The sequence below is a fragment of the Corynebacterium halotolerans genome, from assembly GCF_050107895.1.
Classification (GTDB): domain Bacteria; phylum Actinomycetota; class Actinomycetes; order Mycobacteriales; family Mycobacteriaceae; genus Corynebacterium; species Corynebacterium halotolerans_B.
Window position 1 is genome coordinate 1 of the sequence record NZ_JBNILW010000013.1, and the last position, 57,671, is coordinate 57,671.

Annotated in this window: 46 protein-coding genes, 1 rRNA gene and 1 pseudogene (1 of these 48 running past the window's edge); 9 read left to right on the forward strand and 39 right to left on the reverse strand. The window is 65.3% G+C overall.

Translation table 11 applies throughout. From position 1 onward, the window contains the following. The 13 genes from ACQCVD_RS12100 to ACQCVD_RS12160 form a co-directional block, all read right to left on the reverse strand. Nucleotides 1–105 (reverse strand): 16S ribosomal RNA (locus ACQCVD_RS12100); the annotation flags it as partial. Between the two features lie 618 nt (nucleotides 106–723). Next, nucleotides 724–1,989 carry a tyrosine--tRNA ligase gene (tyrS, locus tag ACQCVD_RS12105; RefSeq protein WP_426824022.1) on the reverse strand — a complete coding sequence of 422 codons (1,266 nt, stop codon included), beginning with the start codon at nucleotides 1,987–1,989 and terminating at the stop codon, nucleotides 724–726. Between the two features lie 45 nt (nucleotides 1,990–2,034). Then, nucleotides 2,035–2,223: a Trm112 family protein gene (locus ACQCVD_RS12110; protein ID WP_426824023.1), complete on the reverse strand. Its 189-nt coding sequence runs from the start codon at nucleotides 2,221–2,223 to the stop codon at nucleotides 2,035–2,037. Nucleotides 2,224–2,522: 299 nt separating this feature from the next. After that, nucleotides 2,523–3,956 carry an argininosuccinate lyase gene (gene argH, locus ACQCVD_RS12115; protein WP_426824024.1) on the reverse strand — a complete coding sequence of 478 codons (1,434 nt, stop codon included), beginning with the start codon at nucleotides 3,954–3,956 and terminating at the stop codon, nucleotides 2,523–2,525. Nucleotides 3,957–3,992: 36 nt separating this feature from the next. Beyond that, entirely contained in the window at nucleotides 3,993–5,192 is a 1,200-nt protein-coding gene (locus tag ACQCVD_RS12120) for an argininosuccinate synthase (protein ID WP_426824025.1), read from the reverse strand. Between the two features lie 94 nt (nucleotides 5,193–5,286). Then, nucleotides 5,287–5,787 carry an arginine repressor gene (locus ACQCVD_RS12125; RefSeq protein WP_426824026.1) on the reverse strand — a complete coding sequence of 167 codons (501 nt, stop codon included), beginning with the start codon at nucleotides 5,785–5,787 and terminating at the stop codon, nucleotides 5,287–5,289. Between the two features lie 43 nt (nucleotides 5,788–5,830). Then, nucleotides 5,831–6,790: an ornithine carbamoyltransferase gene (argF, locus tag ACQCVD_RS12130; RefSeq protein ID WP_426824027.1), complete on the reverse strand. Its 960-nt coding sequence runs from the start codon at nucleotides 6,788–6,790 to the stop codon at nucleotides 5,831–5,833. Nucleotides 6,791–6,797: 7 nt separating this feature from the next. Next, nucleotides 6,798–7,979: an acetylornithine transaminase gene (locus tag ACQCVD_RS12135; protein WP_426824028.1), complete on the reverse strand. Its 1,182-nt coding sequence runs from the start codon at nucleotides 7,977–7,979 to the stop codon at nucleotides 6,798–6,800. After that, a complete protein-coding gene (gene argB / locus ACQCVD_RS12140) occupies nucleotides 7,976–8,920 on the reverse strand; it encodes an acetylglutamate kinase (RefSeq protein ID WP_426824029.1) in 945 nt (314 codons plus the stop codon). Before argB ends, ACQCVD_RS12135 begins: the two co-directional genes overlap by 4 nt. 12 nt (nucleotides 8,921–8,932) lie before the next feature. Continuing rightward, nucleotides 8,933–10,093 carry a bifunctional glutamate N-acetyltransferase/amino-acid acetyltransferase ArgJ gene (argJ, locus tag ACQCVD_RS12145; RefSeq protein ID WP_426824030.1) on the reverse strand — a complete coding sequence of 387 codons (1,161 nt, stop codon included), beginning with the start codon at nucleotides 10,091–10,093 and terminating at the stop codon, nucleotides 8,933–8,935. Nucleotides 10,094–10,134: 41 nt separating this feature from the next. Continuing rightward, a complete protein-coding gene (gene argC / locus ACQCVD_RS12150; RefSeq protein WP_426824031.1) occupies nucleotides 10,135–11,178 on the reverse strand; it encodes an N-acetyl-gamma-glutamyl-phosphate reductase in 1,044 nt (347 codons plus the stop codon). A gap of 234 nt (nucleotides 11,179–11,412) precedes the next feature. Next, on the reverse strand, nucleotides 11,413–12,678 hold the full coding sequence (locus ACQCVD_RS12155) for a hypothetical protein (RefSeq protein WP_426824032.1): 1,266 nt from the start codon (nucleotides 12,676–12,678) through the stop codon (nucleotides 11,413–11,415). 187 nt (nucleotides 12,679–12,865) lie between these two features. Further along, a complete protein-coding gene (locus ACQCVD_RS12160) occupies nucleotides 12,866–13,435 on the reverse strand; it encodes a YdcF family protein (protein WP_426824033.1) in 570 nt (189 codons plus the stop codon). 948 nt (nucleotides 13,436–14,383) lie between these two features. Between ACQCVD_RS12160 and ACQCVD_RS12165 the strand changes: the two genes are divergently transcribed. Together ACQCVD_RS12165 and wecB are read left to right on the forward strand one after the other, a co-directional pair. Next, nucleotides 14,384–15,502, forward strand: a complete 1,119-nt coding sequence (locus tag ACQCVD_RS12165) for an NAD-dependent epimerase/dehydratase family protein (RefSeq protein ID WP_426824034.1) — start codon at nucleotides 14,384–14,386, stop codon at nucleotides 15,500–15,502. Nucleotides 15,503–15,504: 2 nt separating this feature from the next. Then, nucleotides 15,505–16,635: a non-hydrolyzing UDP-N-acetylglucosamine 2-epimerase gene (gene wecB / locus ACQCVD_RS12170; protein WP_426824035.1), complete on the forward strand. Its 1,131-nt coding sequence runs from the start codon at nucleotides 15,505–15,507 to the stop codon at nucleotides 16,633–16,635. Between the two features lie 186 nt (nucleotides 16,636–16,821). On the opposite strand, the gene ACQCVD_RS12175 is transcribed toward wecB, so the two are convergent. The 4 genes from ACQCVD_RS12175 to ACQCVD_RS12190 all read right to left on the reverse strand — a co-directional run bounded on the left by ACQCVD_RS12175 (nucleotide 16,822) and on the right by ACQCVD_RS12190 (nucleotide 22,316). Further along, nucleotides 16,822–18,009, reverse strand: coding sequence for a glycosyltransferase (locus tag ACQCVD_RS12175; RefSeq protein WP_426824036.1), 1,188 nt, complete (start codon nucleotides 18,007–18,009; stop codon nucleotides 16,822–16,824). 116 nt (nucleotides 18,010–18,125) lie between these two features. After that, nucleotides 18,126–19,415, reverse strand: coding sequence for a hypothetical protein (locus tag ACQCVD_RS12180; protein ID WP_426824037.1), 1,290 nt, complete (start codon nucleotides 19,413–19,415; stop codon nucleotides 18,126–18,128). A gap of 266 nt (nucleotides 19,416–19,681) precedes the next feature. Further along, the gene (locus tag ACQCVD_RS12185) at nucleotides 19,682–20,920 is read right to left on the reverse strand and encodes a hypothetical protein (protein ID WP_426824038.1); all 1,239 of its coding nucleotides are present in this window, start codon (nucleotides 20,918–20,920) and stop codon (nucleotides 19,682–19,684) included. After that, the gene (locus ACQCVD_RS12190) at nucleotides 20,898–22,316 is read right to left on the reverse strand and encodes a hypothetical protein (protein ID WP_426824039.1); all 1,419 of its coding nucleotides are present in this window, start codon (nucleotides 22,314–22,316) and stop codon (nucleotides 20,898–20,900) included. The genes ACQCVD_RS12185 and ACQCVD_RS12190 overlap by 23 nt, the downstream gene beginning before the upstream one ends. A 35-nt stretch (nucleotides 22,317–22,351) precedes the next feature. Here ACQCVD_RS12190 and ACQCVD_RS12195 point away from each other — a divergent pair, with 35 nt between their 5' ends. Beyond that, nucleotides 22,352–22,861 carry a low molecular weight phosphatase family protein gene (locus ACQCVD_RS12195; RefSeq protein WP_426824040.1) on the forward strand — a complete coding sequence of 170 codons (510 nt, stop codon included), beginning with the start codon at nucleotides 22,352–22,354 and terminating at the stop codon, nucleotides 22,859–22,861. A gap of 19 nt (nucleotides 22,862–22,880) precedes the next feature. Here ACQCVD_RS12195 and ACQCVD_RS12200 read toward each other — a convergent pair whose 3' ends face one another. The 15 genes from ACQCVD_RS12200 to ACQCVD_RS12270 form a co-directional block, all read right to left on the reverse strand. Continuing rightward, complete coding sequence (locus ACQCVD_RS12200; protein ID WP_426824041.1) at nucleotides 22,881–24,314, reverse strand: polysaccharide biosynthesis tyrosine autokinase; 1,434 nt, start codon at nucleotides 24,312–24,314, stop codon at nucleotides 22,881–22,883. Between the two features lie 61 nt (nucleotides 24,315–24,375). Beyond that, nucleotides 24,376–25,434: a polysaccharide biosynthesis protein gene (locus tag ACQCVD_RS12205; RefSeq protein WP_426824042.1), complete on the reverse strand. Its 1,059-nt coding sequence runs from the start codon at nucleotides 25,432–25,434 to the stop codon at nucleotides 24,376–24,378. A gap of 27 nt (nucleotides 25,435–25,461) precedes the next feature. After that, nucleotides 25,462–26,709 carry a glycosyltransferase family 4 protein gene (locus ACQCVD_RS12210; RefSeq protein WP_426824043.1) on the reverse strand — a complete coding sequence of 416 codons (1,248 nt, stop codon included), beginning with the start codon at nucleotides 26,707–26,709 and terminating at the stop codon, nucleotides 25,462–25,464. A 229-nt stretch (nucleotides 26,710–26,938) separates the two neighbouring features. Beyond that, nucleotides 26,939–28,000 carry a sugar transferase gene (locus tag ACQCVD_RS12215; protein WP_426824044.1) on the reverse strand — a complete coding sequence of 354 codons (1,062 nt, stop codon included), beginning with the start codon at nucleotides 27,998–28,000 and terminating at the stop codon, nucleotides 26,939–26,941. Between the two features lie 68 nt (nucleotides 28,001–28,068). Further along, nucleotides 28,069–29,079: an ATP-grasp domain-containing protein gene (locus ACQCVD_RS12220; protein WP_426824045.1), complete on the reverse strand. Its 1,011-nt coding sequence runs from the start codon at nucleotides 29,077–29,079 to the stop codon at nucleotides 28,069–28,071. Beyond that, complete coding sequence (locus ACQCVD_RS12225) at nucleotides 29,076–30,227, reverse strand: DegT/DnrJ/EryC1/StrS family aminotransferase (RefSeq protein ID WP_426824046.1); 1,152 nt, start codon at nucleotides 30,225–30,227, stop codon at nucleotides 29,076–29,078. The genes ACQCVD_RS12220 and ACQCVD_RS12225 overlap by 4 nt, the downstream gene beginning before the upstream one ends. Beyond that, on the reverse strand, nucleotides 30,224–32,005 hold the full coding sequence (locus tag ACQCVD_RS12230) for a polysaccharide biosynthesis protein (RefSeq protein ID WP_426824047.1): 1,782 nt from the start codon (nucleotides 32,003–32,005) through the stop codon (nucleotides 30,224–30,226). The genes ACQCVD_RS12225 and ACQCVD_RS12230 overlap by 4 nt, the downstream gene beginning before the upstream one ends. A 1,133-nt stretch (nucleotides 32,006–33,138) precedes the next feature. Continuing rightward, nucleotides 33,139–35,646, reverse strand: a complete 2,508-nt coding sequence (pheT, locus tag ACQCVD_RS12235; RefSeq protein WP_426824048.1) for a phenylalanine--tRNA ligase subunit beta — start codon at nucleotides 35,644–35,646, stop codon at nucleotides 33,139–33,141. Nucleotides 35,647–35,694: 48 nt separating this feature from the next. Continuing rightward, nucleotides 35,695–36,762, reverse strand: coding sequence for a phenylalanine--tRNA ligase subunit alpha (gene pheS, locus ACQCVD_RS12240; RefSeq protein ID WP_426824049.1), 1,068 nt, complete (start codon nucleotides 36,760–36,762; stop codon nucleotides 35,695–35,697). Nucleotides 36,763–36,884: 122 nt separating this feature from the next. Further along, complete coding sequence (locus tag ACQCVD_RS12245) at nucleotides 36,885–37,712, reverse strand: TrmH family RNA methyltransferase (protein ID WP_426824050.1); 828 nt, start codon at nucleotides 37,710–37,712, stop codon at nucleotides 36,885–36,887. An 80-nt stretch (nucleotides 37,713–37,792) separates the two neighbouring features. Further along, a complete protein-coding gene (locus ACQCVD_RS12250) occupies nucleotides 37,793–38,236 on the reverse strand; it encodes an NINE protein (RefSeq protein WP_426824051.1) in 444 nt (147 codons plus the stop codon). Between the two features lie 321 nt (nucleotides 38,237–38,557). Further along, nucleotides 38,558–38,941, reverse strand: coding sequence for a 50S ribosomal protein L20 (gene rplT, locus ACQCVD_RS12255; RefSeq protein WP_426824052.1), 384 nt, complete (start codon nucleotides 38,939–38,941; stop codon nucleotides 38,558–38,560). A 51-nt stretch (nucleotides 38,942–38,992) separates the two neighbouring features. Further along, the gene (gene rpmI / locus ACQCVD_RS12260) at nucleotides 38,993–39,187 is read right to left on the reverse strand and encodes a 50S ribosomal protein L35 (protein ID WP_426824053.1); all 195 of its coding nucleotides are present in this window, start codon (nucleotides 39,185–39,187) and stop codon (nucleotides 38,993–38,995) included. A gap of 36 nt (nucleotides 39,188–39,223) precedes the next feature. Beyond that, complete coding sequence (gene infC / locus ACQCVD_RS12265; protein WP_426824109.1) at nucleotides 39,224–39,745, reverse strand: translation initiation factor IF-3; 522 nt, start codon at nucleotides 39,743–39,745, stop codon at nucleotides 39,224–39,226. 316 nt (nucleotides 39,746–40,061) lie between these two features. After that, on the reverse strand, nucleotides 40,062–40,808 hold the full coding sequence (locus tag ACQCVD_RS12270) for a hypothetical protein (protein ID WP_426824054.1): 747 nt from the start codon (nucleotides 40,806–40,808) through the stop codon (nucleotides 40,062–40,064). 1,037 nt (nucleotides 40,809–41,845) lie between these two features. On the opposite strand from ACQCVD_RS12270, the pseudogene ACQCVD_RS12275 reads away from it, so the two are divergent. After that, a pseudogene (locus ACQCVD_RS12275) lies at nucleotides 41,846–42,835 on the forward strand (DUF2339 domain-containing protein); the annotation flags it as partial. A 115-nt stretch (nucleotides 42,836–42,950) separates the two neighbouring features. Here ACQCVD_RS12275 and uvrA read toward each other — a convergent pair. Beyond that, entirely contained in the window at nucleotides 42,951–45,806 is a 2,856-nt protein-coding gene (gene uvrA, locus ACQCVD_RS12280) for an excinuclease ABC subunit UvrA (RefSeq protein ID WP_426824055.1), read from the reverse strand. A gap of 114 nt (nucleotides 45,807–45,920) precedes the next feature. Between uvrA and ACQCVD_RS12285 the strand changes: the two genes are divergently transcribed. The 3 genes from ACQCVD_RS12285 to ACQCVD_RS12295 all read left to right on the forward strand — a co-directional run bounded on the left by ACQCVD_RS12285 (nucleotide 45,921) and on the right by ACQCVD_RS12295 (nucleotide 50,019). Then, the gene (locus ACQCVD_RS12285; RefSeq protein ID WP_426824056.1) at nucleotides 45,921–46,523 is read left to right on the forward strand and encodes an MBL fold metallo-hydrolase; all 603 of its coding nucleotides are present in this window, start codon (nucleotides 45,921–45,923) and stop codon (nucleotides 46,521–46,523) included. 91 nt (nucleotides 46,524–46,614) lie between these two features. Further along, the gene (locus tag ACQCVD_RS12290) at nucleotides 46,615–47,544 is read left to right on the forward strand and encodes a DoxX family membrane protein (protein WP_426824057.1); all 930 of its coding nucleotides are present in this window, start codon (nucleotides 46,615–46,617) and stop codon (nucleotides 47,542–47,544) included. Between the two features lie 225 nt (nucleotides 47,545–47,769). Then, a complete protein-coding gene (locus ACQCVD_RS12295) occupies nucleotides 47,770–50,019 on the forward strand; it encodes a HelD family protein (RefSeq protein ID WP_426824058.1) in 2,250 nt (749 codons plus the stop codon). Between the two features lie 14 nt (nucleotides 50,020–50,033). On the opposite strand, the gene ACQCVD_RS12300 is transcribed toward ACQCVD_RS12295, so the two are convergent. The 4 genes from ACQCVD_RS12300 to uvrB form a co-directional block, all read right to left on the reverse strand. Then, complete coding sequence (locus ACQCVD_RS12300) at nucleotides 50,034–51,296, reverse strand: alpha-amylase family protein (protein ID WP_426824059.1); 1,263 nt, start codon at nucleotides 51,294–51,296, stop codon at nucleotides 50,034–50,036. A gap of 185 nt (nucleotides 51,297–51,481) precedes the next feature. Continuing rightward, on the reverse strand, nucleotides 51,482–51,925 hold the full coding sequence (locus ACQCVD_RS12305) for a universal stress protein (RefSeq protein WP_426824060.1): 444 nt from the start codon (nucleotides 51,923–51,925) through the stop codon (nucleotides 51,482–51,484). 88 nt (nucleotides 51,926–52,013) lie between these two features. Further along, nucleotides 52,014–52,466, reverse strand: a complete 453-nt coding sequence (locus ACQCVD_RS12310) for a universal stress protein (protein WP_426824061.1) — start codon at nucleotides 52,464–52,466, stop codon at nucleotides 52,014–52,016. Nucleotides 52,467–52,491: 25 nt separating this feature from the next. Then, the gene (gene uvrB, locus ACQCVD_RS12315) at nucleotides 52,492–54,594 is read right to left on the reverse strand and encodes an excinuclease ABC subunit UvrB (RefSeq protein ID WP_426824062.1); all 2,103 of its coding nucleotides are present in this window, start codon (nucleotides 54,592–54,594) and stop codon (nucleotides 52,492–52,494) included. Nucleotides 54,595–54,777: 183 nt separating this feature from the next. On the opposite strand from uvrB, the gene ACQCVD_RS12320 reads away from it, so the two are divergent. Both ACQCVD_RS12320 and ACQCVD_RS12325 read left to right on the forward strand, forming a co-directional pair. Then, entirely contained in the window at nucleotides 54,778–55,422 is a 645-nt protein-coding gene (locus ACQCVD_RS12320) for a hypothetical protein (protein ID WP_426824063.1), read from the forward strand. A gap of 119 nt (nucleotides 55,423–55,541) precedes the next feature. Then, nucleotides 55,542–56,423 carry a YdcF family protein gene (locus ACQCVD_RS12325; RefSeq protein ID WP_426824064.1) on the forward strand — a complete coding sequence of 294 codons (882 nt, stop codon included), beginning with the start codon at nucleotides 55,542–55,544 and terminating at the stop codon, nucleotides 56,421–56,423. Nucleotides 56,424–56,430: 7 nt separating this feature from the next. On the opposite strand, the gene coaE is transcribed toward ACQCVD_RS12325, so the two are convergent. Both coaE and rpsA read right to left on the reverse strand, forming a co-directional pair. Further along, entirely contained in the window at nucleotides 56,431–57,057 is a 627-nt protein-coding gene (gene coaE / locus ACQCVD_RS12330) for a dephospho-CoA kinase (RefSeq protein ID WP_426824065.1), read from the reverse strand. Between the two features lie 139 nt (nucleotides 57,058–57,196). Next, nucleotides 57,197–57,671: the end of a 30S ribosomal protein S1 gene (gene rpsA / locus ACQCVD_RS12335; RefSeq protein WP_426824066.1), read on the reverse strand. 989 nt of this gene lie beyond the right edge of the window; 475 of the gene's 1,464 nt are visible here — the last part of the coding sequence; its start codon lies beyond the right edge, outside the window; the stop codon is at nucleotides 57,197–57,199.

Consider the following 57,671-nt stretch of genomic DNA (forward strand, 5'->3'; position numbering starts at 1 on the left):
CCCGTTCGCCACTCGAGTACCCGCAAGCGGGCCTTTCCGTTCGACTTGCATGTGTTAAGCACGCCGCCAGCGTTCGTCCTGAGCCAGGATCAAACTCTCCACAAAAGAACCACCCCACAACAAGGGGGCGGCCCATCAGGCGTGAAAAGCCCGACAACCTGACAAACAAACCACACAACCACATCACTGCGGCCATGCTGGCATTATCCATCAAAAAATTACTGATCAACCACCAGACCCCACCCGACGGGGTGAACGGGCCCGGTGAAACTATCGTCGACCATGCCACACCACGACACCCCGAAGGGCACCGCGTTCTTTACCGTGACAGGTGTGACCCTGCCACCCGGCATGACCCACCCCCACCACCATCAGGGATGATGCGGGCACGACAAACAAAAAATATGAATGGCACACTATTGAGTTCTCACACAACATCAACACACAGAACTTCAATCCCCTCGGGGATCTTCGTCTCTGCGGCTGGAGTTATTACCCTACGCTGATCATTCCGAGAATGTCAACTGGAGTTAACTTCCGCTTCAACTCGGTGTTTCCCACCTCGTTGCGGCGACGTGGATTAATTTACACATGCTGTCGATGTTTCCGCAATTCCGCTGGTAGGCGGCAAAAACCCCGCATCACGTGGTCGTGATGCGGGGTCGTGAGGTGGCGTTGCAGGAATGCGACGCCTGTTGCGGTAGTCCGCTAGTCGGCCGGTACCTACCCGTTGATGCGCACTCCGGCGAAGTTCTTCTTGCCGCGACGTAGTACGAGCCAGCGACCGTGCAGGAGATCTGCGTCAGCAGGTTCCCACTCCTCCCCGGAGATCCGCTCGTTGTTCACGTAAGCGCCACCTTCTTTGATGGCACGACGGGCCGCACCACGGGAATCAACTAGTCCCGCCCCCACCATCAGGTCCACGATGGTGCGGTCCTCGCCTGCCTCGATCTCCAGGACGTCGGTTTCCGAGAGTGCGGATTCCAGGGTCTTCTCGTCAAGATCCGCGAGATCCGCCCGGCCGAACAGCGCCTGCGAAGCCAGCTCGACAGCCTCCGTCGCTTCCTCGCCGTGAACCAGGTTCGTCATCTCGCGGGCGAGACGCTTCTGGGCCTCGCGCTTGAACGGGCGCTCAGCGACCTCGTTCTCCAGCTCGGCAAGCTCGTCCTGGGTGAGGAAGGTGAACCAGCGCAGGTAGCGGATGACATCGGCGTCCGCTGCGTTGATGAAGTACTGGTACCAGGTGTACGGACTGGTCATCTCCGGGTCGAGCCAGAGGCTGCCACCGCCGGTGGACTTCCCGAACTTCTTGCCCTCGGAGTCGGTGACCAGCGGGACCGTCAGCGCATGCACGGATTCTCCATCGATACGACGGTTCAGGTCCACGCCGGCGACCAGGTTTCCCCACTGGTCGCCGCCGCCGACCTGGAGGGTGCAGTCGTAGTTGCGGCGCAGCTGCACGTAGTCATTGGCCTGGAGCAGCATGTAGGAGAACTCGGTGTAAGAGATGCCGTCGTTTTCCAGGCGCCGCTTCACGGTGTCGCGGGACAACATGGTGTTCAGGGAGAAGTGCTTACCCACGTCCCGCAGGAAATCGATCACGGACAGGTTCTTCGTCCAGTCATTGTTGTTGACCAGCTGGGCGGCGTTATCGCCCTCGAAACTGACGAACCGCTTCAGCTGCCCGGTGATCCGGTTCGCCCAATCAGCAACGGTGTCCGCGTCGTTCATGCTGCGCTCACCGACGTCTCGAGGATCGCCGATCATCCCGGTGGCTCCCCCGGCGAGAACGAGCGGCCGGTGTCCGGCCTGCTGGAAGCGAGCGAGCATGAGCAGCGGGACGAGGTGGCCCGCGTGCAGGGAGGGCCCGGTCGGGTCGAAGCCGCAGTAGAGGGTGATCGAGTCTTCCTCGGTTGCGTTGCGGAGGGTGTCGAGGTCGGTGGACTGGTTGATCAGGCCACGCCAGCTGAGTTCATCGATGATGTTCATGGTGAGGGAGCTTTCTTGTCGGTCTTGGAGTTGTGGGACGCCTGCTCAGGCGGATGGGGTGTCGGTGGGCCACTCGACGGCTTCATCGATCAGCAGCACCGGGATTCCGTCGTCGATGCGATAAGCGATGTTGAGCCGTTCGTTGACCAGTACCTGTTCGTTCTCCAGATACTTCAGCGGCCCCTTGTCCTTCGGACAAGCGAGGATATCCAGCAACTTTGGATCAAGACTCATGGTCATTGATATTAGCGGCCCGCATGGTGCGCGTCCTCACGACCCCGCGCTATTTCCCCGGTCAGCCGGGCCCGGATCCACCGAATTGCAGGTGACGCTTGTCCCGGTGCTTTCCGGATGAGGGGACTGTCCGCCGCCGGGCCGCTCCATATCCCCTCCCACCGGCGCAGCGCGCCCCCGACGGTTCAAGGTGCCGGAGACGCGCGCTGAACACCGGAGACGGGGGTTCACATCCAGTGAACGCAGTAAGACGGGGCGACCGGTGCCCCCGGTCGCCCCGTCTTACCTCAACAGGGGGTTCAGTCTCGGACCGGAGTGTTCGCCCACTTCCGGCCCGCGGCAGACGCCTGAGCAACGCGCTCGCGCTGCTCGGTCACTCGCACGCCGGCGGTGCCTCCCCGGGTCGAGCGAGACGCCACAGCCCCGTCGATGGTCAGCACCTCACGCACGTCGGGGGTCAGGCGCTCATCGACGCCCGCCAGCTCGGCGTCGGTGAGGTCGACCAGGTCGACGCCGCGTTGCTCTGCGATGCGCACGCAGGCGCCCGAGGCCTCGTGGGCTTCACGGAACGGCACGCCCTGGCGCACCATCCACTCGGCCAGGTCGGTGGCCAGGGTGTATCCGGCCGGGGCGAGCTCGCGCATCCGTTGCTCATCGAAGGTCAGGGTGGAGACCAGGCCCGTCATCGCCGGCAGCAGCAGCTGCAACTGGGCGACCGAATCCACGATCGGTTCCTTGTCCTCCTGCAGATCCCGGTTATAGGCCAGCGGCAGCGCCTTCAGTGTGGACATCAGGCCGGCCAGATTGCCGATGAGCCGACCGGTCTTCCCGCGGGTCAGCTCCGGAATGTCCGGGTTCTTCTTCTGCGGCATGATCGAACTGCCGGTGGACCACTCGTCGGAAAGGGTGACGTATCCGAACTCGGGTGTGCACCAGGCGATGATCTCCTCGGACAACCGGGACATGTCCACCGCGATCTGGGCCAGCACGAAGGCGGTCTCCGAGGCGAAGTCGCGCGAAGATGTGGCGTCCAGCGAGTTGTCGGCCGCGGAGTCGAAACCGAGTTCCGCGGCGATCGCCTCCGGATTGAGTGACAACGACGAACCCGCCAGGGCACCGGAGCCGTAGGGCGAGACCGCCAGGCGCTTGTCCAGGTCGCGGAGCCGGTCGATGTCGCGCAGCAGCGGATGCGCGTGGGCGAGCAACTGATGCGCCAGCAACACCGGCTGCGCCGCCTGGAAGTGGGTCTTGCCCGGCATGATCGCCTCCGGGTGGGCTGCCGCCTGAGCCACCAGGGCGTCGACCAGGTCCGTGACGGCGACCGCGGTGTCGCGGATGGCGTCGCGCACCCACATGCGGAACAGCGTGGCCACCTGATCGTTGCGGGACCGGCCCGCCCGCAGCCGGCCACCGACCTCGGGACCGACCCGCTCAATCAGACCGCGTTCCATGGCTCCGTGGACATCCTCGTCGCCCGGAGCGGGTGCGAAGGCACCACTGGCCACGTCTTCACCCAGCTTCTCCAGCCCTGCCAGCATGGTGGCCAGGTCCTCGTCGCTGAGCAGGTTGGCGGCGTGCAGCACCTTGGCGTGCGCCTGGGAGGCGAGCACGTCGTAGGGGGCGAGCACCCAGTCGAAGTGGGTGGACACGCTCAGTGCGAACATCGCTTCGCTCGGCCCGCCCGAGAACCGTCCGCCCCACAGTGCACCTTCATTTGTTCCGTGCTGTTCCATACTGGGTACTCCCCTTCCCGTTGCCTCTGCTGGTTCCTACTTGGCGTCGCGGTCGCGGCGGTTGGCGATCTTGGACGATAGGCCGTGCAGCTCGACGAAACCCTTGGCCAGGGTCTGGTCGAAGGTGTCGCCGGTGTCGTAGGTGGCCAGGTTGAAGTCGTAGAGCGAGTGGCTGGAGCGGCGGCCGTTGACGATGATGCTGCCTGCCTGCAGCACCAGACGGATGTCGCCGGTGACGTGCTCCTGGGTGGAGTCGATGAAGGCATCGAGGGAGCGCTTGAGCGGGCCGAACCAGAGGCCGTCGTAGACCTCCTCGGACCAGCGGGCGTCGATGCCGCGCTTGTAGCGGGCCAGCTCGCGCTCGACGGTGACGTCCTCCAGGGCCTCGTGCGCCTTGATCAGGATGGTGGCACCGGGAGCCTCGTAGATCTCACGGGACTTGATGCCCACCAGGCGGTCTTCCACCATGTCCAGACGGCCGACGCCCTGGGCGCCACCGCGGCGGTTGAGCTCCTCAATGGCCTCCAGGACGCTGACCGGGCGACCGTCGATGGCCACCGGTTTGCCACCCTCGAAGGAGATGACGAGCTCATCGGGGGCGTTGCCCAGTCCCGGGTCCTCGGTGTAGGCGTAGATGTCCTTGGTCGGAGCGTTCCACAGATCCTCGAGGTAGCCGGTCTCAATGGCCCGGCCCCAGACGTTCTGGTCAATGGAGAACGGCGAGGCGGCGGACTGCTCGATGGGGACGTTGTTCTCTTCGGCGAAGGCGATGGCCTTGTCGCGGGTCCAGGCGAAGTCACGCGCCGGCGCGATGATCTTCAGATCCGGGTCGGTGTCCATGAAACCGACCTCGAAGCGGACCTGGTCATTGCCCTTGCCGGTGCAGCCGTGGGCGACGTGGGTGCCACCGTGCTGCTGCGCGGCCTGCACCAGGTGCTTGACGATCAACGGGCGCGAGATCGCGGAGACCAGCGGGTACTGCTTCATGTACATGCCGTTGGCCTTGATGGTCGGCAGGCAGTATTCGTCGGCGAACTCATCCTTGGCGTCAACCACGATGGACTCGACGGCACCGGCGTCCAGTGCACGCTGACGCACCGACTCCATGTCCTCGCCACCCTGTCCCAGGTCCAGGGACACGGCGACAACCTCCCCCTCGATCATCTGCTTCAGGTAGGGGATGGCGACGGTGGTGTCGAGGCCGCCGGAGTAGGCGAGCACAACGCGGTTGGTCATGGGTTCTCCTTTGAATGTTCATGGTTTTGCGTATTGCTGTGAAGCCGCAGGTGGCAGCATTCACAGATGTTCTCGGATCAAGTCTACCGGGGGCTCAACGCTTGCCCAGCAGTTCCCCCAGCTCATGCCCCGTCATGGGGTCACGGGCCAGGACGAAGATGGTGTCATCGCCGGCGATGCAGCCCACCACCTCATTCATGCCTACCCGGTCAATGAAACTGGCCAGGTACTGGGCCGCCCCCGGCGGCGTGCGCAGGACGGCGATGTTGCCGGAGTGGTCCACTGAGACCACCAGGTCATCCAACATCCGCCGCAGCTTTTCCCGCGGCCCGCTGAGTTGCTCGGCAAGGGCCTGTTCCACCGGCCCGACGGCGTAGAATGCGCGGCCACCATCCTCGGGCCGGATCTTCTTGGCGCCGAGTTCGTCGAGGTCGCGGGACAGGGTCGCCTGGGTGATGTCGATGCCCTCGTCCAGCAGCAGTTCGGACAGCTGCACCTGGGAGTAGACCCGGGTCTTTTCCAGCACTCCCAGGATGCGGGCCTGCCGGGCGGTCCGGGTCACCGGGGCGGCGGCGGGTGTTTTCTCACCGTTCACGGATGTGTCTGCCTTTCGCTGTCATGGAGTGGACGGAGGTGGATTAACCGGCGGGCTGGTGGCCCAGCAGCCACGCCAGGAGCGCCTTCTGGGCGTGCAGGCGGTTCTCTGCCTCGTCGAACACCCGGGAGGCTGGTCCGTCGATCACCTCGGCGGTGACCTCATTGCCGCGGTAGGCCGGGAGACAGTGCAGGAAGATGGCGTCCTCCCGGGCACGCGCCATGACCTCTTCCGTGACCTGGTAAGGCAGGAACGGGGTACGCCGATCCTTGCCGTCGTCCTCCATTCCCATCGACACCCAGGTGTCGGTGATCACGGCGTCGGCGTCTGCCACTGCGCCGATGTCATCGGTGACGGTGACAGTCGCCCCCGTCTCCGCCGCACGCCTGCGGGCGCGCTCCACGAACTCCGCCTTCGGCTGAAAACCCGACGGAGCGATGACGGTGATGTCCATGCCGGCGGTGGCGAAGCCGATCATGTAGCTGTTGGCCATGTTGTTGTCACCGTCACCCAGGTAGACCGCCTTTTTCCCCCGCAGGCCCATCGGCCCCTGCTCCGGGCTGAGGTTTTCCACGCAGGTCTGCAGATCCGCGAGGATCTGACAGGGGTGCAGGTCATCCGTCAGCGCGTTGATGATCGGCACGGTGGCGGTCTCGGCCATCGCGTGGAGATTGTCGTGGGCGTAGGTGCGCCAGACTATGGCTTCCACATAGCGCGAGAGCACTGCGGCGGTGTCCTGATAGGACTCGCCCTTACCCATCTGGCTCTTGCCGGAATCGACGACGATGGCGTGGCCGCCCAAGTGGGCGATGCCGGCGTCGAAGGAGAAGCGGGTGCGGGTGGAGGTCTTGTCGAAGAGCACCGCCACGGACAGCGGGCCCTCCAGCGGGCGGTGGGACAGCGGGGCCTGCTTGAGCTCGGCGGCCAGCTGGAGCACCTCGGCCTGCTCAGTCGGGGTCAGGTCATCGTCGGCCAGGAAATGGCGGACAGGGGATGCGGTCATGGTGGTGTCAGGCTTTCTGGGTGAGTTCGTCGAGCAGGGTGGAAATGCGGTCGACGGCGGTGTCGATCTCGTCCTCGGTGATCACCAGGGGCGGGGTCAGCCGGATGACGTCGGCGGCCGGGGCGTTCAGGATCAGACCGTGGTCAAAGCCGAGCTTGACGGCCTCCTTGGCCACCGGCGCGTTGAGCACGACGCCCAGCATCAGGCCCCGTCCCCGAACCTCGGCGACGGCGTCCAACTTGTTCAGGGCAGCCGTGAAACGCCAGCCTTTCGCCGCCACGTCGGCGCAGAACTGCTCATCGACGATCTTCAGCACGGCATTGGCGGCCGCACACGCGACCGGGTTGCCGCCGAAGGTGGTGCCGTGGGCACCGGGGGCGAAGAGTTCCGCGGCCTTGCCGGTGGCCAGGGTCGCGCCGATCGGCAGTCCGCCGCCGAGCCCCTTAGCCATGGTCACCACGTCCGGGGTCACGCCCTCGTGCTGGTGGGCGAAGAAATCACCGGTGCGGCCCACTCCGGTCTGTACCTCGTCCACGATCATGAGGATGCCGTGGGTGTCGCAGAGCTTGCGGACCCCGGTGAGGAAACCTTCCGGAGCGGGGATCACACCGGTCTCCCCCTGAATCGGCTCGAGAATGATCGCCGCGGTGTCGGACGGGTTCGTCTCGACCATCTTGGTCAGGTAGTCCAGGTCCCCGTAGGGGTAGAACTCGACACCCGTGGGCAGCGGTTCGAAGGGCTTGCGCTTGTCCGGCTGTCCGGTCAGCGCCAGCGACCCCATGGTGCGGCCGTGGAAACCGTCGACGGCGGCGAGCACCCGGCTGCGGCCGGTCAACCGCGCCAGTTTGAATGCGGCCTCATTGGCTTCGCCACCGGAGTTGCAGAAGAACACGCGGGTGGACTCCCCCGCCCCCAGAAGTTCCTGCAGCCGACCGGCGGCCTCGACCACCGGCGCAGAGGCGAAGAGGTTGGATACGTGCCCCAGCTGCTGGATCTGCTCCGTCACGGCGGCAGTGATTGCCGGGTGGGCATGCCCGAGGGCGTTGACGGCGATACCTGCGAGCAGGTCCAGGTGATGGCGCCCCTCGGAATCCACCACGGTGGTCCCCTCGCCGGAGACCAGCTCCACCGGGGGCGTGCCGTAGTTGTTCATCAGGACTTCGGGCCACCGGTCCAGGGTGTCACTCACTTCTCATCATCCTTTCGCAGAACCGTACCGTCCGGGTAGTCATCGCGGTTGAAGTTGTCGGGCAGCACCATGGTGCCGATGCCGCCCATCGTCAGTAGCTCCAGCAGGACCGAGTGGGCGATCCGCCCGTCGATGACGTGCGAGGCGGCTACTCCGGCCTGTACGGCCCGCAGGCAGGACTCCATCTTCGGGATCATCCCGGAGTCGAGTTCCGGCAGCAGGTTCTCCAGCTCACTCGCGGTGATCTTGGAGACCAGCGAGTCCTGGTTCGGCCAGTCGGTGTAGAGACCGGCGACGTTGGTCAGCACGACCAGCCGCTCCGCATTGAGCGCCTGGGCCAGTGCCCCGGCGGCCGTGTCGGCGTTGATGTTGTAGACCTGCCCGTCCTCACCGGGGGCGATGGTGGAGACCACCGGAATGCGCCCGGCGTCGATCAGGTCCATCAGAGACGACGCGTCCACGGAGCTGATGTCGCCCACCAGCCCGATGTCCGTCTTCACACCGTCGACGTCGACGTGCCGTTTCCTGGCGGTGAACAGGCCGGCGTCCTCACCGGAGGTGCCCACCGCGTAGGGACCGTGCGAGTTGATCAGGCCAACCAGGTCGCGGCCCACCTGGCCGAAAAGCACCATCCGGACGACTTCCATGACCTCCGGGGTGGTCACCCGGAAGCCGCCCTTGAACTCACCCTCCAGGCCGACGCGCCGCAGCATCTCCGAGATCTGCGGCCCACCGCCGTGCACGACGACGGGCTTGGCGCCGACGGTGCGCAGGAACACCATGTCAGCGGCGAACGCGGCCTTGAGCTTTTCATCCGTCATGGCGTTGCCGCCGTACTTGACCACGACGATCTTGTCGCGGAAATGCTGCAGCCACGGCAGCGCCTCGGCGAGTACGCCGGCGCGGACCTCAGAGCTCAGGTCCTTTCCTGTGTTGTCCATGTCTGCCTTTCTTTAGGTGCTGTATGCGGAGTTGATTTCGACGTAGGCGTGCGAGAGGTCGGTGGTGCGCACGGTCGCCTCTCCCCTGCCGCCGGTGCCCAGATCGACGCGGACGTCGATGTCCGGCCCGCTCAGATCGACGTCGCGTGCCCCGGGAGCGCCGGTCGAGTCAATGCACACGGGCTGGTGGTTGAAGTAGACCGAGATCTTCTCCGGTTCCATGTCCGCGTCGGCCATGCCCACGGCGGCCAGCACCCGGCCCCAGTTGGGGTCCGAACCGAACATGGCGCACTTGAACAGGTTGTCGCGGCCCAGCGTCCGGGCGGCGTTCAACGCCTGTTCATGGGTGGCGGTGCCGAAGACCGTGATGGCGACCCGCTTGGTCACCCCTTCGGCGTCGGCCTGCATCTGCGCGGCCAGGTCAGTGCAGGCCTCGTGCACGGCTTCATTGAGCTCCTGCTGGCTGGGTTCCACACCGCTGGCTCCCGAGCCGAGCAGCAGGACGGTGTCATTGGTCGAGGTGGAGCCGTCGATGTCCAGGGTGTCGAAGGTGACGGCGGTGGCGGCCCGCAGGGCCGTGTCAGCCATCTCGGCGGTGATCTTCGCGTCCGTGGTCAGGCACACCAGCATCGTCGCCAGCGAGGGAGCCATCATGCCGACGCCCTTGCCCATACCGCCGATGGCCCAACCCTCCCGGTTGACCACGGTCTCCTTCGCCACGGTGTCGGTGGTCATGATGGACTCTGCGACGGCGCCGCCGTGGTCCCCGAGCTCAGCGGGCAACTCGTCCACCCCGCAACGCAGGATCTCCATCGGCAGCAGTTCTCCGATCAGGCCGGTGGAGCAGGCGGCGACGTCGTTTTTATCGACGCCGAGCAGCCCGGCCAGACGCTCGACCAACTCAGCGGCGTCGCGGTCCCCCTGGGCACCGTTGCAGGCGTTGGCGTTACCCGCGTTGTACAGTACGGCCGTGAGTCGGCCGTTACGGATCGCGTCGCGGGTCAGCTTGACCGGGGAGGCGACGACCCGGTTGCGGGTGAACACGCCGGCTGCGACGTGGTCGGGGCCGTCGTTGACCACCAGCCCCATGTCCGGGTTGCCGGAGGCCTTGATCCCGGCGGTCAGCGCGCTGGCGCGAAAGCCCGCCGGCGCGGTGATTCCGATGCTGCTCATGAAGGTGCCTTTCCGAAGGTGGGTGAGAGAGGATCTGGGTGTTAGGGAGCGACCGCGGCGCGCGGCAGGCCGGCGGTTTCGGGGAAGCCGAGTGCCAGATTCATGCACTGGACCGCTGCCCCGCCGGTGCCCTTGGTCAGATTGTCGATGGCCGAGGTCAACAGGAGACGATTGGCGTAGGGATCCACCTCCACCTGCACCTGGCACATGTTCGAGCCGACGATGTGCTGGGTCTGCGGCTGCTGTCCGTCTGACAGCACCTGGACAAAGGGTTCGTCCCGGTAGAACTCCTCGTAGACCTCGCGGGCCCGTTCGGCGGTGACGCCCTCAGCCAACGGTGCCGTGGCGGTGGTCAGGATGCCACGCGGCAACGGTGCCAGCACCGGGGTGAAGCTGATGGTGACGTCGCGGTCAGTCACCTCGCTCAGATTCTGCGTGATCTCCGGGGTATGGCGGTGTTTGCCGGCGGTGTTGTAGGCCTTGAGCGAGCCCATGGTTTCCGCGCCGAGCAGTGGGACTGCAGCCTTCTTACCGGCACCGGAGACACCGGTGATGCTCGTGACGGCGATGTCCGGTGTGATCAGCCCGGCCTGGACCGCGGGCAGCAGCGCCAGGGTGGCACCGGTGGGGAAACAACCGGGGACGGCGACCCGCTTGGTGCCCTTCAGCTGCTCGCGGTGTCCCGGCATCTCGGGGATGCCGTAGGGCCAGGAGCCGGAGTGCTCGCCGCCGTAGTAGTGCTGCCAGGCCTCGGCGTCCTTCAGCCGGAAGTCCGCGGCACAGTCGATGACCAGGACCCCTTCCCCGAGCTGTCGGCCGATCTCCGCGGAATGACCGTGCGGCAGCCCGAGGAAGACAACGTCGTGCCCGGCCAGGATCTCCGGGGTGGTTTCCCTCAGCGTGCGGTCCGCGAGTTGCGGGAGGTGCGGCATGAGTTCGCCGACCCGCTGCCCCGCGGAGGAGTTCGCGGTGAGCGCACCGATTTCCAGTTCCCCGGATTCATGGGCCGGATGACTCAGGAGCAGACGCAGGATCTCCCCGCCCGCATATCCCGAGGCACCGGCAACTGCGACCTTGAGTGTCATGCCAGTTAGTGTAGCAATTATGCAGCGAGATGGAAAGTATTCATCATGGGTGGGTTTCATCAGCCGGAATCTGCTGTGCCGGCGTCGCAGCTCCGGTCCATTATTCTCCCGCTCCCGAACGACGGGATCTGTGACCGGGGGCTGAGCGTCCGGACCGGTCCTCTGCGCAGCACCCGCCCACCCGCCGGCAGCTCGCCGCCGGTGCTTTGGGTCCGTATGCAGAAACAGTGGTGGTCAGGAACGGAAGGCCGGCACCCGCAACGTCGCAGCTTCAACCCCGGTTTCTGCGGTATCGCCCCACCAATTGCCCTGCAGCATCTCCTCGACCCCCCATTTTTCACGCACCTGGGTCAGGCAATCCTCCGTGCGCACGAACACCGCCGGCAGATACTCGATGAACAGTGACTGGTAGCTCATCGTGTAGCCGCCGACCTTATAGAAGACGATACGGTCCCCCACCTCCAGCGCCGGAGCATCCCGCAAGGTGGTCAACCGGTCATCCTCCATGCAGGTGAACCCGCTGATGACCTGCCGGGCACGAGGAGAGGTGCCCCGGGTGTCGACGCTGACCTCGAATGGTCGCCTGCGCCGGAAGAGCGGATCGATGTTGGTCCGACTGGCGTCGGTGACCACGAATCTGGTGTCGCCGACGTCCTTGACGTCGAGAACACTGGAGTGAAACTGGAAGGGGACGGCCACCAGAGAACCACCTGGCTCGACGATGAGACAGGTCCTCCCGATATCCACAACCGGAGCCAGCACCTCCTTGATGGCAGAGACATAGTCATCGAATGTCGGTGCGCCGTCCACGCTTCCGAAAAAGCCCCCGCCGATGTCGATCCAGTCCAGCTCCATGCCGCGGGACTCGATCAGTTCGGCGGCCACCGTGGCAGAGGCACGGTAGACCTCCAGGGTCTGGGAGCGCGAATTCCGGTGCATGTGCACACCGCTCACCCGCACGCCGGCGGCGACCAGTTCGGAGACCATCTGGTCGAATTCGCCGTTCTCCGCATTGAATCCGAAGCGGCTCCCCTCGCTCCCGGTGGTGCTCTCCCCCGGGCACCGTTCCTCCAGGTCCCAGTTGACCCGCAGCCCCACCTTGAATTCCTGCTCCGGCATCTCACGGGCGAGTTCCACGGTCCAGGCCACCTCGCGCTTGGCGTCCAGGTTGATGATCGACCCCTCCCGCAGAGCCGCACGCAGGCGTTCCCGACTCTTGATCGGCCCGTTGTAGACGATCTGCTCCGGGGCGTAGCCCAGCGCGAGAGCGAGTTCGTATTCCGTGTCCGACACCACCTCCGCCCAGACGCCACGATCCCGCATGAAACTGATCAACCAGGGCAAGGAGTTAGTTTTGAAGGAATAGGACAGGATCGAGTTCGGCCAGTGCTTGTCGAGGGCACTCTCAAACCTCCGGACAAAACTCTCAAGGACCGGAACGTCGATGACAAAAGCGGGTGTCGGCGGCTCCATTCCGGGAAACTGGCGGGGACGCTGCATGGGAATTTTCTCCTTAAGTGAGGCCTTCCAGTTGCTGGCGGTTCCCCACCGAGTATCGCAGTCGCCGAGTTACTTAGGTAGCGTTAAGAAAAGGTGTGATCAGCTCTCCCCCTGAATGGGTTTAGCCCGCGAAACCCGCCGCGGCGGCACCGACACACTGTCGGCCAGGGTGGCCCCTGTGCCGGAATCAGCAGGGACGAGTGAGCCAGAACTTCAGGAAACCTCCTGATTCACGGGCGACCTGGTACGGAATCAGACGCCAGTTGAGGTAGTCGATGCTGACCACAGTTGCCGTCACACCGGTGCATCGCGCGAAGTTCAGGTTCACCCGGTGGTGGTGGGGACGACTGGTCACCACCACGGCCGTGTCCCAGCCCTGCCGGGCGGCCAGCAGCTCGAAGGTCTGGGCCTCTCCCGTCGTGGTCGACGGCAATGGATCCATGCACCACGTCTCAACGGGATCAGGAGCCTCCCACTGGGCGCAGAGTCGGTAACCAGCCGGGTCTCTACTGCCCAAGGGGTGAGAGACCACCAGGTTGTCAGCCACGCCGGACTTCACGAGCTGCGCTCCGATGTCGTGGCGTCCATCTGTCGCCCCCGCCATGACCACGACGACGTCGACCCGCCCAGGTGTGTGCACCGGAGGAAACGTCAACCAGGCCACAAAGGCGGCGAGCATGAGGAGCACCGCCACCGCCACAACCAGCGGAATAACGCGCCAGAGGCGCTTCCGGTTGGCCTTGAATTCTGAGCGCATCATTCCCACTTTTCCGTTGTTCCGGGCTTCTCTGCCACATCGACGAAACCGTTCCCGGAGCAGTGTCTACGCGATTGTCACCGGACCTTTCAGCGCACACGGTCTGCAGGTGAGATGCTGACGAACGCTCAGGGCAGGGGTCTCCTTCGGGGCGCGCGAGAAACGACGGGATCAACTTCTGGTTGCCACACCCAGAGTGCTCAAACCGGGTTCTGCTGGCAGAGCGTCACGGGAACCCACTGGAGAACCCAGCCGATCAGAAAGACCAGTCCTCACTCTCGGTGGAGGGGCCGTCAGCCCGATACCACCTTGTCACCTAGCTTCATGCGACTGAAAGAATGGATTTCAGACTAGCCGCTCCCCTGAACGCGGTCCACAAAATAATATGCCCGTTAAAATTACCTTCCCCCTCGGAAGTAATTGATAATATTAAAGCCCTTCAATCACCCCCGTTCGGGAAAGATCCTCTGCCGCCCATTAATCATCTCTTAGGGATTGGTTTCCCTGGTTTCAGCGCCAACGCCGACTTATCTACAGTTCTCCAGAATATGTGCGATTTGTTTTCCGACACCGGAGGAATTTCGGCATGTTGAGAAGCCTGAGAGGAACTAAGGTGACAACTGGCGCAATTTATTTCCTGAGAATAACCATGGCCATCCGTTAGCCCGCACTTCGGTCCGGCTGGCCGTTGGTGGTCGGCGGAGTTTCCGTCGTGCCGGAAGTGGGTCCTCGGTGCCAGCCCCGTTCATCCTTCCGCCTCCGCCGACTTATTCCGAGCTGCGCTATGAAGCAAACCAGTTTCTTCGCGCCATCACCAGATCCTGAGGAGCACATCGTGCGTCAACCGTTACGACGACGGACGGAGTTTTTCCCGTACCGCGTAGCCACCCGAAACACCCTGCGAAACGGATTCACCCTACCCGGGAGTACCGAGGCGGTGGCCACACCTTGACCTCCCCGATCATCACCGTCATCGGCGCATCCGGATTCCTCGGATGGCACGTCCTCCTGCATGCCCGCTTGAGCGGATGCGAAATCCGCACAGCTTCGGCCCGCCCGGGACACGAGTCGGAGCTTCAGGAAGCCATCGACGGCGCAAGCACCGTAATCCACCTGGCCGCCTGCAACCGCCCTGGAGAAGGACAGACGCTCGAGGACGCCGCGGAAGCGACGCTGGCCGCCGCGCGGCGCACGGCCTCAGCCCTGCAGAACGCCACCAAGCCTCCCTCCCGCGTCGTCATCGCCGGCACCACCCAATCAGGAACCGCCTACGGTGCTGCGAAGGCGAACGGTACCGAGGAAATCATGCGGGCCGCCGGAGCAAGAAGCGCCACCACCACCGAATGGCTGCTGCCGAACCTCTTCGGTGAACATGGTCGTCCCCGCCACAACATGGTCACCGCCACGTTCATCGAGGCCCTGCTCGACGGTGAAACCCCCACGGTGAACGGCAACCACCCGCTGACGCTCCTCGCTGCCCGCCACGCAGCCGAACTACTCCTCTCCCCTGCCCCGGCCGGTCGGCTCGAGATCACCGAGGACACTGCGCCGCTGCGCCACACGACGGTCCCCGAGTTACTCGACCGGTTGCGTGCGATCCACGGCCCCTATTCCGAGCGCGGCCAACTCCCGGACCTTTCCGACGGGTTCACCGCCGAGCTCACGGCCGCGTATCTCTCACATTCCTTCCCCCGGCGTCCCTCGATCCCCCTCGTCGCGCACTCGGATCCGCGAGGGAGCTTCTTTGAAACGGTCCGGGTTGCCGGTGGTGGCCAGGTGAGCTTCTCAACCACGGTCCCCGGCATTACCCGGGGCAACCACCTGCATCTGCGGAAGATCGAACGCTTCGTCGTGCTTTCCGGCTCCGCCCGCATCAGCATTCGAAAATCGGGCACCGCGGAGCGCATTGACCTCGACGTGACTGGCGAAGACCCCGTGGCGGTCGATATGCCGATCGGCTGGAGCCACAACATCACCAACACCGGTGAGGACACCCTGTACACCCAATTCTGGATCAGCGAAATGTACGACCCCGAGGATCCCGATACTTTTCCCGAAGAGGTATAGCCATGAGTGGACGATTGAAGGTCATGACCGTAGTGGGCACCCGCCCCGAGATCATCCGTCTCTCCCGGATCATCACTGCCCTGCACGAAACCACCGACCACGTCCTCGTGCACACGGGGCAGAACTGGGATCCGAACCTCAACCAGGTCTTCTTCGACGACCTGGGGCTTCCGCTCCCCGATATCCAGATGGGGTCCGATCCGTCATCCCTCGGTTCCCTGCTCGGTGACATCCTCCGCGGCACCGAGGCGGCGATCAAGGAACATCAGCCCGATGCCGTTGTCGTCCTCGGCGACACCAACTCGTGCATCTCGGCACTCATGGCACGGCGGATGAAGGTACCCGTCTACCACCTTGAGGCCGGCAACCGTTCCTTCGATCCGAATGTTCCGGAGGAGATCAACCGCCACCTGGTCGATCACGTCTCCGACTACAATCTGACCTACACGGAACACTCCCGCCGGAACCTGCTCGCCGAAGGCGTGCACCCGGCCAACGTGATCGTCATGGGCTCGCCGATGCGCGAAGTACTGGAACATTACCGACCCCAGATCGAATCCTCCGGCGTCCTGACTGAGCTGGGCCTGACCAGCGGTGGATACATCCTCGCCTCAACCCACCGGGAAGAAAACGTGGACCGCGAGGACCGACTCACTCAGGTGGTCGGCTCCCTCGCCGCCATCGCCAACCACTTCAACTGCCCGGTGCTGGTGTCGACGCACCCCCGCACCCGCAAACGGCTCGAACAGTACGACCTCCAAGCGGACGGCGACGTCAGATTCCACCCGCCCCTCGGCTTCCACGACTACAACCAGCTGCAGTTGCACGCGAAATGCGTGGTCTCTGATTCCGGCACCATCTCCGAAGAATCCACGATCCTCGGTTTCCCTGCCGTCACCCTCCGTGACGCCATCGAACGGCCCGAAGCGATCGACACCGGCTCCATCATCTGCACGGGACTTGACCCAGCGGACGTCATCGACTCCATCGAGATCACTCTCCGGCAATGGAGGACGCAGGGCCCGAGCACGCTGCCGGCCGACTACTCCATCAACGACTCTTCCCGGCGCGTCGTCAACCTGATCCGCTCGACCGCTGCGACTCACCACGGACGTACCGGAATCAGGAGGTGACGGTACGTCGCTGCGTGCGTGCTACCACAGGTGCGAACGAAGCGCCGGGCTCCTGCCCGGCCGCCCGGACGGGTCGCGCGACGCCCCGTTGCGGGTGGTAGGGGTGCCGCCACGAGACCGCAGCGGTGACGAGATCACCCCTGTTCCAACCGCCTCGGCCCCGGCCCGGGGGAACCGCCCACGCCGCTAGACGCTGGACTTTGACTCCTTTGCCCGTACGAGCTCGAAGATATGGCGGCCCTTGGGCTCATTCCGCCAGGTGCAGTAGCTTTCACCCGCCCTTACTGCCGCGGCTTCCCAGGCGTCGGCGCCAGCTGCGGAAAATTCATCGATCGCCGCAGCCCAGGCTTCCGGCGTGTTCGGGGAGACGACGCCGCCACCGCCCGAGGACAGCGCAGCACTCCAGGGGGTGTGGTCGCTGCACATTACCGGGCAGGACTCGGACAGCGCCTCGGCGATCACGTGCCCGAAGTTCTCCCCGGTCGTCGGGAAAGTCATCAGGTCAGCATCGTGCATCCGTTCCAGGACGACGTCCCGCGCCGCAGCCCCGGTGAAATCGACCGAGACATGCGCCGGAAGATCACGGGCGAGGGATCGGCAGTGCTCCTCGTACTCTCCGTCAGCGAAGGCTCCGACCACCTGCAGCTGGACGGGCTCAGTCACTTCAGCGAGTGCCGCCAGTAGAATGTGCAGACCCTTCTTCGGGTGGAGCCGGCTGGCGAACACCGCCCGCAGCGGTCCCGCGGAGCGGGGCGCGCGCGTGCGCGCCTTTCTGGGGAGCGAGGTCTCGTTCTCGCGGACGAGCACTCGTGTCTGTTCCCCGAACAGCGAGCGAATCTGTCTGGCCTCGTCTTCCGTGGAGGCGTGCCACATCGTCCTGATGTGTAATCCCAGTGCCCGGAATACCCGGAGAAAGACCCGCTTCTTCCTGGGCTTCTGAGCCAGGGCGCCGGGGTACAGCTCACCGCGGGGGGCTATCAGGACGTCGGCACCACGCCATCTCCCCAGGCTGCGCAGTATCAGCGGTAGCAGCGAATACCGGGGGCTGAACAGCGAGTTGAGGTAGATGACGTCGACGTCCGCCGCGGCACGGAAGGCTCCGAGGAGCGACCTCAATCCGCCCTGCACGTAACGCACGTTGGCCCGGTCCACGGGTAGCCATTCATTCGGTTGTTCCACCAGGGGCGCGCTCTCCCCCAGGTCGTGGTTCGCGCAGACGACCCAGGTGTCATATTGCGGGGGCGACTCCTCGATCAACGCCTTCAGTGTCTGAATAGGGCCTCCGCCGAGGAACGCCGGTACATAGAAGTCCGTCGGAATGAGCACAGTGATGCGGTCACCGGTGGTGGTTGTGGGGGTCGGCTGGGTGGTCATGGGATCAGCTCCTTGGTAGGGGTTCTTAGGTTCTCGGCGAAACCGTGGGAGGTTCTCTGCTCTCGGCGGATGGGGCGGGGCTGGTGTGCTTTCCCTGCGTCCTGCCGGTACCGGTGTCAGTTCAACGGGGTCGTCTCCATGAGACTGAGGTCGATATTGTCCTCGGGCACCATGAGGAGTTGTTTTCCCCGCTTGCTGGGAATCATGCTGTCGATGAAGGCCATGCCGACTGATCCCGTGCGGAGTTCGGGATACGTGGCCCGGAGGGACTCGGAGGCCCGCCGGAGATAATCCGTCCGGTCAACCTCCGGGGCGATCACCAGGACGGTGGTGGAGTCTTCGTGTTGGACCAGCTGAATGCCTCTGACATGGGGCTCATGGAGAACCGCCTCGGCGAGGCTCCACCCCTCGTAACTGTGCTGGACGCCGTCCCCGTTCGGCAGGTCAATGATGTCCACCAGACGTCCCCGTACCGGTCCGAGTTCGAGAACCGTGCCACCGGGCCCGACCAGCGTCGGGTCGATCGTGTCCCCCAGCTGATAGTTGATCAGGGGAAACGCCCTGGGGGCGATCGTGGTCACCCGCACGCTGTCCTCCGGCCCCGTGCGCAGAATGGCCTTGTGCCACAACACCCGCATCGGCCAGGTGGCATGGGGCGGTGACGCCGCGATGACCCCGAGTTCGACGGAACCATACTCGGAGAGCACCGTCGTGCCGAATCCCCGGGCCACGGCCTGCACGCTCTCATCCGTGATCATTTCACTCGTCAGGATCGTGTAGCGGGGGGCGTAGCCGGCTTCGCGTAATACCCCGGTCCGCTCCGCGTGCTGGGCCAGCCGCGTCAGGGAGAAGGTACGGCCGACCAGGTACTCCGGCCTCGTCCGCGCCAATCTGGCGAGCTGCCTGTCCAGCTCGGCCTCTTCTTTTGGGAGTGGTTCGAACATCCAGGAGTTGTTGAGCAGGTCCTTTGCCCGTCTCCGGATGAAATTGAGCGCCAGGCCTGCCCGGTTCGTCACCCTGCCGGGATGAATGTCGTGGAAGGCACCGAAGCTGTCGAAGGGGGCGAGCCCGGCGGCGGCCCGGTAGGACCACATCCCGGCGTACCAGGGTTCGAAATCCTGCTTCCCGGCCGGGAAGCTGAACGGCGTCGAGGTGGAACCAGAGGTCGTGTACGCCGACGAGCGGTCCATTCCCTGCCATACGAGGCCCTCGTGCTCGCGGAGGACGTCCTTGGTCAATACCGGCCACTGGTCCAGTTCGTCCAATCGGTCGATCACCGCAGGCAGCCGATGATCGGCAGCGAGTCGCCGGTAGAACGGCAGGGTGAGGGCACGGGCCCAGGTCCGGTTGAACTTCTCCACCTGTCGGCGGGCGATCTCCTGGGGCGCCGGCGGATCTTCAAACAATGCCCGGTCCTGCAGGCCGAGCTGGTATCGAGATTTTCCGACAGTGTGCCGGACTAGATTCTTCGGGTACGCAAACACGGTGTTCACCTCTGGTTGGAGCGGCTTGGAGCGGACAGGGAGAAACCGGACGGCGGGACCGGCCCTGACGTGGCGCTCGAGGAACCTTCGCCGGCGAAGCGTACCGGCCGTTTCTGGTTTCCCCGCCCCTCCTGCCCGGCGGCGGTGGGGACACGCGTCATCTGTGGCATCCAGGATCATCTTCACACTCATTTCACGTACGAGGGTTGTCTCGCTGCACGCCGGGCCAGGCCATGGAAGCTCAGCCACCAGCTCACTGCACTGATCAGGGCGAAGAGAGCCATTGACCACGCAGCCCCCTCGATTCCCCAGCTGTATGCCGAGAACAGGATCACCAGGGGGCGCGGAATGCCGAGTCCGATCCGGAGAAACAGGGTTCTCCGCCCGGCGAAGTTGACCCGGTGGCCGGAGATCGCCACACCCGTGCAGACGGAGAGGATCGAATCGATGCTCAGCGGGAGGATGGCGACAGCCGCGTACTGCCAGGTATCGCCGAGGAGCTGCTCCCCCACTGAGTCCGGGATGAACTGGAGCAGAATGAGAAGCGGCGCGAGCACCACCACCTGCACGCCGGCCGCGGCCACGGCCGATTTCAACTGCCGGCCGGGATTCTGTTGATCCCTGGCGAGGTACGGCAGCATGAGGGAACCGGCTGTCGTGGCGATGAGATTCATTGGTCCGAGCAGTGTCCCCGCTCCACGCACGGCACCCAGCACCCGGGCGTCGTCAAGCAGACCGAGGAGACCGGTGGTCAGATGGATGCCGCCCTGCCCGATCAGGTAGTCCGCCGAAAAAACGACGGCCGCCCGCGAGTCAGGGCGCTCCCGCTCCCAGCCGGGCAGCTGTGGCACCCCGACGGCGCGCATCGTCGCGTAACCGCAGATGGCGCCGGTGACCGCCCAGCCTGTGAACACCACCACCGGATCAATGGCGAGGAACAACGATGATGCGCTGATTGCCAGTGAGGTCAACGACCACGCTGACGTCGTCACGACCGCACGGGTCGCAGAGCCGGCGGCAGAGTCGAACATCCGCAGAAAATCCATCAGCAGGAGCCCGTGGACCGACACCCCGAAGACTACGATGTATGCGTTTCCGCTGAGCAGTCCCCAGGCGAGCAACACGACGGCAGCCACGACCCCCAGGAGCGAGGCCCGCTGGAATGCCCGGGTGAACGTGGCGGGATCGTCCGGCCGGGACAGCGCGGTGTCGGTCAATGCACTGCTGATGAAGCCCGATACGAACTGATAGGCCACCAGTGCCAGCGAGAAAGCGCCGAAGACTTCGATGCTGCTGGAGCGGGCGACCGAGATCGACAGCAGAAAGCTGGCCAGGCTGAACATCCCGTTACCGAAGACAGCGAAGCCGACCCGTCTGCTGCGCAGGAGCCGGGACACCAGTTCCCTAAACACGGTGGTGCCCCGCATCTTCGTCTTCGGGTCCCGCGGACCGCCGACCCGGCGCGGGGAGGGCAGCCACCTCCGTGTCACCGCTGCCGCCAGACCGTAGCGTTCCAGGCGCTACCTTTCGGGTCTCTGGTTCCTGCTCGGTCTCCCCCTTCGGGAGACAGATGATGACGCCGATGACCACCCAGGCGAGAACGGAGACCCGGTTGAGTGTCAGGGACGAAATTCCGAAGGAGGCGCCAATCAGGACCACCGACAACACCAGGCCATAGGCGCGCGCCGCGGCGTTCTTGAGCAGGAACGAGTACACGAGGAGGGACAGGTAGCCGACGATGAGCAGGCCCACGCCGAGAAAACCCGTGAACACCACGATCTCCGCCCAGGCACTGTCATAGGGGACCGCCAGTCCACGGAAACCGACTCCCACCAGGGGCGACGCGTGATAGATGTACTCGAACACCCCCAGCAGGGTCGACCCCTCGTTCCACCGCCCGGCCGTGAACAGTTCCAGCACGGACTGCTCACCGGCATCGGCGAAGCGCAGCAGGTACTCCAGGCCGCTCCAGGTCTGGATGAACGGCGCCGAGAATATCCCGACCGCCAGCACCGTCACCACCGCGATCCGGGAGAGTCGTTCGATGAGGCTGCCCTGCATGAAGAGATAGATCAGGGCGATCGGCAGCCCCACGAACAAAAAGACCTTCGAGACGGTGAGCATTCCCCCGACGGTGATCACCAGCAGGGTCGGCCAGAGCTTGAGGGGGGCACCCGCGTAGACGGCGATCGCTGACAGAGCCGCGAGGGAGTAGAAGAGCCCGGCCTCGGCCGGCTGGTTGAACACCCCCGAGAACCGGCCCATCTCCATTGCCGCGTCCGCGACGGTATCGTCGGTTCCCTCTGCTCCCCAGAACGGTCGGAGCAACACGGTGAGATCGGGAATGAGCATCGTGATCACCGAAAGCATGCCGTTGAGCACGCCCAGCACGGCGATGATCCGACAGGCGAACCACAGTGAAGCAGCCGTCGTCGGTCTGGGGGCGAATCCGACCATGATCAGGACGACGAGGAACGGCAGAAGCACCGTGTCCACGCCAGCGGGGAATGAACCGTACTCCCAGCGGGGCGCAGTCGCCGGCAGCGCCTGCATTCCGATGACCCCGAGCAGCAGCAACAGGAACCAGGAGCCGAACAGGGTGAGTCCGGACCCCAGGGCACGATCGATGATCGTCCGCCACCGCAGCAGCACCGCCGCAGCGGCGAGGGGATAGATCACGAAGTGTTCCACGCGGAAGCTCGACACCAGGTACGGACCGAATGCGGAGATGAGCACCACTGCGATCAGGACATGGAACTTCCGGGTTGAATTGTGGGCGAAGTCGATGGGAGGCAGTGAGAACATCCTCGAATCGGTATCCATGTTTTCCTTCCTCAATCGCTGGCTATGCTGGGAGCGTGTCGGAGATTCTCTTTGTCTGCACAGCAAACCTCTGCCGTTCGCCGATGGCTGAGTTCCTGTGGAACGATATGGACGGTGTTCCCCCGGCCGGCAGCGCCGGATTGTGGGCGCGTCCCGGACTTCCGATGCACCCCTTCGCCGCAGCGGAGCTGGCCCGACGAGGTTTCTCCGCCGGAGCGACGGGTGGTTTCCGGTCCCGCCTACTTTCGGCCCGGATGATCAGGCAGGCGGAGTTGATTCTCTGCATGGAGGGATCCCACCGGGACGGGATCCTGGCCAGTTTCCCGGCTGCCCTGAATCGGACCTTCACCGTGCTCAAGCTGGCGGAGTTGGCTACGCGGTTCCCGGGGAGCTCGCGCGCCGATGCCCGCCGGTTGAGATCCCTGCTGGTTGCGGGCGACGTCGCTGATCCGGTGAACCAGCCGGAGTCGGAGTTCATCCGCACCGGTGACGAGCTGGCGGCTGTCCTGCCGGCGATCGCGGGATGGGCTGGTGTCCACGGATAGCGGTGAAGTTGCACGGCGGTCACTGCCTCGCCGAGACTTCGACCGCGGGGGCTTCCTCCGCCGCGCTCTCCTGCCTAAGGCTCACGGTCAGCTCCGGCGGGCGGCCGTACGCGTATCCGTACCCGTTTTCCAGGGCCCGGTTCTTCGCGGTGCCGTTGGCCACGATGCCGCACGTGGTGGTGCCGGCGTCCCTGAGCAGCTGTAGGCCGCGCATCAGTTCGGTCGACTTGGTCTCGCCGATCCGGGCGACCATGATCACGGCGTCCGTCTGGGGTACCAGCACCAGGCTGTCGGTCACCGCTGTCAATGGCGGGGTGTCGATGATGATGACGTCGTATTGCTTGCGCGCCTCGTTCAGCAACTTCTTCATCCGGTCGTGGCCGAGCAGTTCGGAGGGGTTCGGCGGGATCGGGCCCGAGGGAATGATGTCCGGGTTCCTGGAACCTCCGTCGACGATGACGTCGGCCGCGTCGATCTGTCCCGCGAGCACGTTGGAGAGACCGACGGCCGAGGACAGGCGGAACGTCTGCTCGATCGTCGGTGCCCGAAGATCGGCGTTGATCAGCAGTACCCGGTCCCCGGCTTCGACGAACGCGCGGGCGAGGTTACTGGCGACGAAGCTCTTTCCTTCCCCGGGCACCGCCGAGGACACCAGGTAGATCTGCTCCCCCGCCCCGAGAAAGCGGACCTGGGTGCGCAGCGTCCGCATTGATTCCGCCGCCGAGGAATACCCGGTCTGGAAACTGATCAGCGGTCCCGAGCCGCGGCCCTTCGCCGTCGGGATCTCACCGATGGACGGCACGGCTCCGATTACCTCACGCAGATCCTCGGTCCGCCGGATCCGTTTGTCCAGCAGGTCCGAGAGCACCGCGGCGGTCAGCCCGAGCACCAGCCCACCGAAGAGCCCGAGAATCGCGATCTGGATATTCGTCGGGGCGATCGGAGAACCGGAACCGTCGGCATCGTCCGTCACTACCGCGTAGGCCAACGGAGCAGTGTCGCTGCCGGGCGTCTCCATCTCGTCCACGAAGTCCGGGTAGGCCCTCGTGACGGCATTGGCCTTCGCTGTGGCTGCGGCGAAACTGTTGGCCGTCGCCGTCACGTCGAAGAGCACGGTGTCCTGCACCGGTATGGCGGAGACGTCGCCCCGGAGATCGTCGAGGGAAAACCGCGAGTTCCGGGCCGCGATCTCCAGCAGCCGGTCGGAGTCGACCAGGCGCGCATATGTGGCGACCTTTGCCGCCGCCGCCTGGTTGCCCTCGTAGAGGGAGTACGTCGTGGCGGTTTCGTCGGCCCCGACGTTTACCTGGAGGCCGACTCTCGCCGTCGCCTCATACTGCTGCTCCCGTTGGGAACTCACCCATCCCACGAGCATCGCCACCAGTCCGGCCACGATGAGTACCATCCACCATCGCGAGCGAATTGCCCGCATGATCATCTTCCACTCGCTCATTTTCAACACTTCCCGGGTTCTAGAGGTCAATTTGGTCCGTTGTTCTCACACGCCGCAGGTCTCAGGAGGCGAGTTGGGGTAGTTTCGTGGCTGCGAGCAGTGCCTGGATCTCCGGCAGCCGGCAGAGCAGCTCCTTCGTCTCCGTCACGGTGAGCTGACGCGTATTCGCCGAGGTGTAGTCCTCCGTCCGGGCGATTTCGGTCTCCCCCTCAGAGAAATACTGTTCGTACTGGAGTGAGCGCGCATCGAGCGGCACCCGGAAGTAGTCCCCCTCGTCGTGGGCTTTCCCGATCTCCTCCCGACTGAGGAGGGTCTCATCCATCTTCTCGCCGTGCCGGACGCCGATCACCCGGATCTCCGGGTTCTCGTTTCCGAGGAGACTGGCGACTGCCCTGGCGAGGACCTCGACCGTGGCCCCGGGCGCCTTCTTGATGAAGAGGTCACCGGATTCCGCGTTCCGGAACGCGTGCTCGACCAGGTCAACCGAATCCTGCAGAGACATCAGGAAACGTGTCATGTTCGGTTCGGTCAGGGTCAGCGGCTGCCCCTGCTGAAGCTGCCTGACGAACAAGGGGATCACGGAGCCGCGGGAGTACATGACGTTGCCGTACCGGGTGATCGAGACGGTCATCCCGCTCTCGGGGAAATTCCGGGAGAACGCCTGGGCGGTCTTCTCCATCAGCGCCTTGGACATCCCCATGGCGTTGACCGGGTAGACGGCCTTGTCGGTGCTCAGGCACACCACCGAACGCACGCCGGCGGCTGCCGCCTCCTTGATGACGTTCTCGCTGCCCACAATGTTCGTGAGAACCGCCTGATCCGGGAAGAACTCGCAGGAGGGAACCTGCTTCAGTGCTGCGGCGTGGAAGACGAAGTCGGCGCCACGCATGGCGGGGGCGACGCTGCCGGCGTTGCGCACGTCGCCGAGGAAGAAGCGGAGACGCTCGTCGTTGAACTGGCGCCGCATGTCATCCTGCTTGGCCTCGTCCCTGCTGAAGATGTTGATGCGTTTGGCGCCACGGGCCAACAGATTCTGTGCCATGGTTGATCCGAACGAACCGGTTCCGCCCGTGATCGTGACGACTGAACCTTCGACTGGAGATGGTGTCTGGTTGATCATTTCAGTGCTCCTGGTGTGGGTTTTCTGCTATTTCACGAGTGTTGTGGGTCGTGGGGACGTCGGTTTCGTCGTTCCTGCCGCCTTCTCGAGCTCGGCCTCGATGGCGGCTATGGCGGCCGAACATGAAAAGTGTTCGAGATAGGTTCTGGCGGTTCGTGTTCTGAGTTCTTCATATGCCGCGTCGTCCAATTCGCTGGCGCGGACGAAGCATTCGGAAAGGGAGGCGGGATCCTCGACTTCAGCGGTGTACCCGATGTTCAGGTCCTCCACGAGTCCGCGGAGGTCGCCTGGGACATTGGTGATGACGGGGACCCCGTTGGCGAGCGCGGCCTGGAACTTGGACGGGATCGTTCCCCGGAAAAGTGGTAAGTCCCGAAGCGTCACGAGGGCAAAATCCGCCTCGGCCCAGATCGCGGGCATCTCCTCCACCGGGACACGCCCCTGGAAGACGACGTTCTGCACGTCGAGTTCTTCCGCGAGGCCCTTGATACGGTCCAGTGCGACTCCGTCACCGATGATCGTCACCCGGATCGCCGTGTCCTGGACCAGGTGTGCGGCGCGCACCACGGTTTCCAGGTTCTGCATGTCGCCCACGTTGCCGGCGAAGACTATGTTCGTGGTGCCATCTCCGGTCGTCTGCGGTGCGGGGGGCTCCGTGTCGAATTCGTCGGCCCAGTTGTAGATCAGGCTGACCCGGTCTTCCGGTGCCCCGCGGCTGACCAGCGTTTCCACCATGGTGGGAGCGATCCCGATGATGCCGGCGGCATTGCGGTACACCGTGGTGAGCCAGGGTGACAGCGCCGCCTCGATGACCCGGGAGGACCTCGACCCGGACACCAGTGATGACCCCACCACCGAGTCCGGCCACAGGTCCTGGACGTGGAGGACGTAGGGTGCGCCACCGAAGATCCGCCACAGCCAGGGACCCAATGCCGGTGTCATTTGCGTCGCATAGACATAGATGACATCGACGTCTTTCGCGAACGCCCGCGCGGTACTGGCTGAGATCGCGAATGACGCATAGTTCGCGGCACGTGCCACCGCGTTCATGGAGTGGTCCGGGTAGAGGGGAACCCGCAGGACATCGATGCCGTTGATCAGCTCACGTTGTCGCCATTTCTGCTTGTGTCCCTCGAAGATCACGCCGTCGGGGTAATTCGGGAATCCGGTCAGGACACGGACGGAGTGGCCTCCTTCTGCCAGACCTTCTGCGATCGTGGAGGCGAGCGTGGCATTTTCCGGGGGATAGTACTGCGAGACAATGAGGATCTTCATGAGAGCTGCCTTCCTGAGTGGTAACCGATGTGTTCGACGCCGGTGATTGCGGTCCTCCGGCGCTTACCCGGGCCGGTGAGATGACTCCGCCGCCCATCTCCTGCGTTTAGCCCGGAGCTTCCGGCTGCCCAGCGTGAGAGGCTTCTGCGCCTACGGCTGGACGTGTGATTCTTCGCGGCCGGTGAGCTGCCGGTTCCCGCCGGTGACAACTCACGGAGCGGGATGTGCCCTACCATGTCGCCTCCATCCGCACCCGGTTCCCGGGCAGGCGGTCCTCGGCGATCATGAAGCCGTGCCGCTGGCACTCGAGGATCGCTCCCGCACTTTCGCGTGACAGTTCAACCGAGGCGTTGTGTACGTCGCCCCGCTGCTTCATGAACTGCACGAGCAGGCTCAGCGCAGCGTCCTCATTCAGGTGTTTCTGCTGCTCCGGATCCATCACGAAATAGATCCGGGAACCGGCGGCCGACGGATCCGTCCGATAGCCGGCGATCGCCACCAGGCGGCGGGTGTCGAGGTCGTAGACCACCAGGTCCTTCCGCTGCTGGTCCAGCCTGGCGGCGTGCAGCCACGCCATCACTCCGGTGGTGGTCCCGTTATCTTCCACCCCGGCGATCTCCGGCGGCTGTTCCGTGGCGAACCAACGCACGCAGGTCGGTACATCGCGTGGTTCAATTCGCCGGAGCGCGAAAACTGCGTTGGAGGGGTAACTGCGGTATTCGTCGAGGTCCTCATTGAGCACCCAGGACTCCGCCGCGGTGTCTTTGCGTTGGACCACTCCGACTAAGGTCTGCCAGAGTATTTTGAGGTCGCCGAACAGTGTCGCTTCCCTGGCGTACTGGGCGTCCAGGGCCAGTCGATCGTCCCAATCGAGAAAATTTCTTCCGCTGACCTGGGCCGCACCGGTAATGCCGGGACGGACTGAATGGCGGGTGAGCTCGGTCTCGGTGTAGTAGGGAATGTATTCGGTCAGCAGCGGCCGTGGCCCAACCAGGGACATCTCGCCCCGGAGAACATTGAGAAGCTGGGGTAGTTCATCCATGCTCGATTGGCGGAGCAGACGACCGAAACTGGTCAACCGCTCCTCTTCCGACAAAAACTGCCCCTCGGCGTCGGTTTCCGGCAGCATCGAACGGAACTTCAGGAGCTCGAACTGCTGGCCGTCCAACCCCACTCGATCCTGCTTGAACAGCACGGGACGGCCGAGGTTGACGCGGACCAGGGCGGCGGTGACCGCAGCCGCTGAAAGTGTCAGTGGCGCGCTCAGAACGACGATCGCAGTGTCGAGCACTCTCTTTAGCTTGATGTGTCCTTGCCTGGTGACGAGGCTCCGGGTCTCTGCAAACGTGGTTGACGTACTCATGAGATCCTTCCCGCCTCCACAAATTTCCCGCCGATTACTCCGGCGTCAGCGGCCAACCACTCCTCGGCGACGGGGAGACCAGCGGCCCACGCAATGTAGGCATTGGGAATGCGCGCGCCTGCGAGATGAGAAAACGGGTATCCCCCGCCGAACCGGGGGTTGATGTCGATGACGAATGGCACGCCCGCTTTATTGATGATCACGTCAACATCGATGGTTCCTGGGTGTGGCACGGCCTGAGCTACGCGTCGGGCGAGCTGCTCGAACATCTGTCCCTCAACCGACTCAGCCCGGTCCGTTTCGCCTGAGCGCATGGCAATCTTCCGTCGGGCCAGGACACCTGCGAAGGTTCCCTCCAGGTCGCAGACGACATCAAGTCCGTATTCCTCACCCACAATTTGTTCCTGCACGATGACGAGATCCTCCGGCGGTATCTCCATCTGCTCGAGTGCCGGTTGACCTTGTCGGGTGGTGACTTCCCGGGCGGCCGCGGAGACCGCGGCCTCCAGGCCGAGGGCGTCAGTGAACCGGAGTCCTCGGGAGGCGCTACCGAATCTTCCCTTGGTCACGTACCGCGCATAGCGGCCACCGGAGTGGGACTTATCGCCTCCCAACCAGGTGCGGGGGTTAGTGACGTCGAACCGGTTCAGTACCTCCCCCATGGCGAACTTGTCCTCCACCAGGCCCTGGGTCTGCGGAGTCAGCCGAACCAGCGCCTCCCACTCCTGGGTACGGGGCAGTTGCGCCCATTCTGATAGCTCGAAGTCGTTGATCGAGACTGCGAGACCGATCTGCCGTTCCGCGAGCAGCTCGCCCAACCAGTTCCGGTAGCCGGGATCACCCACCCGGGGTGCCAGTACAAAATCATCGGCGACGGCCTGCGCCGGGGCCGTCGGGTCCAGGTCGGCGGCGATGATGGACCCGCTCTGCCCGTTGGCTGCGAGCGCCTCCCGGAACCACCGCACGAGGTAGGGACGGCGACCAACCGAAGAAAGCAGAATGTTCATCGTCGCCCCTCCAGAAATGTCCTGGTGGTCTCGAAGACGGTCTCACGTTCACGAGTGGTGAGAGCGGATCCACTCGGAAGTGACAGGCCCGTGGCGAATAGTCGCTCGCTCGTTCCGTCCACAAATGCCCGGCGCGAACCGTGGACCGGCTGCAGATGCATCGGCTTCCACAACGGACGGGCCTCGACGTTGTGGTCAGCGAGAAACAGCCGTAGGTCCTCGGCGTTGAATCCCGCCCGGTCCGGGTCGACGATGAGCGAGGTCAGCCAGAAGTTGTCCCGGGTTGCGCCGCCGTCAGCTCCGGAAGGCTCGCCGAAGACGTCCACCCCGGCCGCGTCGCGCACCAGTTCCCGGTAGTCCACTCGGAGCTGGCGGCGTCGTTCGATCATCTCTGCGAGGCGGGACAGCTGAGCTCGCCCGAGGGCTGCCAGCAGATTGGACATCCGGTAGTTGTAACCGATGTCGATGTGTTCGTAGTGGGCCACGGGTTGTCTGGCCTGTGTGGCCAGGTACCGCACCCGGTCGGCGATGTTGCCGTCATCGGTCAGCAGTGCGCCTCCCCCCGAGGTGGTCATGATCTTGTTTCCGTTGAAGGAGACCGCCGACATCACCCCGAAGGCTCCGGCGGATTGACCGTTGCGCACCGCGCCCAGTGACTCCGCTGCATCGGAGAGGACCACTGCCCCATGGCGTGAGGCGATGGTTCCGATCCGCTCCTGGTCGGCTATCTTCCCGAGCATGTCCACCGGCACGACAGCCTTGACGCTTCGGCCTTCAGCCGCGAGGGTCTCGAATGCCTGCTCGAGGAGGTCCGGGTTCATGTTTCCGGTCTCATCGGCATCCACGAAGACCGGTTCCGCACCCGTGTAGATGATTGCGTTGGCTGTGGCAGCGAACGTGAAGGTTGACGTGAGTACCACGTCGCCCGGTCCCACACCTGCGATCAACAACCCGAGATGCAGGGCAGCCGTTCCGGAGGAGAGGGTGACCGCATGGGATCTACCGCAGAAGGCGGAGAGTTCGGCCTCGAACGCGTCAACTTCCGGGCCCAAGGGCGCGATCCAACCGGAGCGCATCGCCCGGAGAAGGGCATCCTCCTCCAATTGGGTGACATCCGGAGAGGAAAGGTGGATCCGGGTACTGCTCATTGGGTGACCGCGCTTTCTTTTCTTTTGTTTCTGCCGAGTGCGGCCATGAAGTCATCTTCTTTTAAGTCAAGTGGCGAAATTATGCCGGCTTGCGCGTGTGAGATCTTGGGGTGGAAAGGACGTTCTTCGCTTTCCCCTTCGCCCACCAACTCTTCGTGCAGTTTCTCGCCCTCGCGGAGACCGGTGTAGATGATCTCGATGTCCTTGCCCGACAGGGCGATCATCCGCTGCGCGATGCTGAGGATGTTCACGGGTTCGCCCATGTCGAGGATCAACACCTCCCCCACCCGTCCGATGCCTCCTGCCTGCAGGACCAGCTGGCACGCCTCGGGGATGGTCATGAAGTAGCGCGTCACCTCCGGATGCGTCACTGTCAACGGTTTACCCTCCTCGATCAACCGCATGAACGTCGGCAGCATCGATCCGCGGCTCCCGATCACATTTCCGAAACGCACCGAGAGGTACCGCTTCCCGCTCCGGTGGCCGAACCCGGCGGTGAGCATCTCCGCGACCCGCTTGGAGTGCCCCAGTGTGCTGGTGGGGTTGGCCGCTTTATCCGTGGAGATATTGATGAAGGTCTCCACGTCGGCGGCCTCTGCAGCCTTGAGTGTGTTGAGGGTTCCCAGGACGTTGGTCTTCCACGCCTCCGCCGGATACTGCTCCAGCATGGGCAGATGCTTCAACGCTGCGGCGTGGAACACCACATCGGGCCGCCGGGAGCGGAAGATTCCCGTCAGTGCCTCGGAGTCCCGGATGTCCGCCAGGACGACGGAGTCCGTGTCCAGGAGCCCGTTCCCCTCCACGGCGATGAGCGCTCCCTGGAGTCCTGTCTCGTCCCGGTCCAGCATGATCAGCTCGCCGGGGGCGTATTTGGCGATCTCGACACACAACTGCGAGCCGATCGACCCGCCGGCACCGGTGACCAGGACCCGTTTACCCGTCAGGTACTCGGCTATTTCCGCCACCCCGGTTTCCACCGACTCCCGGCCGAGCAGATCCTCGATCGACAGATCCCTCAGATCATTGCCCCGCACGCCGTGGGTGACCACGTCCCCGAGGGGCGGCATGATCTTCACGGCCAGCCCGGTCCTGCCCGCCTGGTCCTGCACCCGACGCAGGAGCTGTGGTTCTGCGGCACTGATGGCGACAATCAGTACCTCCACGCCCGTGAGTTGGGCGACCCGCTCGATGTCGTCCAGCGTGCCCAGCACGGGGATCCCACGGATCCGGCCCCGCGACAGCTTGGGGTCGTCGTCGAGCACGCCGATCGGACGGAAGGCGGAGGACGGGTCGCGCATCATCCACTGGATCAGGTTGGCGCCGACGTAGCCGCCACCGAGGACCAGCACCCGGGTCGACCCGGAGCTGGGCCTGAGAGCCCGTTGCGTGAGGATTCTGGACAGGTAACGGACTCCGAGCATCATCACGAGCGCGAGGGGTGTGGCGATCAGCATCTTCCCCCGGGAGATCTGCCATTCGGAGCCGAAGATCAGGGAGACGATGAACAGCAGGCCGCCCACGACGCCCGCGACCGCACCGACCGCGGACACCTCCTCGAATGCCACCGCCCAGGACCGCTGCTTCCTCCGGTAGATGCGCAGCAGGGATCCCAAGGCGAACTGCAGGGACACCGCAGCCAGGGAGAACCACAGACACATGTCCAGGTGCACCTTGCTGATCTCGAATTCATAGCGCAGCACCGCAGCAATGTGGATGGCGGCGGTCCAGGCGGTCGCATCGAGGAGGAAGAGGATCCCCCCGACGGAAAGCCAGTTCAATGGTGGTCTGGTTGTCTTCTGTTCCGGAATCAGGGCCATGTCGGTGCTCCGTCAGTTGAGGGGGAGAACCCGCCGGTGGAGCGGTGGGGCGGGAGGCCGCCGCCCAATGCCCGGGGAGCCGAACAGCCGGCACGCTGGATTCGGACGCCGGAGATGGCACTTTCCCGGGTCGAGAAGGAACGGACCGTCGGTGGATTATCGTTTTTAGATGTCATCATTTATTCCACACTTCCCGAAATGCCGGAACCGTAATAGTTCCCGACAGGACAATGCGACTGTTTCTGAGAACATTTCTAATGGATGATTTCACCCGCATTTAGGTACCCTTTCCCGGAAGTTCCAGCCTTTAATGGTCGCACCACAATGCACTTCAGGAAGTGGAAATAAAGGTGTGACCAGCGGTAAGTACTACCACTTCGGAATTCTCCCTCTTCCTGTCGATATTTGAGCATAAGTTTTGCCTGAATTGAAGAGGATCGAAAAGGAACTACTTTTCTCGGGGGTACTTTCTCTGGAGAATCGGCAAGTAACAGCACCTCCTCAAATTATGAGGGCACCCCCGAAGACTTTTAGCAGGCGAGACCGGAGCGGAAAATTGAATATCTCGCTGCAGAAGTTAAATGATTCTCAGCCGTAAGAATAACGCCCCCATAAACAGGGTCCCCCAGTTTTTGGCGGACCGGGTCGGGTCCACCACAGAGAACGCGTGGCTCAGCAGCGCGCGGACAGAGCAGCCCGGTGCACCCGTTGTAACCCGTCCACAGCAATGCCGCCTGAATGAACGACAGCCGGAAAAGAGGATCGAGTCCCGGGAAGGTGACCACCGGGCACCAACCGGCGGTCACGCAACGCCCACTGGACAGCGACTCCCCCTCGTCGCCGGCTTGTCTGTTCCAGGCAGCTTCGCCTATTCGACAGCTGCGAACACAGTTGCCCCGACCGCCGCACACCCCTACCCCAGGTGTCCCCTGCGCGGCCCGGGCGTCGGTAGCCGGAGCTTCCATCGGGCACCAGGACGACTTCCCCCGAATCCGCCCACCGGCTGGCCCATATGTTCCGGAAACAACCCGGCCCGGTCACCTCCCCGCGGAACGCGGAGGCAACCGGGCCAGCTTCAAAGCGATGGAGAACTATCAGGCGCGCATCTCGGCGCCCACCTTCTGCTTCGCCAGTTCTGCGGCGCGCAGTCGCGCCTCGTTGGCTTCCTCATCGGTCAACGTCCGGTCATCCGCCCGGAAGAGCAGTGAGAAAGCCAGCGACTTCTTGTCCTCACCCAGCTGCCCGGAACGGTAGACGTCGAAGAGCTCCACCGCTTCCAGCAGTGCACCGGCACCTTCGGCGACGATGCCACGCACCTGCTCGGCCGGCACACTCTCCTCCACCACCAGGGCGATGTCCTGGTGCAGTGCCGGGAAGGAGGACAGCACCGGGGCCGGCAGGGATTCCTGCAGCGGCAGTGCCGTGAGGTCGAGCTCCATGGCGCAGGTGCGCGCGGGCAACTCGAGCCGCTCGAGCACCTGGGGGTGCAGCTCACCGGCGTAGCCGACGATCTCGCCGTTCACCTTCAGCGCGGCACAGCGGCCGGGGTGCCACGGCAGCTGCTCGGCGTTGGCCACCTCCAGTTCCACGTCTGCGGCCCGGGCCACGATGCGGGCGGATTCGATGGCGTCGGCGTAGCTATAAGCGGTGCCGGCCCCCCAGGGTCCGCTCTGATCCAGGTCACCGGTACCCACAGTGGCCACGTGGAGGGGCTGGACCGGCAGGGTGCCGAGCAGCTGCTGCACGGTGGCGTCGTTCGGGCGGTTGGCCACCGAGGGCATCGGTGACCCTGTGCCGCGGTCGAAGGCGACCTGCTGCAGGCCGAAGAGCGTGACGTCAGCGCGCCCCCGGGCGACATTGCGGGACACGGCATCCAGCATCGAGGGCAGCAGCGTGGTGCCGAGGACAGAGTGGTCCGCCTCCAGCGGGTTCTGCACCTTCACGACGTTGCGGCGGGGGTCATTGGCGTCCAGGCCCCAGACATCGAAGGTGTCGTCCGCGATGAAGGGGCTCGGCAGGATCTCCGCGTAACCGTTGTACGCCAGGGAGTGGCCGACGGCACGGCGGCGCCGCTGGGCCGGAGTCAGGCCGCGGCCGCCCACCGGGGTCGGCAGAACCGTCGGGATGTCCTCCAGTCCTTCCAGGCGCAGCACCTCCTCCACCAGGTCCGCGGACATGGTCAGATCGTTGCGCCAGGTGGGTGGGACCACCTGCAGGGTGCCCGCCCCGTCGCTGTCGGCGGTGCAGCCGACCTCCTCCAGACGGGCAACCACGGTTTGCTCGCTGTACTCCACCCCCGCCAGTCGCGAGGGGTGGGAGGCGGACATCGTGATGGTCGGCATCGCCGGTACTCCACCGACCAGGGTGCGGCCGGAGGCCACGGTGCCGCCGGCGATCTCCACGAGCAGCGTCGCGGCGTAGTCCAGGGCGACCTCGACGGCCGCGGCGTCGACACCGCGTTCGAAACGGCGGGACGCTTCGGAGCTGAGCTTGTGGCGGCGCGAGGTCCGGGCGACGGTGATCGGGTCCCAGACCGCGGACTCGAAGTAGACGTCGGTGGTCTGGTCCGAGATCTCGGAGGTCACCCCGCCCATCACGCCGGCCAGGGACTGGATGCCGGTGTCGTCGCAGATGACCACGTCCTCGTCGGAGAGTTCGCGCTTGACGTGGTCGAGGGTTTCGAACTTCTCCCCCTCGTGCGCGTTACGCACCACCAGATCCCCGGCGATCAGGTTGGCGTCGAAGGCGTGCATCGGCAGGCCCAGCAGCAGCATGACGTAGTTGGTCACGTCCGTGGCGGCGTTGACCGGGCGTTGCCCGGAGAGCATCAGCTCGCGTTGCAGCCAGTACGGCGACTCCGCCTTCGGGTCGATGCCGGTGACCTTGCGGAGACCGAAGCGGACCGCCTTGGTCTCCTCGCGCAGGTCGATCGCGATCAGCTCACCGTCGACTGCCGGGACCTTGAGTTCCACCCCGGCGACCTCGGGCACCAGTGCCGGATCAGTGTAGGTGAGGTTGAAGGCGGAGGCGATCTCCCGGGACAGGCCCCGGGCGGAGAGCGCGTAACCGCGGTCCGGGGTCACGTTGACGTCAAAGACGGTGTCTGCCAGGCCGATCAGGGGGCGGGCGTCGTCGCCCGGCTCACCGTAGTCGTCGGAGAGGGTGATGATGCCGGAGTTCTGCTTGTCCGTCAGACCCAACTCGGCGGCCGAGCAGATCATGCCCGCGGAGGTCCTGCCGTAAGTCTCCCGGGCGGAGATGGCGAAGTCGCCGGGCAGGACAGCTCCGGGCAGGCAGACCACGACGAGGTCGCCCTCGGCGAAGTTGCGGGCACCGCAGACGATGGACTGCAGCTCACCGGTACCGTTGGCCTGGCCGACATCGACGTGGCAGTGGCGGATCGGCTTCTTGAAGCCGGTGAGCTCCTCGATCTGCGCGACGCGACCGAGCACCAGCGGGCCGGTCGTTTCGGGGATGGCCTCATATCCCTCGGTCTCGAAGCCGACGCGCACGTATCCGGCATCCAGGTCAGCGGCGGAAACGGACCAGTGGGGGTTGGCATGGCGCAGCAGGCCCGTCACCCAGTTATGTGCAATGAGCATGGTGAATGATCTCCTTCGGAGGAAAGTATTCGGCGGGTGGACGAAGCTCTAGGCGCGGACGCCGAAGGGCAGGGTGAAACGGACGTCGCCCTCGACCATGTCGCGCATGTCGGACAGGCCGTTGCGGAACTGCAGGGTGCGTTCCAACCCCATGCCGAAGGCGAAGCCGGTGTATTCCTCCGGGTCGATCCCGACGGCGGTCAACACGTTGGGGTTGACCATGCCGCAGCCGCCCCACTCGATCCAGCCGGCGCCACCCTGCTTGTTCGGGAACCACACGTCGACCTCCGCGGAGGGTTCGGTGAACGGGAAGTAGTTCGCCCGCATCCGGGTCGTGGTGTCCGGTCCGAACAGGGTCTTGGCCAGGTGGTCCAGGGTGCCGCGCAGATGGGCCATGGTCAGCCCCTTATCCACGGCCAGCCCCTCGATCTGGTGGAAGACCGGGGTGTGCGTGGCGTCCAGTTCATCGGTGCGGAAGACGCGACCGGGGCAGGCGATGTAGAGCGGGACGTCCCGGTCGAGCATGGCGCGGACCTGGACCGGGGAGGTGTGGGTGCGCAGCACCTGTCGGGAATCTGCCGCCCCCACGTGGAAGGTGTCCTGCAGCGTGCGGGCCGGGTGGTCCGGCAGGAAGTTCAGGGCGTCGAAGTTGAAGTACTCCGCCTCCACCTCGGGTCCGTCCTCGATCTCCCAGCCCATGCCGATGAAGATGTCCGCGATCCGCTCACTCAGGGTGGTGATCGGATGCAGGGCACCGGTCTGCCGACGGGTCGTCGGCACGGTGACGTCCACGCGCTCTGCCCGCAGCGTTTCAGCGAGGTGCTTGGCCTCCAGCACCTTCTTCACCTCGGCGAACTGCTTTTCGACGCGGCCACGTGCCATGTTGACCAGGCGACCGGCGTCCTTGCGCTCGGCCTTGGGCAGGGAACCCAGCGCGCGACGGGCCTGCGGAATCGGTGCGGCATCGCCCAGGTGCGACCGGCGGGCCTCCTCCAGCGCCGTGAGGTCGGGGGCCGCGTCAAACGCCGCGATGGCCTGCTCCGCGGCGCTACTCAGGCCCTCCTCGGTCACGTCGACTTCGGGGTTGTCGGTCTTGTTCTCAGGCTGTTCAGACACCGTGTCTTTCCCGATCCTTCTACTCGTATGGCCTCGTGGTTGACCCGTTCATCATACCCAGCCCGGTGCTCCTCCGTTGCGGTGACCATCCGGTGCCCGTGGTTCCTCCGCTCCGCAGGCGGTTATTCCCGGGTGTCGCGGGCCGCGGCCTGGACCTTGGCGGACTCATAGAGACAGATTGACGCCGCCGTGGCCAGATTCAGGGATTCGGCGCGGCCGCGGATGGGGATCCGGACCCGGTGGTCCGCCTTCGCCAGCAGCTCGGGCCCGAGGCCGTGGGCCTCATTGCCGAAGAGCCAGGCGGTGGGCTGCGCCAACAGTTCCTCGGCGTCATCCAGGTCGACGTCCCCGTCCGCCGCCGTAGCCAGGATGTTCAACCCCTTGGAACGCAACTGTCCCAATACATCATCGATGTTGGCCTGCCGGGCGACCGGGACGTGGAACAACGATCCCGCGGAGGATCGTGCCACCTTGCCGCCGAGCGGGTCCACGGTGTCCCCCGTGAAAATCACCGAATCCGCCCCCATCGCATCCGCCAGCCGGATCAGCGTTCCCGCGTTGCCGGGTTCCCGGGTTTCCACCGGTACGCTGACCAGCTCCGGATTGCCCTGCAGCGCCTTCCCGACGGTCCACAGCACCGGCTCACACACCGCGAACAGCCCGGTGGTGGTCACCGTGTCACTGAGGGAGCTCGCGGCCTTCTCCGTGATCGGGTGGGTGTACACGCCCATGTAACCGGCGGTTTTCAGGATCTCGCTGAAGCGATCCGCGGCGGTCTCGGTGACGAACACGTCGCGTGCCGCCCCGGTGGCGATCGCTGCCTCGACGCTGTTCTCCCCCTCCACCAGAAACGCGTTCTGCTTGCGGCGGGACGCCGCCCGGTGCAGTTTGGCGGCGTTGACCACCCGCGGGGTTCTCTCGGTGAAAGCTTCGGCGAAATCCAGGTTCATGGCTACCAAGGATAGCCCCGCCAATGACAAACCCGGCTGCCGGGGCACTGACGCCCCTGGGCAGCCGGGTTCGGCCCGGCCTAGTCCAACCGGAGACCGTTGGCGTCGGTGGCGTACTTGCCGCCGCGCACCAGGATCATGAGGAATTCGATGAAGGCCCAGATCTGCACGGCGAAGATCACCGGGAGCCCGATGATGATGAAAGCGGTGACCCAACCGGCCAGGTAGAGCACCAACTGGGTGAGGCCGCGGTTCCGGTAGCCGAGGTAGAAGTTGTGCGCACCGAAGGAGCCCAGGAAGAAGGCGAGCACGGCCGCGACAACCCAGGACTTGGGCGCGGCGTAGGGCATGGGCTGGTAGCCGCCGTAGTTCTGCACGGGTCCACCCTGGTACTGGGGTTGACCGTACATCGGCTGCTGGTAACCTGCCTGCGGGTTCGCGAACGGCTGTTGCTGATACCGGCTGCTGCCGGACACCGGCAGTCCGTCGCTGTCATACTGCTGTTCACCATAGGGGTAGGTCATCGGGGATCCTTTCAGTTGGGCCGTGCGAGCGGCGGAGGAAGTCCGCGGCTCCGGATTCTTCCCGGGAGGGTCGGACTGTCATCTGATTCTGCCCCTGAGCTTATCGTCCCCGAGGGACATCCGGCATCAGGAAGCACCCTGATTTCTCCCGGAGTTCGAAATATCGTTCGGCCACTCCCCGACCCCGGCCCCTGCCCCGGTGACGGTGACCGACGGGGACCCGGCGGAGCGTCGGCAAGCCCGAAAACAGAGAAGACCGGGTGCCCGGACTCTTGTCCGGGCACCCGGTCTACCTTCCGCGCGGTGCGCGAACTATGGCGCTTAGGCGGCCTTCGGGGCGTTAACGTCCTCCGGCAGGGCAGCCTTGGCGGCCTCGCAGATGGTGGAGAACGTCGCGAAGTCGTTGACGGCCAGCTCGGCGAGGATCTTGCGGTCAACCTCGATCTCAGCCAGGCGCAGGCCCTGGATGAGACGGTTGTAGGTGATGTCGTTCATGCGGGCAGCGGCGTTGATGCGCTGGATCCACAGCTTGCGGAACTCGGACTTACGCTGCCGGCGATCGCGGTAGGCGTAGGTCATGGAGTGCAGCCACTGCTCCTTGGCCTTACGGTAGAGGCGGGAGCGCTGGCCGCGGTAGCCCTTGGCGGACTTCAGGATTTCGCGACGCTTCTTCTGGGCGTTAACGGACCGCTTGACACGTGCCACGGTGATACTTCCTTAAAACGTTTGAGATGGATTAGTGGACGAGCGAACCAGTTAGGCCTTGCCGAGCAGACGCTTCATGCGCTTGACGTCGGCCGGAGCGACGTCGACAGTGCCCTTCAGACGACGGGTGCGGGTGGAGGGCTTGCCCTCGAGGAGGTGGCGGCGGCCAGCCTGCTCGCGACGCAGCTTGCCGGAGCCGGAGATCTTCACGCGCTTGGCGGTACCCTTGTGGGTCTTCTGCTTCATGAGAATTAAGTCCTTAAATCCCTGTAGTGGTTACTGTTACTTCTTGCCCTTGCGGACCGGACCGAGAACCATGGTCATGTTGCGGCCATCCTGCTTGGCACGGGTCTCGACGACGCCGTACTCGGCGACGTCATCAGCCAGACGCTCCAGGAGGCGGAAACCCAGCTCCGGACGCGACTGCTCACGGCCGCGGAACATGATGGTCACCTTGACCTTGGATCCCTTCTCCAGGAACCGGATCACATTACCCTTTTTCGTCTCATAATCGTGGGAGTCGATCTTGGGACGAAACTTCTGCTCCTTGACGACAGTCTGCTGCTGGTTCTTGCGGGACTCGCGGGCCTTCTGGGCCTGCTCGTACTTGAACTTTCCGTAGTCCATGATCTTCGCCACCGGGGGCTTGGCGTTCGGTGCGACCTCAACCAGGTCGAGATCTGCATCAAAGGCAAGCTTGCGGGCGTCATCGGTTCGGACGATGCCAACCTGCTCGCCGCTGGGACCTACAAGACGGACCTCGGGAACTCGGATTCGCTCATTAATGCGAGCTTCAGCGCTGATGTGTACTCCTCAAGTAGCTTGGGTAAGAATTCACGTACCGCACCACAAGCAGAGAGCTTCACCGACACGAAAAACCCGTGCACCTCAAGGTGCACGGGAGATCTCATCGGGACTAGTCAGTGAGCCGGATCCGGGTGGACCACATCACCACTACTAGCCTTGACCTGTGTCCAACCGAAGGCTCGGCGGCATAAGGTGGGAAGATCTCCTCTTGCGGCCCAGACGATGGAGATATCGCCCAGGCGGTAGTGAGAGATACCTTAACACCGGTCGCGGACAAGCACAAGCCACCGCGGTGGCGGGACCACGGGCCCGGTCAGATGTCGTCCCGGTGTTCGAGCACCACCGCTGCTCCGGAACCACCCCGGCAGGTGAAGGAGCCCGCTCCTTCAGCGCTGCAGCTCATCTGATAGCTCTCACCGGTGACCGGACTGGCCACGGTCACGCTCTGCGAGTGCTCCGAACCCGCGTGATCGGCCATGGCGACCGCCACGTTCTCGGCGAAGGGGCAGCTGGTGGCCGCGGTTCCGGCGTAGATCCGCCAGGTGACGTTGGCGGCGCACTGCTCCGCGGCGGCCGGTGCCCGGAACCGGACGGGATCCACCGTGGTGGACATCTCCGGTTCGCTTGCCGGGACAGACTCCTCCCGCGTCGGCGGCGGCATCGTCATGGACACCGACGGTGGTGTGCTGAGCGGTACGGAGGTCACTGACCCTGCCGGCTCCGGGGAGGGCGCCGGCGGCGGCACCGGATCCGCCCCGGTGCTCTCCGTCGGGGCAGCGGCCACCGGACTTCCCGCCGGCATACCCGGGTTGTTGAACATGCCGTACAACAGGGCCGCAGAGAGTATCAGGACGCCGACGAGGAAGGTCAGTACGGCGACGATGCGCATCGGACGCCCCCTGCCGACCGGGGCGCGCCGCACACCGGTGTCCCAGGGGTTCACCGGAGAGCCGGCGGCGATCCGGGACCGCACCAGCGCGGCGTCGACCGGCTCAAAGGACCGGGTCCGCGGCGCCGGGTCGGCGCCCGGCTGATTCTGGTGTGCGTCGTGCGGCGGCATGCGGGTCATCTTAGCTGCCGTTCATCTCGGTTCCGAAACGAAACCCGTGGTTGCCCCGCCCCCGGTGAGCTGGCCCGCTAATGTCCCGGTACATGGGAGAACATCGCATCACCGATCTCGAACTGCGCACCGTCGCGGCAAAGCTACGGGCCGCCGAACCGGCTGTCGCTGAGTCGCGGCTGCTGCTCGAGGAGCTGTCGGGAAGGGCCACAGGTCCCGCTCGGCCGGGTCTTCCGGACCGGCCGGTGCCGCCCACCGCCCCACCTCATGTCACCGTCCCAGGCCCCCACGGCCGCGGAGTCCCGGCTGGGGGTGGGCCGCCCACTGCCGCGTCGCCGATGGCGGACGCCGCCGCCCTGCCTGACTATCCCCGGGACCGGCACCGGGCCGCCCCGCCCGCCCCTGACACCCCGCCGGGGGCACCAGCGCCGGTCCAGGCACCGGGTGTGCCGCCTCGAACCCCGCTGACCCTGGAGCAGAAGGTGATCCGCGGCATCGCCATCGGTGGTGCGGTCATCACGGTGATCGGCGTGGCGCTGCTGATCGCGCTGGCCATTCAGAATGGCTGGCTGGGCCCGCTCGGCCGGGTTCTGCTCACGGCCGTTCTCGGTGGGGTCCTGCTCGGGGCGGGCCTGCGCCTCAACTCCCGGTCCGCCGCCACCACGGGTGTCACTGCTCTGGTGACCACGTCCTATCTGGTGTTCTCACTGTTGGTCATCAGCCTCGTCCACTGGCTCGAGTGGTGGCCGGAGCTTCCGGGAGCTCTCGTTCTGGTGGCCATCCACGGCATCTACCTGTGGCTGGCGCGTCATCTGGAACGGGTGTGGCTGAGTTATGCGGTGGCCCTCGTGGGTAGCTTCATCGCCGTCTCGTACCTTTCCCCCGCCCCGGACACCTGGCCGGTGACGATCCTCCCCCTCCTCGCTCTGGTTGCGACGGTCCGCTCCAACTGGCTCACCACACGGGTGATCGCCGGTTTCGGAGCGGTCCTGGTGCAGTTGATCCTCGCGGATTTCGTGGCCCCACAGGATTCCGTGATGTGGAACGCGCTGGCCGTTGCGGCGATCCTGGCTTTCACCGTGATCGGCCTGGTCGACCGCTTCGCCAGCTTCTCCGGGGCACCTGGTGATACGGCGACGCCCGTCCGTCCCGGTGGGGCGACGCCGCCCTCGGACTGGGCGCTGACACAGCGGCGGCACCTGGTCGGCGACCCCAATATCGTCCTTCTGGCGATTCCGGTGGTGCTCCTGGCGGTTCAGCTGGGTTTCACCCGCTGGTCGCCCTTCATCTGGCTGGTTCCGGCCCTCGCCGCGGTCATCGCGGGTCTCGGGCTCTACTTCCGCAGCCGGTCCGAGGTACTGGTCGGGCTGTGTGCGGTGCCGGTCTCCTTCGTCGTCATCTGGGGTGCGGTTCCGCCCCTCGGCCAGCTCGCCCCCTGGTCCTCCGATGTGGTCCTGGGTCTGTACCTCGTGCTTGCGCTGGGATTCGTGGCCTGGTTGTCCACGGCGAACCGCTTCGGGCGCACGCCCTGGGTGGTGTGGCTGGCGGCCCTGCTGATCATGACGGGCCTGTGGGGCGGCGATGTCGTGGGCAAGGCTCCCCTATGGCTGACCGGCCCCGCCGCCGCTGTACTCGCGGTTCTGCTGGCCCTCCTGATCACCCTCGCGGCACTGCGTTTCCGGGCGTTCGCCATCTTCGACACCTGGGCACAGGTGCTCGGTGGTGTGCTCGGGTTGTACCTGTCGATGCTGGTGGTGGTGACCTTCGGCACCTTCCTCGGCGAGCTGATCGGCGGGGCCACCGGAATGTGGTTGGGCTACCTGCTGGGGCACACCGCCGTGTCGGTCGCGTGGATGATTCTCGCTGCGGTCGTGCTCCTTGCCCGGACCCCGTTGGACGACCGCAGCGAGCTGGGCATCGGGGTACTGCTGGCCGCCGCAGCCACCACCAAACTGGTGTTCTTCGACCTCAGCGCGCTGTCGGGGATCCCCCGGGTCATCGCCTTCCTGGTCTGTGGTGTCGCCCTCCTGGCCATCGCGGCGATGCGGAGCCGCCGCCCCGGCACCGGGGACCCGGTAGACGCCCCGGCGACCTCCCCCCGCCGGGAACTCCCCCGTCGCCGGGAATCCACCGGAATAGAAACTACGCCGGCAGGACCTTCTGCAGGAATTGACCGGTGTAGGAACCGCTCACCTTGGCGACGTCCTCCGGGGTTCCCTCTGCGACCACGGTGCCGCCCCCGGCACCACCCTCGGGCCCCATGTCGATGACCCAGTCCGCAGCCTTGATCACGTCGAGGTTGTGCTCGATGATCAGCACCGAGTTGCCCTTGTCCACCAGGCTCTGGACCACCAGCATCAACTTGCGGATGTCCTCGAAGTGCAGTCCCGTGGTCGGCTCGTCCAGGATGTAGATGGTCCGCCCGTTGGAGCGCTTCTGCAGCTCCGCAGCGAGCTTGACGCGCTGGGCCTCACCCCCGGAGAGCGTGGTGGCGGCCTGTCCCAGGCGGACGTACCCGAGGCCGACCTCCGTGAGCGTGTTCAGGTAGCGGTGGATCGAGCTGATCGGTTCGAAGAAGTCCGTGGCCTCGGAGATCGGCATGTCGAGGACCTCGGCGATGTTCTTCCCCTTGTACCGCACCTCCAGGGTCTCCCGGTTGTAGCGGGCACCACCGCACACCTCGCAGGGCACGTAGACGTCCGGCAGGAAGTTCATCTCGATCTTGATCGTGCCGTCACCCCGGCAGGCCTCGCAGCGCCCGCCCTTGACGTTGAAGGAGAACCGGCCCGCCTTGTAACCGCGGACCTTTGCCTCCGTCGTCTCCGCGAACAGATTGCGGATCTTGTCGAACACGCCCGTGTAGGTGGCCGGGTTCGACCGCGGGGTGCGGCCGATCGGTGACTGGTCCACCTGCACCAGCTTGTCCAGGTGATCCATCCCCTCGACCCGCTTCGCCCGGCCCGGCACCTGGCGGGCCCGGTTGAGGGTGTTGGCCAGCTGCTTGGCCAGGATCTGGTTGATCAGCGTCGACTTTCCGGAGCCCGAGACCCCGGTGATACAGGCGAGCACCCCGAGCGGAATGGTCACGTCCACCTGCCGGAGGTTGTTCTCCCGCGCCCCGACGACCTTGAGTACGCGCTCCTGATCGATCTCCCGGCGGTGCTCCGGCACCGCCAGCTCCCGCCGCCCCGACAGGTAGGCGCCCGTCAGGGATCCCTCAACCTCGAGAACACCCTCCGGCTCACCTTCGTAGACGACTTCACCGCCGTACTCGCCGGCCCGCGGCCCGATGTCCACCAGCCAGTCGGCGGAACGGATGGTGTCCTCGTCATGTTCCACCACGACCAGTGTGTTACCCAGGTCGCGCAGCTTTTCCAGGGTGGCGATCAGACGCTGGTTGTCTCGCTGGTGCAGACCGATGGACGGCTCGTCGAGCACGTAGAGTACGCCCGCCAGACCGGAGCCGATCTGGGTGGCCAGGCGGATTCGCTGAGCTTCGCCACCCGACAGGGTCCCGGCGGCACGACTCAGCGTGAGATACGTCAGTCCGACGTCATTGAGGAAGCGCAGCCGGGCCTGGATCTCCTTGAGCACCGCTCCCGCGATGACCTTCTCCCGGCTCCCCAGCACCAGGCTGTCCAGGAATTCGGTGGCGTCCTCGATGGACAGGTCCGTGAGACCGGCGATCGACAGCTCCCCCTGAGAGGTGGATGCCAGCCGTACGGCCAGGATCTCCGGCTTGAGCCGGGCACCCTCACAGGTCGGGCAAGGCACTTCCCGGGTGTAGGCGAGGAAACGCTCCTTGGCGTGCTCGGACTCCGCCTCCTCGAGCTTCCGCTCGATCCATCCCATCACGCCCTCGAAGGGCGCGGTCCAGCTGCGGATACGGCCGAACCGGTTCTTGTAGCGGACGCTGACCTCGGTCTTCGTTCCCTTGACCAGGGCCTTGCGTTGCGCGGCGGTGAGCTTCGAATAGGGGGTTTCCGGATCGAAGTCCATCGCCTTGGCCAGCCCCTCGATCAACTTCTCGAAGTAGCGGCTGTTGGGGCTGGAATTCCAGGGCTGCACCGCCTTGGTCGTCGGCGCATCGGGATCCGGGATGATCAGGTCGATGTCGACCTCGGTGCGGGTGCCCAGGCCGTCACAGGCCGGGCACGCGCCGTAGGGCGAGTTGAAGGAGAAGGCCCGCGGCTCGAGCTCATCGAGTTCGATGGTGTGGCCGTTCGGACAGGAGATCTTCTCGGAGAACCGCCGGATGCGGTTCGGGTCATCCTCCGCCAGGCCGACGAACTCCAGGACGACCACCCCGTCGGCGATGCCCAGTGCCGTCTCCACGGAGTCGGTGAGCCGCTGCCGCTGGGTCTCCTTGACCTGGAGCCGGTCCACCACGACGTCAATGTCATGTTTGATCTGCTTTTCCAGCTTGGGCGGATCCGAGAGCTGGTGGACCGCGCCATCCACCCGCACCCGGGAATAACCCTGTGCGGCGAGATCCGCGAACAGGTCGACGAACTCACCCTTGCGGGTACGCACGACCGGTGCGAGCACCTGGAACTTCAGCCCCTGCTCCAGGTCCATGACCTGGTCGACGATCTGTTGCGGGGTCTGCCGCTCGACCTTGGCGTCACAGACCGGACAGTGCGCGGTACCCGCTCGGGAGAACAACAGGCGCAGGTAGTCATAGACCTCGGTGATGGTGCCCACCGTGGAGCGCGGATTCCGGTTGGTCGACTTCTGGTCGATGGCCACCGCCGGGGACAGCCCCTCGATGAAATCCACATCGGGTTTGTCCATCTGCCCCAGGAAGAGCCGCGCATAGCTGGACAGGGACTCGACATACCGGCGCTGCCCCTCGGCAAAGATGGTGTCAAACGCCAAGGAGGACTTACCGGACCCGGAGAGTCCGGTGAACACGACCATTGAGTCGCGGGGCAGGTCAATGTTGACGCTCTTGAGATTGTGTTCGCGTGCACCACGCACGACGAGACGATCAGCCACGGCAGGATCCAGCCCTTCTGGAAGACTCTTCACTGGAGAAACAAGTTCGAACATATCAACGAGTGGGGACATTGTGCCACTTGCTCCCCGCCCAGCGTAGGTACGCTGGGTCACATGAGCGAAGAACTGAAGCTGCACCAGATCTCGGTGTCGGAGATGGACAACAACTGCTACCTGCTGGCCGCTGCCGGCGAGGGCCTGCTGGTCGACGCCGCGGACGACGCCCCGGCCCTGCTGAACCTCGCCGAGGAGGCCGGGGTGAAGATCACCGCAGTGCTGACCACCCACCGGCACGCCGATCACGTCCGCGCCCTGCAGGAGGTCCTCGAAGCCACCGGCGCCACCCATTACGGTTCCTTCCTCGACGCCCCTGCCCTGCCGGTGGCCCCCGACGTGGAACTGGAGCAGGGCGACACCCTGCCCTTCGCGGGACATGAGTTCCCCGTGGCGATCCTGCGCGGGCATACCCCGGGCGGCGCCGCCATCGCGGTGGAACTGGAGGACACGACCCATCTGTTCGTCGGCGACAGCCTCTTCCCCGGCGGACTCGGCAAAACCTCCAGCGAGGGTGACTTCATCCGCCTGTTCAACGACGTGAAGTCGCGCCTCTTCGACACGTACGACGATGACGCCGTGGTCCACCCCGGCCACGGGAAACCGACCACTCTCGGCGCGGAACGCCCGCATCTCGACGAGTGGTTCCAGCGCCGCTGGTGATCTGTCACCAAACCCGCGGGCCCGCCCCGGCAAAGATAAAATCTATAGAATTGAACTGTTAAGGCAGCAAAGACACAAAGGAGCACAAGACATGATCCGGAAGATCGCCCGCCCAATGCTCGCCTCCGTGTACGTCCTCGATGGCGCAGACACCCTGCTGAACACCGAGGCCCACGTGGAGGGAACTGACACCCTGCTCAAGCGCGTCCGTTCGGTCCTCCCCCGCCGTTACGCCAAGCAGCTGCCGAAGGACCCGGAACTGGTGGCCCGTGCCGTGGGCGGCACGAAGATCGGCGCCGGTTCCCTGCTGGCGTTCGGCAAGCTCCCCCGGCTGTCCGCCGGCACCCTGGCGGTGCTGACCGTCCCCACGATCCTGGCCCGCCACGCCTTCTGGGAGACCCAGGACCAGGAAGAGAAGAAGGCCCGCCGCAACGGCTTCATCACCAACGTCGCCCTGCTGGGTGGGCTGGCCATCACCAGCGTGGACACCGAGGGCAAGCCCGGGGTGAAGTGGCGCGCCAGCAAGGCGGCCGAGCAGGCCAACAAGAAGGTCCACGCGGCGCTGCCGACCAAGTCCGAGAGCGAGAAGACCGCCGAGAACGTCGCGGGCACCGCCCGGGAGTGGCTCGGCGAGGCCAGCGACAAGGTCTCCGAGTACGCCAACCGCGCCCAGGAGTACTACGAGGACAACAAGGACGACTGGAAGGCCACCGCCCAGGACAATGCGTCGAAGGTCTCTGGCGCCGTCAGCGATTACGCCCACAAGGCCCAGGGTTTCTGGAACGACAACAAGGATGACTGGCTGTCGGCCGCCCAGGACAACGCCAAGGCCGCCAAGCAGAGCACCGTCAAGGCCGCCACGAAGGCCCAGGAGCGCGCCGACCAGGCGCTGAACCGGGCCGAGAACAAGAGCGGCCGAGCCGCGAAGAAGGCCAACAAGCAGGCCGATAAGCTCCAGTCCCAGGCGAACAAGGCACTGAACAAGGCCCAGCGCAAGCTCAAGGGCAAGTACAACCTCTAAGCCTGCCCGCTCCACGGCACCACCGCCCCGCTCCGGCCGACCACCTGGTCCCCCTCCGGAAGACCGGGGCGGTTCTTGCGTTCTCTCCCCCGATCTCCGCGGACATCCACCTGGTTCCTCGGGGCCAGGCTCAGGAATCAGGGGAGCCCGCCGTGACGTTGTAGACTGATAGCCCGCATTCGGGGCGCCACAATGGTGGCGCCCCTCTTTTGAGGAGGATGAAACATGGCCGCACAGGATGAGGTTCAGGCTGAACAGGTGTATGTGGACAGTCTCTTCGCCCACCTCGATGATGAGGTGGCGCAGGCCAATGAGCGCCTGCGCCAGGTCATGTTGGAGGTGGACCCGGCGAACCCGGACCCGGAGGCCCTGGTCCGCCGCGAAACCGAGTACCACGGCCTGAACACCCGCCTGGACCGGCTGAACATCGCGCAGCTGGGGCTGGTGTTCGGCCGCATCGATGTGGCAACCACTGAGGTGGAGAACCCGGTACCGGGTCGTCCTGACCTTGAGCGCCGCTATATCGGCCGCATGGGACTGCTGGACCGCGAGGCCAATTACCGCACCCTGTTGCTCGACTGGCGCGCCGAGCAGGCACGCCCCTTCTATCTGGCCACCACCGCCAACCCCGAGGGCGTCCACGTCCGCCGGCACATCCGCACCCGGGGCCGTACGGTCACCGACGTCGATGATGAGTTCCTCGCGGGTGAGGGCGCCGGGGTGGAGCGCACCGGGGTGGGCTCCGAGTCCGCGCTCTACCATGCGATGCAGCAGGCCCGCTCGGGGCACATGCGCAACATCGTCGAAACGATCCAGCGCGAGCAGGACGAGATCATCCGCGACGCCACCCGCGGTGTCATGGTCGTCGAGGGTGGTCCCGGCACGGGTAAGACAGCGGTGGCGCTGCACCGGGTCGCCTACCTCCTCTACACCCATCGGGAGCAACTGGCCAAGACCGGTGTCCTCATCATCGGCCCGAACCGGACCTTCCTGGACTATATTTCACGCGTTCTGCCGGAGCTCGGTGAAACGGGTGTGGTGTTGTCCACCCTCGGTGAGCTCTATCCGGGGGTGGCCGGACTGGCCCCGGAAGGGCTGCTCGCCCGGGAGATCAAGGGATCGTCCGAGATGATCGAGATCCTCCGGGAGGCGGTCAAGGCCTACCAGTCGCTGCCCGCCGGAATCGAGGAGCTCAAGGTCGGCTCGCTCCTCCTGGAGGTCGACGCCGCGATGGTCAAGGCCTCCCGCACCCGGGCGCGGCGCTCGCGGCAGCCGCACAACGATGCCCGGGCCCTGTTCCGGGAGCACCTGCTGGAGCAGTTGGCCGGTCAGCTGGCCGAGAAGATCGGCGCCGACCCTCTGGGTGGGGAGAATCTGCTCGGCCGCGCCGACATTGACCAGCTCCATGATGACCTGGCGGAAGAACCGGTGGTGGAACAACTCCTGGATGAGCTGTGGCCCGAGTTGGAACCGGTGACAGTGCTGCGGGAGCTGCTCGAGGACCGGGCGGCGATCGCAGTGGCGGCTCACGCCTACGATGACGAGACCCGGGAGGCGCTCTACCGCGCCCCGGGGTCGGACTGGGCGCCCTCCGATGCCGCGCTGCTCGACGAGCTGGCGGTGCTCATCGGGGTGCCCGATCCCGAGCAGACCCGCGCGAAGCAGAATGCCGAGCACCGCGAACTGATCGAGGACGCCCAGGACGCGCTCGACATCCTGACCGGCTCCGCGTCGACGGACACCGACGATGAATTCGAGGCCGAAATCCTCAGCGCCCACGACGTGATTGACGCGGAGGCGCTGGCGCGACGCCAGGAGGTCCGTGACATCCGCTCCACGGCGGAGCGCGCCCGGCAGGACCACACCTGGGCCTACGGTCACGTCATCGTCGATGAGGCCCAGGAACTGAGCCCCATGGACTGGCGGATGGTGATGCGACGCAGCCCGTCGCGGTGGATGACCCTGGTCGGCGACACCGCCCAGACCGGCTCGCCGGCGGGCGTGGACTCCTGGGAGGAAAGCCTGTCCCCCTACGTGAAGACCCGGTTCCGGCACCACGAGCTGACGGTCAACTACCGCACGCCCTCGGAGGTCATGGTCGTGGCCGATGAGATCCTGGCGTGCATTGACCCGACCGCCGAACCGGCCACCGTGATCCGTGATTCCGGGCGCGAGGTCGAACGCCTGCCGCTCGACGCGGATCCGGCGGCGGTGGCCCACCAACTGAAGGCGGCTGAACCGGAGCGGATCATCGCCGTGGTCATCCCGGAGCAGGGAGCATCTGTGGAGCTGCCCGCCACCACCGGCGAGGTGCTGGGTGTCACCGAGATCAAGGGGCTGGAATTCGACCACGTGATCGTCGTCGATCCGGCGGCGATCGTCGGGCAGTCCCCGCAGGGCTGGCAGGACCTCTACGTGGCGGTCACCCGTGCCACGCAGACCCTGACGCTGATCGGAGAACTACCCGCGGTCTGAGTCGCCCCAGGTGGTCAGGCGGCGTTCTGCCGCCAGAGCTCGACGCCGTCGGCGTCGCGGATGAGCACCCGTGCCCCGCCCGGTGCCGGACGGAGGTCGATGGTCACATCGAGCACCTCCGCGGCGTCGGTACCCACCGCCTGGTAGCGGCAGCGCGTGTTCTCCAGTTCCTGCATCTCCACCATGGCGTCGTGGAGCCAGGAATGACGGCGGCGCAGGGCGATCAGTTCCCGGTGGGCGGCATGGATGCCCTCGCCCAGGGAGCTGAGCTCGCCCGGATGCTCCGGGAACTCCGGCCGGACCTCATCATCACCGCCGAGCTCCTCCCGTTTTATTCCGGTGAACCCCTGCTCGTCGCCGGCGTAGATCGAGGGGACGCCGCCGACGGTCAGGAGGATCGCGAGTGCGGTGACCGCCCCCGCCGGGCCGAGGGTGCTGGCGATGCGGGTGACATCATGGTTACCGATGAACGTCTGCGGGATGAAGGACTCCAGGAACCCGTCGTGGCGCTGCAGCGCGTGATCGAGCTCGTAGAGGTTCTCCTCCCGCAGCGAGGACCAGATTCCCTTCCACAGCTCATACTGGGTGACGGAGTCCATCTTGGCCTCCCAGCTGAACCTGGCGTAGTCGCCGTGGATGACCTCGCCGAGGAACCAGGTGTCGGGGTGGTTCCGTCGTACCCGCGGCAGCACGGTGCCCCAGAAGGAGGGATCGACCGAATAGGCCGCATCCAGCCGCCAGCCGTCGATGCCCCGGTCCAGCCAGTGATTCATCACCGCGACCGCGTGGTCGCGGACGCCGGGGTCGGCGTGGTTGAGCCGGACCAACTGGCCGTGGCCCTCGAACACCCGCGGTGCCGGGCCGTCCGGCGCTTCCCAGTCGATGTCGAAGCGGGCGGCCACCTCACTGTCCGGTCCTTCCTGCAGCGCGCGGCGGAACTCCGGGTGCTCGTTGCCGACGTGGCTGAACACGCCGTCTAGCACCAGCCGCAGGCCCCGGGCCCTGGCCTGCGAGACCAGTTCCGCAAAGTCCTCCTCGGTGCCCAGCCGCGGGTCGATCCGGAACTGGTCCAGCACATCGTAACCGTGGGTCTGGGAGGTGAAGATCGGGCCCAGCAGTAGGCCGTTGACGCCGAGCTCCACGGCGTAGTCCAGCCAGTTCAGCAGTCGCCGCAGCCGCGGCTGCGGCGGGATGTCCCGGTCGGGCTCGCGGATCGGGGCGCCGCAGAAGCCCAAGGGGTACACGTGCCAGAAGATGGCGTGTTCGCTCCAGTCCATGGCGGGATCTCCTATCAGGTCCAGGGTGGTGCCACCAGCCAACACTAATTGATGTGGGCCGGCACGGCTGTCTCCGCTGGAACGGGGATGACCGGGGGTACCGATGCCACAGCTGCCGCCGCGGGCACCGGGGAAGGTGCAGGGTCGGGAGCTGTGGTGGGCGGGGCGTCCCCGCGGACCGGTCCTTAGCTGACGGTGTGGACGATCATCACGTCACAGTCGGACTGCCGGGCGACATCCGCGGGCACCGACCCCAGCAGACGGCCGGTCAGCGAGTTGATGCCGCGGTTACCCACCACGAGCAGATCCGCCTGGTGATCGTTGACGATCGCCATCAGCGCCTGCACCGGGGTGCCGGAACGCACCTCGGTCTCGATCTTCTCCACGCCAAGGGACCTCGCGTGCTCGGCGGCCAGCTTCAGGTTCTCCCGGGCCTTCTCATCGCCCAAGACGGTGACGGAATCCTGCCGCAGGGTCTTGGAGGCGTCCTCCTTGGACTCATAGAACGCGACCCCCACAATGAGGGTGGCCTGAAACGCAGAAGCGATCTTGCTGGCCCGTTCAACCGCCAGCATGGAGGACTTGGAGCCGTCGGTGCCGACGACAATCTTCTGGTAAGTGTCGCTCATGAGACCTTTCCCTCGTGAAGTTCTGTGGGGTTTGTTCAGGAGACTACTCTAGCAGCGAAAACCCGCGTGAACCGGGGATTAGCCCCAATTAACGGACCTCCGAAGTATTGACCAGCATCACGTCCACGGAAGCCTTGCGGACCACTCCCGTGGGGATATTGCCGAAGACCCGACCGGTCAGCGACTTCACGCCGCGGTTGCCCACCACCAGCAGATCCGCGTCGAATTCCTCGATGGCCGCCAGCAACACCTCCACCGGCGTGCCCTCCAGGGTGTGCCCCCGGACCTTTCCTGCCCCTTCAGCTTCCGCCGCCTTCTGGGCTTCCGTCAGGTACTCCTCGGCGCTGCTGCGGCTGACCACCGGAATCGAGGAGGCATCGGCGTTCGGGGAGCTCAGCAGGGAACCCGTGCTGCTGTAGTGCGCGCACACGATCACCAACGTGGCGCCGTAGGCGGCGGCGAGACTCCCGGCTGTGCGGACCGCCTCGAGTGCGGAGTCTGAGCCATCGGTCCCGACTACGATCGTCTGGTATTTGCTCACTTGAATTGCCTTTCTTCCTGCGCTTCTAGATACCTGCGTCCTTTATACCCCGGAGTTCCTTCTTCAGTTCCGCGATCTCATCGCGGAGCCGGCCGGCGAGCTCGAATTTCAGCTCGCGGGCAGCGGCACCCATCTGGGCGGACATGTCGTCAATCAGCTTCTGGATCTGGTCCGCCGGCATGTCCGAGACGTCAGGGCGCCCGGCCACGGCGGCGTCGCCGTCCAGGGAACCGGCCGGAGCCTCGTCACCGGTGTTCTCGTAGACCTGGTCGAGAATGTCGGCGATCTTCTTGCGCAGCGGTTGCGGGTCGATGCCGTGCTCGGTGTTGTAGGCGACCTGCTTCTCGCGGCGCCGCTCGGTCTCATCGATGGCGTTCTGCATCGAGTCCGTGACCTTGTCGGCGTACATGATGACCTCGCCGGAGACGTTTCGGGCGGCGCGGCCGATCGTCTGGATCAGCGAGGTCGTGGACCGCAGGAAACCCTCCTTGTCGGCGTCAAGGATCGCCACCAGGGAGACCTCCGGCAGGTCCAGGCCCTCACGCAGGAGGTTGATGCCCACCAGCACGTCGTACTCCCCCAGGCGCAGCTGGCGCAGCAGTTCCACGCGCTGCAGGGTGTCGATGTCGGAGTGCAGGTAGCGGACCCGGATGCCGTTCTCCATCAGGTATTCGGTCAGGTCCTCGGCCATCTTCTTGGTCAGGGTCGTGACCAGGACACGCTCGTCCTGCTCCGTGCGGCCGCGGATCTCGTGGATCAGGTCGTCGATCTGGCCCTTGGTGGGCTTGACCGTGACCTTCGGGTCAACCAGGCCGGTCGGGCGGATCACCTGCTCCACGAACTCACCACCCGCCGCCGCCATCTCGTAGTTGCCCGGCGTGGCGGACATGTAGACGCACTGGCCCTTGCGCTCCTCGAACTCCTCCCAGGTCAGCGGACGGTTGTCCAGGGCGGAGGGCAAGCGGAAACCGAACTCCACCAGGTTGCGTTTGCGCGACATGTCCCCCTCGAACATGCCGCCGATCTGCGGGACCGTCACGTGCGACTCATCGATGATGGTCAGGAAGTCCTCGGGAAAGTAGTCGATGAGCGTGGCCGGTGCGGTACCCGCTCCGCGGCCGTCGATGTGCCGGGAGTAGTTCTCGATACCGGAGCAGAAACCGACCTGCTCGATCATCTCCAGGTCATACTCGGTACGCATGCGCAGGCGCTGGGCCTCCAGCAGCTTGCCACGGTTCTCCAGGCTGTCCAGCCGTTCGGCCAGTTCGGCCTTGATGTCGGCCACCGCCTTCTCCATGCGCTCCGGCCCCGCCACGTAGTGGGTGGCCGGGAAGATCCGGACCTCCTCGACCCGGCGGACCACGTCCCCGGTCAGTGGGTGGATGTAGTAGAGGGAGTCGATCTCATCACCGAAGAACTCCACGCGCACGGCCAGTTCCTCATAGGCCGGGATGATGTCCACGGTGTCCCCCTTGACCCGGAAGGCACCGCGCGTGAAGGAGACATCGTTGCGGTCGTACTGGATGTCCACCAGCAGGCGCAGGAAGCGGTCGCGCTCCACTTCATCGCCGACCTGCAGCACGATCGAGCGGTCCAGGTAGGACTGCGGGGTACCCAGGCCGTAGATGCAGGACACGGAGGAGACCACCACGACGTCGCGGCGCGAGAGCAGCGCCGAGGTCGCCGAGTGGCGCAGCCGTTCCACATCCTCGTTGATCGAGGAGTCCTTCTCGATGTAGGTGTCCGTCTGCGCGATATACGCCTCGGGTTGGTAGTAGTCGTAGTAACTGACGAAGTACTCCACCGCGTTATTGGGCAACAGCTGCCGCAGCTCATTGGCCAGCTGGGCCGCCAGTGTCTTGTTCGGCGCCATCACCAGGGTGGGCCGCTGCTGCTGTTCGATCAGCCAGGCCGCCGTGGCGGATTTACCGGTGCCGGTCGCACCGAGCAGGACCACGTCCTCCTCGCCCCGGTCCAGCCGCTCATCGAGCTCCTTGATCGCCGCCGGCTGATCACCGGCGGGCTGGTACTCCGAGATGACCTCGAACTTCGCGTCGGTGCGCTCAATCTCGCCGACGGGACGGTGCTCGGAGTGGGACAACACGGGATGTTCAGCAGCAAACGCCATGCGCCCCATTCTACGGCAGGACGCAAACCGCCCCTCCGGTGCTTGCCGACGCCCCGCCCGCGCCGTCGGCCGCCGGGCCCGGCGGTGCCGGGGAAGGCAGGGGGTCACCGTGAATGGTTCGTCCCCACTTTCCCCCGGTGTGACTGTAGTCATATATGCTCCTGGGCAAGGAGCGTGCGAACGATGAATCTTCCCAGCCGGTTCGTCCGGCACCCCGCCCTCGTCTTCACCGGAGCCGTGGTCCTCACCGGTTGCACGGCCGGGGATCCCTCCTCGGGCCCTGTCACGACCACGGCGCACACCACCGTGGCCACCGCCGGATCGGCCAAGGAACCAACACCACCCCGGGCCACCAACACTGACGACGCCACCACCGCAACCGCAGCTGAGAGCGACGTCCCGGGGTCCGCCGTTCCCGGCGACCGTTTCGTGGCACTGATCGACGAGGTCCCCCAGATCGACCCGGCCCCGTACTCGTCCTCACTGATCTACCCGGCACAGCCCGGCCTCCAGTTCCGGTCACCGGATGGCACCTACTGCGAGATGTACGGCGAACCCGGCCAGCAGGGTGAAGCTCCCGGGGCGCTGTGCACCTATGCCGGCGAAGTCGATGTGAATGCCGTGTCCGTGCGTCAGGGGGAACCTGCCGTCACACACAACGTCAACCGGATCTTCACCCCCGCCGAGCAGACCCGGGTTTTGGAACCCGGTTCCAGGCTCGTGGATGGAGCCGTCAGCTGCGCGATCCCGGAGGGTGAGAACCGGGTGTTGTGTGCCGTCACCCCCTACAGCTTCGCGGTCAGCATGGAAGACGTTGCACTGGGCTAACTGCACAGCGGCACCTGGGAGGAGCCGTTACCTTTTTGTTCCCGCTCCCACATGGATCCGTGATCTGTCCCTACACTCGGCGGCGTCGCCATCCCAGTGGCGACCTGAACCACTCGCCGATGAAGGAGACTGACCTGACTTCCCGCACCTATCGTCCATTGATCACCGCACTGGCCGCCACTGCGGTCTTGTCAACGGCGCTGGCTCCCATCCAGGGGCAACCCACTGCTGCTGCCACTGCTCCCGGCCAGTCCTCCCCCTCCGCCGCAGAAGAAACAGACGACGATGCAGCGGTGGACGTTGGCATTCCTGGCTACGGACCCTATACGGTTTCCGCGAATCTGCACGGTTCCGGTCTGGACCCGGCTTCAGCCACCGGCGAGGATCTGCTCAGTGCGGCGGTGTTCTCCGCGGATCACGAAGACAACGTGGCGGCCCGCGACGCCGCCCTGAGGGCCCTGAGCCCGGAACGTCACGCCGTGGTCAGCGCTGGACTGCAGGCCCTCCGCGCCGAGGTTCCCCCGCCCGACCTGGCTGACCCGGGTACTCCGATCGTGGTCCTGGGTAACGGACTCAATGATGACGGCTCGGTCGCCCCGAACCTGGCCAACCGACTGACCGCGGCGGAAGAGCTGGCGACGGAGCGGCCCCAGGCTCCCATTGTCGTCTCCGGGGGCGCGGACGGCAACGGGCACGTGGAGGCCCACGCCATGCGGGACTGGCTGATCGGCCGCGGCATGCCGGCCGAGCGAATCCTGCTGGAGGACCAGGCATCCTCCACGGTGGATAATGCCCGACTCTCGCGTCAGGTGCTGCCCGAGGCCCAGGGGGCGATCGTGGCCACCTCCGCAGATCATGTTCACCGCGCCGTCGTGGGCTTCACCCTGGCGTTCGGACCGAACGCCACCGTCACCGGGGTGGGAAGCCCGAATGAACCGCCCACTCCCCTGCCCGGTGACACCGGGACCTACCGCGACGCCGTGAACTGGTACCTGGCCTGAGCCCCGATCAGCCGTTGATCCGGCGCTGGATCTCCGCTGTGAGACGTTCCACCTGCGGCTCGAGAGCCGCCGGGGTTCCGTTGTTGTCGACTATCACGTCGGCGGCGGCGAGCCGCTCTGCATCGGGTATCTGGGCGTTGATCCGGGCCCGGGCGTCCGGTTCCGTGATGCCGCGGTGGGTGGTCAGGCGCCGGACCCGCTCCTCCGCGTCCACGTCGACGACCACCACCAGGTCCATGTTGCGGTGGTAGCCGTTGTCCACCAGCAGCGGCATGTCGTAGACCACGGCGTCGATGCCACTCTCCTCCGCCTGTTCGAAGCGGCGCAGCGTCTCCTCCCGGATCCTGGGATGGGTGATGGAGTTGAGCACCGACGTGCGCTCCGGGTCGGTGAAGGCGCGCGCCGCCAGCTCCTTGCGCCGCAATGCCCCGGCGTCATCAAGGATGTCGGGCCCGAACGCCTCCGCCAGCTCCTGCAGCGCCGGGCGACCGGGTTCGACGATGTCGCGGGCGATCTGGTCGGCATCGACCACCTCAAGATTCAGGTCTCCCGCCGTGGCGGCGTGGGTGGCGAGCAGAGCGGCGACGGTGGACTTGCCGCTGCCGATCCCTCCGGTCAATCCGATTCGCAGCATGGTGTCCAGCTTAGTTGGAGCGGCACCGCCGCATGCGAAAGCGCCCCGTCAACCCGGACCGGGCTCCCTTACACAGGGAACCCGCCCAGGTCAGCGGGGCGCTGACATCAGCCGAGGTAACGGCTTAAGAAGTGGCGGCTTAGTTGCCGGCCAGCTTCTCGCGCAGCTTTGCGAGCTGCTCGTCGGAAGCCAGGGAACCACCGGTGGTCTCTGCTTCGGCGACCTCGGATGCCGGAGCTGCATCCTCAGACTCCGAGGAGTAGTTGGTGGCGGCCTCCTCGGCAGCCTCGGCGGCGGCGGCGCGGTGACGCTCGATCTGAGCGGCGTGGAGCTGGAAGCGACGCTCGGACTCGGCGTAGCGGGCCTCCCATGCCTGACGCTGCTCGTCGTAGCCCTCGAGCCACTCGTTGGTCTCGGCGTCGAAGCCCTCAGGGAAGATGTAGTTGCCCTGCTCGTCGTAGGAGTCGGCCATGCCGTAGCGGGACGGGTCGAACTCCTCGGTGAAGTCCTCATCAGCCTGCTTGAGCGACAGGGAGATGCGGCGACGCTCGAGGTCGATGTCGATGACCTTGACCATGACCTCTTCGCCGACGGTGACGATCTGATCCGGGACA

What these genes read in the sequence shown, in the direction of transcription:
- pheT (WP_426824048.1), bottom strand. Translation starts at nt 35,646, where the DNA reads ATGCTCATTGCACATAACTGGGTGACGGGCCTGCTGCGCCATGCCAAC.
- ACQCVD_RS12285 (WP_426824056.1), top strand. Translation starts at nt 45,921, where the DNA reads ATGAGCGAAGAACTGAAGCTGCACCAGATCTCGGTGTCGGAGATGGAC.
- ACQCVD_RS12160 (WP_426824033.1), bottom strand. Translation starts at nt 13,435, where the DNA reads ATGCGCTCAGAATTCAAGGCCAACCGGAAGCGCCTCTGGCGCGTTATT.
- ACQCVD_RS12295 (WP_426824058.1), top strand. Translation starts at nt 47,770, where the DNA reads ATGGCCGCACAGGATGAGGTTCAGGCTGAACAGGTGTATGTGGACAGT.
- ACQCVD_RS12210 (WP_426824043.1), bottom strand. Translation starts at nt 26,709, where the DNA reads ATGAAGATCCTCATTGTCTCGCAGTACTATCCCCCGGAAAATGCCACG.
- ACQCVD_RS12120 (WP_426824025.1), bottom strand. Translation starts at nt 5,192, where the DNA reads ATGACCAACCGCGTTGTGCTCGCCTACTCCGGCGGCCTCGACACCACC.
- argF (WP_426824027.1), bottom strand. Translation starts at nt 6,790, where the DNA reads ATGACCGCATCCCCTGTCCGCCATTTCCTGGCCGACGATGACCTGACC.
- ACQCVD_RS12270 (WP_426824054.1), bottom strand. Translation starts at nt 40,808, where the DNA reads ATGCCGCCGCACGACGCACACCAGAATCAGCCGGGCGCCGACCCGGCG.
- ACQCVD_RS12110 (WP_426824023.1), bottom strand. Translation starts at nt 2,223, where the DNA reads ATGAGTCTTGATCCAAAGTTGCTGGATATCCTCGCTTGTCCGAAGGAC.
- rpmI (WP_426824053.1), bottom strand. Translation starts at nt 39,187, where the DNA reads ATGAAGCAGAAGACCCACAAGGGTACCGCCAAGCGCGTGAAGATCTCC.
- ACQCVD_RS12200 (WP_426824041.1), bottom strand. Translation starts at nt 24,314, where the DNA reads ATGAGCGAGTGGAAGATGATCATGCGGGCAATTCGCTCGCGATGGTGG.
- argC (WP_426824031.1), bottom strand. Translation starts at nt 11,178, where the DNA reads ATGACACTCAAGGTCGCAGTTGCCGGTGCCTCGGGATATGCGGGCGGG.
- ACQCVD_RS12155 (WP_426824032.1), bottom strand. Translation starts at nt 12,678, where the DNA reads ATGCAGCGTCCCCGCCAGTTTCCCGGAATGGAGCCGCCGACACCCGCT.
- argJ (WP_426824030.1), bottom strand. Translation starts at nt 10,093, where the DNA reads ATGAGCAGCATCGGAATCACCGCGCCGGCGGGCTTTCGCGCCAGCGCG.
- ACQCVD_RS12290 (WP_426824057.1), top strand. Translation starts at nt 46,615, where the DNA reads ATGATCCGGAAGATCGCCCGCCCAATGCTCGCCTCCGTGTACGTCCTC.
- ACQCVD_RS12250 (WP_426824051.1), bottom strand. Translation starts at nt 38,236, where the DNA reads ATGACCTACCCCTATGGTGAACAGCAGTATGACAGCGACGGACTGCCG.
- ACQCVD_RS12225 (WP_426824046.1), bottom strand. Translation starts at nt 30,227, where the DNA reads ATGAGCAGTACCCGGATCCACCTTTCCTCTCCGGATGTCACCCAATTG.
- argH (WP_426824024.1), bottom strand. Translation starts at nt 3,956, where the DNA reads ATGGAACAGCACGGAACAAATGAAGGTGCACTGTGGGGCGGACGGTTC.
- ACQCVD_RS12320 (WP_426824063.1), top strand. Translation starts at nt 54,778, where the DNA reads ATGAATCTTCCCAGCCGGTTCGTCCGGCACCCCGCCCTCGTCTTCACC.
- ACQCVD_RS12205 (WP_426824042.1), bottom strand. Translation starts at nt 25,434, where the DNA reads ATGATCAACCAGACACCATCTCCAGTCGAAGGTTCAGTCGTCACGATC.
- ACQCVD_RS12185 (WP_426824038.1), bottom strand. Translation starts at nt 20,920, where the DNA reads ATGCGGGGCACCACCGTGTTTAGGGAACTGGTGTCCCGGCTCCTGCGC.
- coaE (WP_426824065.1), bottom strand. Translation starts at nt 57,057, where the DNA reads ATGCTGCGAATCGGATTGACCGGAGGGATCGGCAGCGGCAAGTCCACC.
- ACQCVD_RS12220 (WP_426824045.1), bottom strand. Translation starts at nt 29,079, where the DNA reads ATGAACATTCTGCTTTCTTCGGTTGGTCGCCGTCCCTACCTCGTGCGG.
- ACQCVD_RS12175 (WP_426824036.1), bottom strand. Translation starts at nt 18,009, where the DNA reads ATGACCACCCAGCCGACCCCCACAACCACCACCGGTGACCGCATCACT.
- ACQCVD_RS12190 (WP_426824039.1), bottom strand. Translation starts at nt 22,316, where the DNA reads ATGGATACCGATTCGAGGATGTTCTCACTGCCTCCCATCGACTTCGCC.
- uvrB (WP_426824062.1), bottom strand. Translation starts at nt 54,594, where the DNA reads ATGGCGTTTGCTGCTGAACATCCCGTGTTGTCCCACTCCGAGCACCGT.
- ACQCVD_RS12325 (WP_426824064.1), top strand. Translation starts at nt 55,542, where the DNA reads ATGAAGGAGACTGACCTGACTTCCCGCACCTATCGTCCATTGATCACC.
- argB (WP_426824029.1), bottom strand. Translation starts at nt 8,920, where the DNA reads ATGGACAACACAGGAAAGGACCTGAGCTCTGAGGTCCGCGCCGGCGTA.
- tyrS (WP_426824022.1), bottom strand. Translation starts at nt 1,989, where the DNA reads ATGAACATCATCGATGAACTCAGCTGGCGTGGCCTGATCAACCAGTCC.
- ACQCVD_RS12245 (WP_426824050.1), bottom strand. Translation starts at nt 37,712, where the DNA reads ATGAACCTGGATTTCGCCGAAGCTTTCACCGAGAGAACCCCGCGGGTG.
- wecB (WP_426824035.1), top strand. Translation starts at nt 15,505, where the DNA reads ATGAGTGGACGATTGAAGGTCATGACCGTAGTGGGCACCCGCCCCGAG.
- ACQCVD_RS12305 (WP_426824060.1), bottom strand. Translation starts at nt 51,925, where the DNA reads ATGAGCGACACTTACCAGAAGATTGTCGTCGGCACCGACGGCTCCAAG.
- ACQCVD_RS12300 (WP_426824059.1), bottom strand. Translation starts at nt 51,296, where the DNA reads ATGGACTGGAGCGAACACGCCATCTTCTGGCACGTGTACCCCTTGGGC.